The following is a 57671-nucleotide window of genomic DNA, read 5'->3' as shown; positions in this document are numbered from 1 at the left end:
ATACTCTGGAAGAGCACGCCCGGGCACTGAATCTGAAATACCATGACCGGATGGAACTGCTGAAAAACAGCCAGATTGTGGCGCTGTTTGAAAGCCGTCTGAAAGAGTTGCAGAAAAATATCGCAGCCTTTCATCAGGTTAAGCGTTTTACACTGCTGCCGCAGAATTTCTCCATGGAGCTCGGCGAACTGACACCGACCCTGAAACTGCGCCGTAAAGTGATAGCCCAGCGCTATCAACGCGAAATTGAGTCCATGTACACGGACTGATTGCTGTCCCTGACGGCACTGCCTGTTTCCTGTGCAGTGCCGTTTTTATATCCCGCCGGTTTTTCCCCCGCTCTCAGTGAACTCTGCTTTGTGATTTGCCGCCGCAGGTATGATCGTCTGCGGATCCTGTCATTTCCTTTATTCCTGTGGTTTCCGCTTTTTGCGTCCCGAAAAACGCATTTGCCAGCACTGTCATTTTATCGTTATGTTAATCCTCAGATAACTAAAAACAGACAAACACATCACTTGCAGTTACAACCCGCAATCACGGGCAGGAGAGCATTTATGGAGAGGTTGACAGGGGCAGAAATGATCGTGCGCTCCTTAATTGATGAGGGCGTGTCACACGTATTCGGCTATCCGGGCGGTGCTGTTCTGGATATTTATGATGCACTGCATACGGTGGGCGGTGTCGGGCACATTCTGGTGCGCCACGAGCAGGCCGCCGTGCATATGGCGGACGGCTATGCCCGCGCGACCGGTAAAACCGGCGTGGTGCTGGTCACTTCCGGACCGGGGGCGACTAACGCCATTACCGGTATCGCCACCGCGTATATGGATTCGGTGCCGCTGGTGGTGCTGTCCGGCCAGGTGGCGAGCGCGCTGATCGGCAACGATGCCTTCCAGGAAGTGGATATGGTGGGCATTTCCCGCCCGGTCGTGAAACACAGTTACCTGGTGCATGATGTCGCGGATATTCCGGCCACCATCAAAAAAGCATTCTATCTGGCACAGAGCGGCCGTCCGGGACCTGTGGTCATCGATTTTCCGAAAGATATTGTCCAGCAGCAGCATGAGTACAGCTACCCGTCACGGGTCAGCCTGCGCTCCTATAACCCGACCGGAGCCGGTCATAAAGGGCAGATCAAACGCGCGCTTATCACACTGATGCAGGCGAAACGCCCGGTAATGTATATCGGCGGCGGTGCTGTCAGTGCCGGATGCAGTCCGGAGATTTTCACCCTTGCGGATAAACTGCGTCTGCCGGTGGCGCTCTCCCTGATGGGGCTGGGCGCGTTTCCGGGCACTCATCCGCAGTGTGTCGGCATGCTGGGTATGCACGGGACATATGAAGCAAACAATACCATGCATCACAGTGATGTGATTTTTGCCGTCGGTGTCCGTTTCGATGACCGGACCACCAATAACCTGGCGAAATACTGCCCGCAGGCAACTGTCATTCATATCGATGTCGATCCGGCGTCTATCTCCAAAACCGTGGCAGCGGATATTCCGATCGTCGGTGATGCGAAACTGTGTCTCGCGCAGATGCTGTTACAGCTTGAATCTCTGACCGATGAACAGGATCCGGATGCACTGTGCGACTGGTGGCGGCGCATTGATCAGTGGAAAGCGAAACAGTGTCTGGCCATTGATGAGAGCGGTGAGAAAATCAAGCCGCAGACTGTGATCCGCACCCTGTGGGAACTGACGGAAGGGAAGGCGTATGTTACCTCCGATGTCGGTCAGCATCAGATGTTTGCCGCACTCTATTATCCGTTTGATGAACTGCGCCGCTGGATCAATTCCGGCGGGCTGGGCACGATGGGCTTCGGGTTACCGGCGGCACTGGGTGTCCGGCTGGCGAAACCGGATGATATGGTGGTGTGTGTCACCGGGGACGGTAGTATCCAGATGAATATTCAGGAACTTTCCACGGCATTACAGTTCGGGCTGCCGGTACTGGTGCTTAATCTTAACAACCGCTTTCTCGGTATGGTGAAGCAGTGGCAGGATATGGTTTATCACGGCCGTCACTCACACTCCTATATGGAATCGCTGCCTGATTTTGTCCGCCTGGCAGAGGCTTACGGGCATGTCGGCATCAGTATCAGTGATAAAGCCACGCTGCGTGAACAGCTCGCGGAGGCACTGCGCATTGTCCGCGAAGAGAAACGACTGGTATTCGCCGATGTAATGGTGGATGAGAAAGAGCATGTTTATCCGATGCAGATCCGCAACGGCGGAATGGATGAAATGTGGCTGAGCAAAACGGAGAGGACCTGATCATGCGCCGGATTCTGTCAATTTTATTAGAAAACGAAACAGGGGCGCTGTCCCGTGTGGCAGGGCTTTTTTCCCAGCGCGGGTATAATATCGAAAGTATCACCGCCGCCCCGACTGATGACCCGTCACTGTTCCGCCTGACCATCCAGACCAAAGGCGATGCGCGGGTGCTGGAGCAGATTGAGAAGCAGCTCAATAAGCTGGTGGATGTGTTCCGTGTCACAGAACTGACCTCTGCCACTCATATTGAGCGCGAGGTGATGCTGGTGAAATTACAGGCCAGCGGCTACGGGCGGGATGAGGTCAAACGCAGTACGGATATCTTCCGCGGACAGATTGTCGATGTGACCGCGACGCTTTATACCGTGCAACTGACCGGCACCAGTGAAAAGCTGGATGCCTTCCTGGATGCGGTGCGCGGCTTCGCGGAAATTGTGGAAATTGCCCGCTCCGGCATCGTCGGGATGTCGCGCGGCGATAAAATAATGCGGTGAAATATTCGCGGTGAAAGGGTAAACTGATCACTCTTCTTATTTGGCCCGTTGTTCGGGCCGTTTCCTGATTTGTAAGGGGTTAACGTGAAACTGGATGAAATCGCCCGCCTTGCCGGTGTGTCGCGCACGACGGCCAGTTATGTCATCAACGGAAAAGCAAAACAATATCGTGTGAGTGACAAAACTGTCGAAAAAGTGATGGCGGTGGTTCGTGAACATAATTACCATCCGAATGCGGTGGCTGCCGGTCTGCGTGCAGGCCGTACCCGCTCTATCGGACTGGTGATCCCGGATTTGGAGAACACCAGCTACACCCGTATCGCAAATTATCTGGAGCGCCAGGCGCGCAGCCGTGGTTATCAGTTGCTGATTGCCTGCTCCGAAGACCAGCCTGACAACGAAATCCGTTGTGTGGAACACCTGTTACAGCGTCAGGTGGATGCGATTATCGTTTCCACCGCACTGCCGCCGGAGCATCCGTTCTATCAGCGCTGGGCAAACCGCTCCCTGCCGATTGTCGCGCTCGACCGCGCACTGGAAAATGAGCACTTTATCAGTGTGGTCGGGGATGACTTTGAGGACGCCAAAATGCTGGCATCCGAATTGCGTCAGTTCCCGGCAGAATCGGTGGTATATCTCGGCGCGTTGCCGGAACTTTCCGTCAGTTTCCTGCGTGAACAGGGATTCCGCGAAGCCTGGGAAGGGGATGCACGTAACGTGAATTTCCTCTATGCCGACAGCTATGAGCGTGATGCCGCCGCCAAAGCGTTTGATACCTGGCTGGAAAGCAATCCGATGCCGGATGCGCTGTTTACCACCTCATTTGCCCTGTTACAGGGGGTGATGGATGCCACGCTGGCCCGCAGCGGCCGTCTGCCGGGGCAACTGGTGATCGCGACCTTCGGTGATCATGAACTGCTTGATTTCCTTGAGTGTCCGGTACTGTCCGTGGCGCAGCGTCACCGCGATATTGCGGAGCGTGTGCTGGAGCTGGTACTGGCAAGTCTGGATGAAAAACAGAAACCGGCTGCGGGTATCACCCGGATCCGTCGTGATCTGTGCCGTCGCGGAAGTCTGAGCCGCCGGTAATATTCAGGCAGTAAAATCATTATTTTTACCGATACCTGTACGGAAACGTATAGGTATTTTTGTTTAGTTTGTCCGGAAACAGATGAAAAACCCTTTTTGAGAGGAATCCTAAGAATTTTTTTCAATTCTGCTGATTGACAGAAATTGACAATTTTCACACCACACCTTTCATTCCCCGGAAATTCACTTACTCCAATTAAGGGTATATGCTGCAGAATATCATTAGCCCGGTTTTGTGACAGTTATGCTATTGATAAACTGAATATTAAATTTCCAAATATCAAATAATCACGCAGTGTAACAGAAAGTAACAGCACAGATGACCGGAACAAAAATCCCGGGGTCTTTGCGGTGATGGTGAATTTTTATCCTGAAAGTGAGGGACACCTCGCAAAAATGCATCTTTCTTTCGCCAGATTCGGTATAATTTGCCCCGGTTAGCCGAGTGCGTATTATGTGAATTTTTTTCTGATTTGAATCAGTGTGTTACCTCACTTCTGTTCCCTGAAGCAAAAAATCCCATATTTTCTCACCCCTTTATTCCCCGACAGCGGAAACGAAACCTTGTCAGCTCTGGCTTGACAAGCTTTTCCTACCATTCGTAAACTCTGTTGGTGGGGAATTGTGGGTGAAAGTGGTAATTCAGGGCAAAACTGAGCGGAGAAACGAATGTTTCGCGGGGCAACACTGGTTAATCTTGACAGCAAAGGGCGCATAACCGTACCGGCACGGTACCGGTCGCTGCTTGCTGAAAAGTCGGAAGGTCAGATGGTCTGCACTATCGATCTCCACCAGCCGTGCCTGCTGCTTTACACCTTACCGGAGTGGGAACTGATCGAACTGAAACTGGCACAATTGTCCACCATGGATCCCACGGAGCGCCGTGTTCAGCGCCTGTTGCTGGGCCATGCCACGGAATGTCAGATGGACAGTGCGGGACGTCTTTTGTTAGCCGGTACACTGCGCACACATGCGCGGTTAACCAAAGAAGTCATGCTGGTCGGGCAGTTCAACAAGTTTGAGCTGTGGGATGAGCAGACGTGGTATCAGCAGGTACAGGATGATATTGCTGCCGGGCAGACGGCATCCGGACCTTTATCCGCCCGGTTACAGGATTTATCACTTTAAATGGCAGAGAGTCAGTTTCAGCATACCAGTGTTTTACTGGATGAAGCCGTTAACGGATTACAGATCCGCGAAGACGGTATTTATATCGACGGCACATTCGGCCGCGGCGGGCACTCCCGCCTGATTTTATCAAAACTCGGTCCGCAGGGGCGTCTGATCGCCATTGACCGGGATCCGCAGGCGATTGCCGCTGCGGCACAGATTGACGACCCGCGTTTTTCCATTATTCACGGCCCGTTTTCCGGTATCGCCGGTTATGTGAATGATCTGGAACTGGGCGGACAGATTAATGGCGTTCTGCTGGATCTGGGTGTGTCCTCCCCGCAGCTGGACGACGCGGAACGCGGATTCTCCTTTATGCGTGACGGGCCGCTGGATATGCGGATGGATCCGACCCGCGGGATCTCCGCTGCACAGTGGCTGACTGAAGCCAAAGAAGAAGATATTGCGTGGGTGCTGAAAAATTTCGGCGAAGAGCGTTTTTCGAAACGGATTGCCCGCGCGATTGTTGAACGCAATAAAACCGAAGAGCCGCTGGCGCGGACAAAACAGCTGGCGGATTTAATTGCCGCTGTGTCTCCGGTGAAAGAAAAACACAAGCATCCGGCGACCCGCAGCTTCCAGGCTATCCGCATTTATGTCAACAGCGAGCTGGATGAGATCCGCCAGGCGCTGACCGGCGCACTGGGCATTCTGGCTCAGGGCGGCCGTTTATCGGTTATCAGCTTCCACTCGCTGGAAGACCGGATTGTGAAGCAGTTTATGCGTGACGAAAGCCGCGGACCACAGGTACCGCACGGATTACCGCTGACGGAAGAACAACTGAAAGCGCACGGCACACCGGCACTGAAACTGGCCGGAAAAATGAAACCGTCAGAGCAGGAAATCAGTGTTAACCCGCGTGCCCGCAGTTCGGTACTGCGCTTTGCGGAGAAAGCATGACCACAGAACGGCACAATTTAGCCCGCGTTATTTGTCGTGACCTGCTGCGCCACGGATTTATCCCTGCGATTTTATTTATCGCAGTGATCGTCAGCGCGATTTTTGTAGTCATCACGGCACATAAAACACGTCTGCTGACCGCAGAGCGGGAACATCTTGTGCTGGAGCGTAACTCGCTGGATATCGAATGGCGTAACCTGATTCTGGAAGAGAACGCCCTGGGGGATCACAGCCGTGTTGAGCGCCTGTCCGTTGAGCGTCTCAGTATGCAGCATGTGGATCCGGCAAACGAAAAAATTGTCGTAACAAAATGACGAAGGCATGAAAAGCAGAAAATCAGCAGGCAAAACGCAGGGCGGAGCCCGTATCAAACGTCCGGAAGAAAAAGCCAGTTTTATCAGCTGGCGTTTTGCGTTGTTATGCGGCGGTATCGGGCTTGCCCTGGCCGCCCTGCTGATCCGGGTCGCGTATTTACAGATTATCAACCCGGACATGCTGGTCAAAGAGGGCGATATGCGCTCGCTGCGCGTCCAGGAGATCCCGACCGCGCGCGGTATGATCAGCGACCGTATGGGGCGTCCGCTGGCGGTCAGTGTGCCGGTAAACGCCGTCTGGGCTGATCCGAAAGAGTTAGCCGACAAAGGCGGGGTAGGGGATGACACCCGCTGGCGTGCACTGTCCGAAGCGCTGAATATTCCGCTCGAACAGGTGAAAAGCAAAGTCACGGCGAACCCGAAAGGCCGCTTTGTCTATCTGGCGCGTCAGGTGAACCCGACTATCGGCGATTATGTGAAAAAACTGAATCTGCCGGGGATTTATTTACAGGCGGAATCAAAACGGTATTACCCGTCCGGCTCTGTGACTGCTCACATTATTGGTGTCACCAATATTGATGATGAAGGGATTGAAGGGGTTGAGAAAAGCTTTGACCGCTGGCTGACCGGGGTTCCGGGGCAGCGGACAGTCCGTAAAGATCGCGGCGGCCGTGTTATTGAAGATACTATCGCCCGCGAAAGTCAGGCCGGGCACAACCTGACACTCAGTATTGATGAGCGTTTACAGGCGCTGGTATACCGCGAAATCAGCAGTGCGGTGGCACTGAACAAAGCGGAATCCGGCACGGCGATTCTGGTGGATGTGAACACCGGGGAAATTCTGGCGATGGCGAACAGCCCGTCCTATAACCCGAACAACCTCCAGGGCACGCCGAAAGATGCTATGCGTAACCGCGCTATCACCGATATTTTTGAACCGGGCTCGACGGTAAAACCGTTGGTGGTGATGACAGCACTGCACAACAACATCATCAAACCGAACAGCGTGGTGAATACTTATCCGTACCGGATCAGTGGTCATGAAATCAAAGACGTGGCGCGTTATGCCGAACTGACCATCACCGGTATTTTACAGAAGTCGAGTAACGTAGGTGTCTCAAGACTTGCGTTAGCGATGCCCGCTCAGGAACTCGTGGACGTCTATTCGCGTTTCGGGCTGGGAAAACCGACCAATCTGGGGCTGGTCGGAGAAAGCAGTGGCATATACCCAAGTAAAAAAACACGGTGGTCTGAGCTTGAAAGGGCCACCTTTTCTTTCGGTTACGGGCTGATGGTAACACCGTTACAGTTAGCACGGGCCTATGCAACAATCGGCAGTTTCGGGATTTACCGCCCGCTGTCCATCACAAAAGTGGATCCGCCGGTGCCGGGCACCCGCGTCTTCCCTGAGCCGGTGATGAAAACCGTGGTTCAGATGATGGAAAGCGTTGCGTTACCGGGCGGCGGCGGAACGCGCGCTGCGATTAAAGGGTACCGCGTGGCCATTAAAACCGGGACCGCGAAAAAAGTGGGCGATGACGGCAAATACGTGAACCGTTATATCGCTTACACCGCCGGGGTTGCACCGGCAAGCCGTCCGCGTTTTGCACTGGTTGTGATTATCAACGACCCGCAGGGCGGCAAGTATTACGGGGGTGCGATCTCTGCACCGGTATTCGGTGCCATCATGGGCGGTGTTCTGCGGACAATGAACGTGGAACCCGATGCGCTGACACCGGAAGAACAAACTAATGAAGTGGTTATTAATAAACCAAAAGAGGGTACAAGTGGCAGATCGTAATTTGCGCGATTTACTCGCGCCGCTCGGTGTTGATGCACCGGCTAAGGCGTTACGTGATATGACCCTGGACAGCCGCAAAGCGGCTGCCGGTGATCTGTTCCTGGCGGTTAAAGGCCACCAGTCCGACGGACGTCACTACATTCCTCAGGCCATTGCCCAGGGTGTGGCTGCCGTGGTCGCGGAAGCGGATGGTGCGGCGGAAGACGGCAGTGTGCAGGTTCTGCATGGTGTACCGGTGGTGTATCTCAGCCACCTGAATGAAAAATTATCCCGCCTGGCCGGTGAGTTTTATCACCACCCGGCGGAACGCCTGAAACTGATCGGCGTGACCGGCACTAACGGTAAAACCACCACCACCCAGCTGCTGGCGCAGTGGACTCAGGCGATGGGCGAAACCAGTGCCGTGATGGGAACGGTTGGTAACGGGCTGCTCGGGCATGTGATCCCGACTGAAAACACCACCGGTTCAGCTGTTGATATCCAGCTCGAGCTGGACAAACTGGCGAAGAAAGGTGCCACAGTGGCGGCGATGGAAGTCTCCTCTCACGGACTGGTACAAAGCCGTGTGGCGGCACTGCCGTTCCGGGCTGCGGTCTTTACTAACTTAAGCCGTGATCACCTCGATTACCACGGTGATATGGCCAACTACGAAGCCGCCAAATGGCTGCTGTTCTCAACCCATCACAGCGAACAAAAAATTATTAATGCGGATGATGAGACAGGGCTGAAATGGCTGGCAAAACTACCGGAAGCGGTCGCGGTCACGATGGATGATAATCTGCCGGCCGGCTGGCAGGGGCGTTTCCTGAAAGCCGTTTCTGTGGATTACCACGACAGCGGTGCGCACATCACCTTTACCTCAAGCTGGGGTGGCGGTGAACTGGACAGCCCGCTGATGGGCGCCTTTAATGTCAGTAACCTGCTGGTGGCTGCGGCAACCCTGCTGGCACTGGATTATGACCTGAATACACTGCTGCGCGCTGCAACCGCGTTAACCCCGGTCTGCGGCCGGATGGAAGTCTTCACCGCGGATAACCGCCCGACAGTTGTTGTCGATTATGCTCACACCCCGGATGCGCTGGAAAAAGCACTGAGTGCGGCGCGTCTGCATACCAAAGGCAAACTGTGGTGTGTCTTCGGCTGCGGCGGTGATCGCGACAAAGGTAAACGTCCGCTGATGGGCGCAATTGCCGAGCAGGAATCCGATGTGGTGGTGATCACCGACGATAACCCGCGCAGCGAAGAGCCGCAGGCGATTATCAATGACATTATGGCCGGGCTGGTTGATACCTCCCGTGCACTGCCGATCCCGGGCCGTGCGGAAGCCGTCACCTTTGCGGTGATGCAGGCAAAACCGGATGACGTGGTGCTGGTGGCCGGAAAAGGGCATGAGGATTATCAGCTGGTCGGCAACCGCCGTCTGGACTATTCCGACCGCCTGACCGTCGCCCGCCTGCTGGGAGTAATGGCATGATCCCGTTCTCCCTCGCTGATATCGCACAACTGACCGCCGGGGAGCTTATCCTCAGCGGTCACGCGGCATCAGAACGGATTGAGAGTGTCACCACGGACAGCCGCACTATCGGTGAACGTGCGCTGTTTATCGCCCTGGCCGGTGAACGTTTTGATGCTCATGATTTTATTGCGGATGTGGCAGCGAAAGGTGTTGCCGCCGTCCTGGTGAACCGCCGGATGGACGTGAACTGTCCGCAGATTATTGTTAAAGATACCCGCCTTGCGCTGGGGGCGGTGGCGAAAGGCAACCGTGACCGCAGTCAGGCGAAAGTGGTGGCGCTGACCGGTTCGTCCGGCAAAACGTCTGTCAAAGAGATGACGGCGGCGATTTTACAGCAGGCTGGCGAAACCCTGTTTACCGCCGGGAACTTTAATAATGATATCGGCGTACCGCTGACATTGCTGCGCCTGACAGAAAAACATCAGTTTGCGGTGATTGAGCTGGGTGCCAACCACACCGGCGAAATCGCCTATACCGCTGCCATGACACACCCGCAGACCGCACTGGTGAATAACCTGTTTGCCGCCCATATCGGCGAGTTCGGTTCCGCAGAAGCCATCGCGCAGGCAAAAGGGGAAATTTTCACCGGACTGACTGACGAAGGCACCGCTGTCATCAATCTGGAAAGCAATGATGTCACTCACTGGCAGGCACATCTGACCCCGCGTCAGACCCGCTGGAGTTTCTCCGTTGATCCGCACCCGCAGGCCGATTTTTACGCGGCAGATGTGGTGATGAACCCGCTGACCACTGACTTTACCCTGCACACACCGGCAGGCAGCACCGCTGTCACCCTGCCGCTGCCGGGCCGTCACAATATTGCCAATGCTCTCGCGGCGGCGGCACTGGCACTGTCTGCCGGGGCGACACTGGTGGATATCTGCAGTGGTCTGGCACAAACCAGCGCCGTACCGGGACGGTTATACCCGGTTGAACTGGCACCGGGCAAGCTGATGATTGACGACACTTACAATGCTAATGACGGCTCAATGATTGCGGCAATCCGTGTGCTGGCACAATTACCGGGTTACCGCGTGCTGGTTGCCGGGGATATCGGCGAGCAGGGCGGTTACGCCGAAGAGAGTCACCGCAGAGTCGGGCAGGCTGCCCGTGATGCCGGGCTGGATGCGGTGTTCACCGCAGGTCAGTTCAGTCATTTTATCAGTGATGAGTGTCAGGGACACCATTTCGCTGACAAAACAACCCTCATTGCTGCGCTGGCACCTCTGGTGGCACAGCATTCATCAATTTCAATTTTAGTTAAAGGTTCACGCAGCTCCGCAATGGAAGAAGTTGTGCACGCCTTGCAGGAGAATGTCCCATGCTGATTTGGCTGGCTGAGTATCTGGTGCAGTTTCATACCGCGTTTAACGTCTTCTCTTACCTGACGTTCCGCGCCATCGTCGGCCTGCTGACCTCGCTGATTATCGCATTATGGATGGGGCCGCATGTGATTGCGTATCTCCAGAGAATGCAGATTGGCCAGGTTGTCCGCAGCGAAGGGCCGGAATCGCACTTCAGCAAGCGCGGTACCCCGACCATGGGCGGCATGATGATCCTGTTCTCCATCGCCATTTCTGTTCTGCTGTGGGCGCGTCTGGACAACCCGTATGTCTGGTGTGTGCTGCTGGTGCTGATCGGCTACGGTATTGTCGGCTTTATCGATGACTACCGCAAAGTGGTGCGCAAAGACACCAAAGGGCTGATTGCCCGCTGGAAATATTTCTGGCAGTCCGTGCTGGCGCTGACTGTGGCGTTCAGTATGTATGCCATCGGTAAAGATACCCCGGCAACCCAGCTGGTGGTGCCGTTCTTTAAAGATGTGATGCCGCAGCTGGGTGTGCTGTATATCCTGCTGGCGTATTTCGTGATTGTCGGCACCAGTAACGCGGTGAACCTGACTGACGGCCTCGATGGTCTCGCGATTATGCCGACCGTCTTTGTGGCTGCCGGGTTTGCGCTGGTGGCGTGGGCGACCGGTAACGTGAATTTCGCGCATTATCTGCATATCCCGTATCTGCCGCATGCCGGGGAACTGGTGATTGTCTGCACCGCGATTGTCGGGGCAGGGCTGGGCTTCCTGTGGTTTAACACCTATCCGGCACAGGTCTTTATGGGTGATGTCGGTTCATTGGCACTCGGCGGCGCGCTGGGTACCATTGCTGTTCTGCTGCGTCAGGAATTCCTGCTGCTGATTATGGGCGGTGTATTCGTGGTGGAAACTCTGTCGGTGATTTTACAGGTCGGATCCTTCAAATTACGCGGTCAGCGTATTTTCCGGATGGCACCTATTCATCACCATTATGAATTAAAAGGCTGGCCTGAGCCGCGGGTGATTGTCCGCTTCTGGATTATCTCCCTGATGTTAGTGCTGATCGGTCTGGCGACACTCAAGGTACGTTAATCATGACGAATTATCAGGGGAAAGACATTGTGATTGTCGGGCTCGGTTTAACCGGGCTTTCCTGTGTGGACTTTTTTCTGTCACGCGGCGTTACGCCGAAGGTGATGGATACCCGCATCTCCCCGCCCGGCATCGATAAGCTGCCGGACAGCGTTCAGTGTCACTGCGGTGGTTTTGAAGCGCAGTGGCTGCTGGATGCAGACCTGATTATCGCAAGCCCGGGAGTGGCGGTCAGTACCCCGCAACTGCAGGCAGCGGCGCAGGCCGGTGCGGAAATTATCGGCGATATTGAATTATTTGCCCGCGAAGTGACTGTCCCGGTTGTGGCGATCACCGGCTCAAACGGCAAAAGCACCGTGACCTCCCTGGTGGGGGAAATGGGGCGCTGTGCCGGTCTGCGTACCGGTGTCGGCGGTAATATCGGCCTGCCGGCACTGGAACTGCTGAAAGACGATTACGAGCTCTGTGTGCTTGAGTTATCCAGTTTTCAGCTGGAAACCACATTCAGCCTGAAACCGGCGGCGGCCACTGTTCTGAATGTCACGGAAGATCATATGGATCGCTACCCGCAGGGACTGGAGCAGTACCGTGCGGCAAAACTACGTGTCTATCACGACGCTGCCGTCTGCGTGTATAACGCGGAAGATGCACTGACACAGCCCGGCTGTGATTGTGACCGCGCAGAATATGTCAGCTTCGGTGTTGAAACCGGGGATTACTGGCTGGATACCGATGAGCAGGCACTCTGCTTCTGCGGTGAAAAAATTATTAACTGCAGTGAGATGATCCTGCACGGCCAGCACAACTACTGTAATGCCCTGGCAGCTCTGGCACTGGCAGATGCGGTCAATATCCCGCGTGAAGGCGCACTGGAAGCACTGCGCACTTACAGCGGCCTGCCGCACCGTTTTCAGCTGGTGCATGAATCTGCCGGGATCCGCTGGATTGATGATTCCAAAGCCACCAACGTCGGCAGTACCGAAGCGGCACTGAACGGTTTACAGGTGGACGGTTGTCTTCATCTGCTGCTCGGCGGTGACGGTAAATCAGCGGATTTCTCTCCGCTGCTGCCGTACCTGAGCGGCGAAAAAATCCGTCTTTACTGCTTCGGGCGTGACGGCGAACAACTGGCACAGCTGCGTCCGGATGTCTCTCTGCTGACAGATACCATGGAGCAGGCAATGCGGGCACTGGCGCCGTCACTGGCCGCCGGGGATATGGTGCTGTTATCACCGGCCTGTGCGAGCCTGGATCAGTTCCGTAATTTTGAAGAGCGCGGGCGTGAGTTTGCCCGTCTGGCACGGGAGTTAGCGGCATGAGATTCCCCGGATCACAGCGTTTTAAAAACTGGATGATCGGCGAGCGTAACGGCGAGTTCAGTACGGTCGTGATGTATGACCGGACACTGCTGTGGTTTGCACTGGGACTGGCCGCGATTGGTTTTGTGATGGTGACTTCCGCCTCAATGCCTGTCGGGCAGCGTCTGGCGGATGATCCTTTCTATTTTGCCAAGCGTGACGGCGGCTTCTTAATTTTTGCTTTTATTATCGCTGCGGTAATTATGCGTTTCCCGCTGGAAATGTGGCAGCGCTACAGCACATTACTGCTGATTGGTACGATCGGCGGGCTGATTGTGGTACTCGGTGTGGGCAGCTCGGTTAACGGGGCATCGCGCTGGATAGCTATCGGGCCGATGCGTATTCAGCCTGCGGAAGTGTCGAAACTGGCACTGTTTGTTTATCTCGCGAGCTATCTGGTGCGTAAGGTGGATGAAGTCAGAAATAACTTCTGGGGATTCTGCAAGCCGATGGGCGTGATGTTTGTGCTGGCGGTGTTACTGCTGTTACAGCCGGACCTCGGTACCGTGGTGGTGCTGTTTGTCACCACACTGGCGCTGCTTTTTCTCGCCGGTGCCAAAATGTGGCAGTTTATCGCGATTATCGGCGGCGGTGTCGCGGCAGTGGTGCTGCTGATTATCGCCGAGCCTTACCGTATGCGGCGTGTAACCTCCTTCCTTGACCCGTGGGAAGATCCGTTCGGCAGCGGTTACCAGTTAACACAGTCACTGATGGCTTTCGGGCGCGGTGATTATCTCGGTCAGGGGCTGGGCAACTCCATTCAGAAAATGGAATACCTGCCGGAAGCGCATACCGACTTTATTTTTGCCATCCTCGGTGAGGAACTGGGGTATTTCGGTGTGATCCTGGTGCTGCTGATGGTCTTTTTTGTCGCATTCCGCGCCATGGTTATCGGCCGCCGCGCACTGATGATCGACCAGCGTTTTGCCGGTTTTCTGGCCTGTGCCATCGGCATCTGGTTCAGCTTCCAGGCCCTGGTTAACGTCGGTGCAGCCTCCGGTATGCTGCCGACCAAAGGGCTGACACTGCCGCTGATCAGTTACGGCGGTTCGAGTTTAGTGATTATGACCACAGCCATTGCCTTGCTGCTGCGGATTGATTTTGAAACACGCCTGGCAAAAGCCCAGGCATTCTCAAGGAGAGCGCGATGAGTAATAAAGCCCCCCGTCTGATGGTGATGGCCGGTGGTAGTGGCGGACATGTCTTTCCGGGGCTTGCGGTTGCGCACTATTTACAGAGTCAGGGCTGGGAAATCCGCTGGCTGGGTACCCGTGATCGGATGGAAGCTCAGCTCGTGCCGAAACACGGCATTGATATCGATTTTATTGAGATTACCGGTCTGCGCGGCAAAGGCGTGAAAGCGCTGCTCACCGCGCCGTTCCGTATCGCGAAAGCGGTAAAACAGGCGAAAAAAATTATGCGTGACTACCAGCCTGATGCCGTGCTCGGCATGGGCGGGTTTGTTTCCGGTCCCGGTGGTGTGGCCGCCTGGCGCTGTGGTATTCCGGTGATCCTGCATGAGCAGAACGGTGTGGCCGGGCTGACCAACGGCTGGCTGTCGAAAATCGCCACCACAGTATTACAGGGATTTCCGGGCGCGTTTCCGCAGGCTCCGGTGGTCGGTAACCCGGTGCGGGAGGATATCCTCAGTCTGCCGTCCCCGGCAGAACGCTTTGCCGGACGTGAAGGTCCGGTCCGCATTCTGGTGATCGGCGGCAGTCAGGGCGCGCGTATCCTGAACCAGACCCTGCCGGAAGTGGCCGGGATTATGGGGGATGCAGTCTGTATCCGCCACCAGGCCGGCAAAGGCAGTGCGGAAAGCACACAAGCGCTGTATAACGCGCAGAATGCGTCAGACAGTGTGACAGTCACAGAATTTATTGATGACATGGTTGAAGCTTATACCTGGGCGGATGTGGTTATCTGCCGCTCCGGGGCGCTGACCGTCAGTGAGATCGCGGTGGTCGGGCTGGGTGCGATTTTTGTGCCGTTCCTGCATAAAGACCGCCAGCAATACTGGAATGCGCTGCCGCTGGAACAGGCGGGTGCTGCGGTTATCATGGAACAGCCGTCCTTTAATGCACAGGCGGTGGCAGAGCAGTTACGCGAGTGGGACAGACCACGCCTGCTGACCATGGCGGAAAAAGCACGGAGTGTCGCAATTACCGATGCCACCAAACGGGTGGCGGATGCAATTATCGCGGCAGCGAAAAAACACTAACGAATTGATATAGCGAAGAAATAACGTGAATACACAGCAATTGGCGAAATTACGATCCTTCATTCCGGAAATGAAACGTGTCCGGCACATTCACTTTGTCGGTATCGGCGGTGCCGGTATGGGCGGGATAGCGGAAGTGCTGGCGAACGAAGGTTATGAGATCAGCGGGTCTGATCTGGCGCCGAATGCGGTAACAAAACAGCTGACTAACCTGGGCGCGACGATTTATTTCAATCACCGTCCGGAAAACGTGGCAGACGCCAGTGTGGTGGTGGTATCCACCGCCATTTCAGCGGATAACCCGGAAATTGTTGCGGCGCGTGAAGCCCGTATTCCGGTGATCCGCCGCGCGGAAATGCTCGCGGAACTGATGCGCTTCCGCCACGGTGTGGCGATTGCCGGTACTCACGGCAAAACCACCACCACGGCGATGATTTCCGGTATTTACGGCCGCGGCGGCCTGGATCCGACCTTCGTCAACGGCGGGCTGGTTAAAGCTGCCGGTGTGCATGCGCGTCTCGGCTCAAGCCGTTACCTGATTGCGGAAGCGGATGAAAGCGATGCTTCTTTCCTGCATTTACAGCCGATGGTGGCCGTGGTCACCAATATCGAGCCGGATCACATGGATACTTATCACGGTGATTTTGAAACCCTGAAAGACACCTTTGTGAATTTCCTGCACAACCTGCCGTTCTACGGCCTGGCTGTGGTGTGTATGGATGATGCGGTTATCCGCGAAATCGTACCGCGTATCGGCCGTTATGTGATTACCTACGGTTTTCATGAGGATGCGGATGTCCGTATCACAGATTTTGAACAGCGCGGCTCACAGTGCTTCTTCACCGTTCACCGGGAGAATCTGCCGGATCTGACTGTGGAACTGAATGCACCGGGCCGTCACAACGTCCTGAATGCCACCGCGGCGATTGCGGTCGCGACAGAAGAAGGCATTCCGGATGAAGATATCCTGGCCTCTCTGCGTGAATTCCAGGGTACCGGGCGCCGTTTTGATTTCCTCGGCAACTTCCCGCTGGAGCACGTCAACCAGAAAGAGGGTAGTGTGATGCTGGTGGACGATTACGGCCATCACCCGACCGAAGTGGATGCGACTATCAAAGCGGCAAGAGCAGGCTGGCCGGATAAGCGGATTGTGATGGTGTTTCAGCCGCACCGCTACACCCGTACCCGTGACCTGTATGATGATTTTGCCAACACGCTGGATCAGGTCGATATCCTGCTGATGCTGGATGTGTATGCCGCCGGTGAGCCGGTCATTCCGGGGGCGGACAGCCGCTCGCTGTGCCGCACAATCCGCCAGCGCGGTAAGCTGGATCCGATTCTGGTCACCGAACCGGGCAAAATTGCAGCGGTTCTGGCACAGGTTCTTGAAGATAATGATTTAATACTGGTTCAAGGCGCCGGAAATATCGGTAAAATAGCGCGTACATTGGCTGACACAAAATTACGGCCGGTTTTGAGTGAGGATAATTAAGAATGACTGAAAAAGTCGCGGTACTGATGGGCGGTACATCCGCAGAACGTGAAGTCTCCCTGGCTTCAGGTGCGGCGGTGCTCGCCGGTTTAAAAGAAGCCGGTATTAATGCATTCGGTGTGGATACCAAAGAGTATCCGGTTACCCGTCTGAAGGAAGACGGTTTTACCAAAGTCTTTATCGCGCTGCACGGCCGCGGCGGGGAAGACGGCACACTGCAGGGTTGCCTGGAGCAGATGGGACTGCCGTACACCGGAAGTGGTGTCATGGCCTCCGCACTCTCTATGGACAAGCTGCGCACCAAACAGCTGTGGGCGGGCGCAGGTCTGCCGATTGCACCGTATTTCGCCATCAGTGCAGCCCGTTTCGCGCAGATCAGCGATGAAGAATTACAGCAGGGTGTGGCACCGCTGGGTTATCCGGTGATTGTCAAACCAAGCCTGGAAGGTTCAAGTGTCGGTATGTCCAAAGTGGATAACGCACAGGCACTGCGTCCGGCACTGGAAGAAGCGTTTAAACACGACAAAGACGTGCTGGTGGAAAAATGGCTGAGCGGCCCGGAATTCACCGTGGGCTTCCTCGGTGAGCAGATGCTGCCGTCTATCCGTATTCAGCCGGCGGCGGTGTTCTACGACTACGAAGCCAAATATATTTCTGACGACACACAATATTTCTGCCCGGGCCTCGAAGGGGCACGTGAGACAGAAATCCGTGAGCTGGCAAAAGCCGCTTACAAAGCCGTGGGCTGTGAAGGCTGGGGCCGTGTGGATGTGATGCTCGACAGTGACGGGCAGTTCTACCTGCTGGAAGTGAACACCTCCCCGGGTATGACCAACCACAGTCTGGTGCCGCAGGCGGCGCGTCAGGCAGGCATGAGCTTCTCCGCTTTTGTGGCGGACGTTCTGGCACTGGCGGACTGATATGTCACAGGCTGCACTGAATATGCGCGGACCGGATCCGGATACGGATTATGAAGGTTCACGTCCCAGTAACGGCACATACCTTGCCGGACTGCTGTTTTTCCTGATGGTGCTGGGAACGCTGGTCTGGGGGGGGCTGATGGTGCTGAACTGGATGAAAGATGCAGACCGCCTGCCGATGTCAAAACTGGTATTAACCGGTGAGCGTCATTACACGACAAACGATAATGTACGCAAAGCGGTGTTATCCCTCGGGACACCCGGTACGTTTATGACACTGGATGTCAATGAAGTGCAGCAGCAGCTGGAACGGATCCCGTGGTTACGTCAGGTCACTGTGCGCAAGCAGTGGCCGGACGAATTAAAAATTCATCTGGTCGAGTATGTGCCGTATGCACGCTGGAATGACTCACAGATGGTTGATGACGCCGGGCGGGTTTTCAGTCTGCCGGCGGAACTGACAGAAAAAGATTCTTTCCCGATGCTCTACGGGGCGCAGGGCAGTGAACAGGATGTACTGAGCGGGTATCGTGAAATGGCGCAGCAGCTCAGCGGGGCGGGACTGAAAATCAAATCAGCCTCAATGTCACCGCGTCATGCCTGGCAACTGGTGCTGGATAATGATGTCCGGGTTGAACTCGGACGGCTGGATACCAAAGGCCGGTTACAGCGTTTTATCGAACTGTATCCGACCCTGACGCAGGAACAGGACAAACGGGTTGATTATGTCGATCTCCGCTATGACAGCGGTGCTGCGGTCGGCTGGGCGCCATTGCAGATCGATCCTTTCGCAAACGGACATTAAGACATAACAGGTAAAGAAGGCGGGCAGAATAACAATGATCAAAGCAACGGATAGAAAATTAGTCGTCGGCCTCGAAATAGGCACCGCCAAAGTATCTGCGCTTGTTGGTGAAATTCTGCCGGACGGTGTGGTGAACATTATCGGTGCGGGTAACTGCCCGTCACGCGGAATGGACAAAGGCGGCGTCAATGATCTGGAGTCGGTGGTAAAATGCGTTCAGCGTGCCATCGACCAGGCGGAACTGATGGCGGACTGCCAGATATCATCAGTCTATCTGGCGTTATCCGGCAAACACATCAGCTGCCAGAATGAAATCGGTATGGTGCCGATTTCAGAAGAAGAAGTGACCCAGGAAGATGTGGAAAATGTGGTGCATACGGCGAAATCTGTCCGTGTCCGCGACGAGCACCGCGTTCTGCATGTGATCCCGCAGGAATATGCCATCGATTACCAGGAAGGCATTAAAAATCCGGTGGGATTATCCGGTGTGCGGATGCAGGCGAAAGTGCATCTGATCACCTGTCATAACGACATGGCAAAGAATATTGTCAAAGCCGTTGAGCGCTGCGGACTGAAAGTGGACCAGCTGATTTTTGCCGGTCTGGCATCAAGCTTCGCGGTACTGACGGAAGATGAGCGTGAGCTGGGTGTCTGTGTCGTGGATATCGGCGGCGGCACCATGGATATGGCGATTTATACCGGCGGCGCACTGCGTCACACCCGTGTTATCCCGTATGCAGGGAATGTGGTGACCGGTGATATCGCGTACGCCTTCGGCACTCCGCCGAATGATGCGGAAGCGATTAAAGTCCGTCACGGCTGCGCGCTGGGGTCTCTGGTCAGCAAAGACGAAACCCTGGAAGTGCCGAGTGTCGGCGGGCGTCCGCCGCGCAGTTTACAGCGCCAGACATTAGCCGAAGTGATTGAGCCGCGTTACACCGAATTACTCAATCTGGTTAATGACGAAATTTTGAAAGTGCAGGAACAATTACGTCAGCAGGGTGTCAAACACCATTTGGCCGCTGGTATCGTGCTGACAGGTGGTGCGGCTCAGATTAACGGACTGGTTGAGTGCGCCCAGCGTGTTTTCCATACACAGGTTCGTATCGGACAACCGCTTAATATAACCGGCTTAACGGATTATGCGCAGGAACCGTATTACTCTACAGCGGTAGGGTTGCTGCATTACGGAAAAGAATCTCACCTGGTCGGCGATACCGAGACAGAAAAACGTGCCTCGGTGGGCAGTTGGTTTAAAAAATTAACTGGCTGGCTCAGAAAAGAATTTTAATTTGTATTAAGGCTGGCGATAATAGCCGCCATATAAGAAAGGCACAAAACGGAGAGAGATTATGTTTGAACCGATGGAATTGACCAACGACGCGGTGATTAAAGTCATCGGCGTCGGCGGGGGCGGCGGTAACGCTGTTGAGCATATGGTCCGTGAACGCATCGAAGGCGTTGAGTTCTTCGCTGTGAATACGGACGCTCAGGCGCTTCGTAAAACCGCCGTCGGCCAGACTATCCAGATTGGTAACGGAATCACCAAAGGCCTGGGTGCGGGTGCAAACCCGGAAGTGGGCCGTAACGCGGCGGAAGAAGATCGCGAAGCGCTGCGCAATGCACTCGACGGTGCGGACATGGTCTTTATCGCAGCCGGTATGGGCGGCGGTACAGGAACCGGTGCGGCACCTGTTGTTGCTGAAGTTGCCAAAGAGCTGGGCATCCTGACTGTTGCTGTGGTGACCAAGCCGTTCAACTTTGAAGGCAAAAAGCGCATGGCATTCGCCGAGCAGGGGATTACTGAGTTATCCAAGCATGTTGACTCACTGATCACCATCCCGAATGACAAACTGCTGAAAGTATTAGGCCGCGGGATCTCACTGCTGGATGCCTTCGGTGCCGCCAACGACGTGTTACGCGGCGCGGTCCAGGGTATCGCAGAACTGATCACCCGTCCGGGCCTGATGAACGTTGACTTCGCGGACGTCCGTACCGTGATGTCAGAAATGGGTTACGCGATGATGGGCTCCGGCGTGGCGCGCGGTGAAGACCGTGCGGAAGAAGCTGCCGAAATGGCGATTTCCAGCCCGCTGCTGGAAGATATCGACCTGTCAGGTGCGCGTGGTGTGCTGGTTAACATCACCGCGGGCTTTGACCTGCGTCTGGATGAGTTCGAAACTGTGGGTAACACTATCCGTGCATTTGCATCGGATAACGCGACTGTGGTTATCGGTACTTCCTTAGACCCTGAAATGAACGATGAACTGCGTGTGACTGTGGTCGCGACCGGTATCGGCATGGACAAACGTCCTGAAATCACGCTGGTAACCAATAAAGCGGTGCAGACCAACAACATGGAACATCGTTATGCACAAATGCAAAACAGCATGACCAGCATGGATGAGAGCAAATCAGTGGCACAGGTTGTCAACGATTCTTCAGCCCAGAGCAATAAAGAACCGGATTATTTAGATATCCCGGCTTTCTTACGCAAACAGGCTGATTAAACCGAAAAGATTTGCATCTCCGCTTTTTGTGCTAAACTATCTCCCTTGTCATTAGTTTATAATGACAGGGAGACAGTTAATCAAACGAGACAGAAACGATGATCAAACAAAGAACATTAAAGCGTATTGTTCAGGCTACGGGTGTAGGTTTACACACCGGCAAAAAAGTTACGCTGACAATGCGTCCGGCACCGGCCAATACCGGGATCATCTATCGCCGTACTGATCTTAATCCGCCTGTCGATTTTCCGGCAGATGCGAAATCCGTGCGTGATACGATGTTATGTACTTGTCTGGTAAATGAAGACAACGTACGTATTTCCACGGTTGAGCATTTGAACGCAGCACTGGCCGGACTCGGCATTGATAACCTGGTTATCGAAGTCGATGCCGCTGAAATCCCGATTATGGATGGCAGCGCAAGCCCGTTCGTATTCCTGTTACTGGATGCCGGTATTGAAGAACTGAGCAGTGCGAAGAAATTCCTGCGTCTGAAAGAGACCGTCCGTGTTGAAGATGGTGATAAGTGGGCTGAACTCTCTCCGTTTAACGGTTTCAGCTTAGATTTCACTATCGATTTCAACCATCCGGCGATCGATTCCAGCACTCAGCGCTACGCGATGAACTTCTCTGCGGAAAACTTTGTCCGGGATATCAGCCGTGCACGTACCTTCGGGTTCATGCGGGATATTGAATATCTCCAGTCCAAAGGCTTATGTTTAGGCGGAAGTTTTGACTGTGCCATCGTGGTGGATGATTACCGCGTACTGAATGAAGATGGCCTGCGTTTTGAAGACGAATTTGTCCGTCACAAAATGCTGGATGCTATCGGTGACCTGTTTATGTGCGGCCACAATATCATTGGTGCCTTTACCGCATTCAAATCCGGTCACGCACTGAATAACAAGTTACTTCAGGCTGTTCTGGCTAAAGAGAGCGCCTGGGAACTCGTGACATTCGAGAACGAAGCACAGATGCCGGTTGCATTCCGTGCACCGTCAACCGTACTGGCGTAATCAGGTCATGGCGCCACAGCTCGTTGCTCTGACCCTGACACTCCTGTCACTGACGTTATTTACCAAATAACCGTCTGCTTAATCTGCTGCACTGGTACTCTCTCCGGCCAGTGCAGCCAATTTCTCCAGCTTCTTCCTCAGTTTTTCCGGACTTCTCTGCGCCAGCGCTTTCAGTGAATTGGCACTCTCCGCACTTAATCTCCGTCCCGGCTCCGCTGTTTTTTGCCCTCTGCTATCTGAATTGCTGCTTTTATCACCACCCGGTAACCCTGTTGCTGATGATTTCATCAATGACGGATTGATTTTGATGTCGATGGCCGATAATGATGGTAAAATCTCCCGGCGCAGTGCAGAACGCAGTGCGGGAAGTTCGTAACGCAGCCGGGTCATCTGTGCCGCATTAGAGACTTCCAGAATTAACAGTTGTTTGCGATAATTAGCCACGCGGCAGTGTGGTTTAAGCATCGCAGGCAGCAGCGCCAGAACGGCGCGGTTGAGTTTAAGTAACACGACAGCACGCTGCTGAATACTTTTAAGGGTATTATTATCCTTAGTCCCGCTTTCCAGCAGGCTTTCAAGGGAAACTGGCTGACTGTCGCGCATCACATATACTCCGGATCTCGTGAGGGAAACACTATTTTAAATCTTTGGCGGCAATTTGGCAGGCGTTATTTCTGGTGCCATCTCTTTATCGGGATTGTGGCGACCGGTTTTGGCCTGCCTGCGGTACTGAACAGTGGTGATGTTACCACAGCCGGTGCCGGGACAACACAAAACCGCCAGAGTCAGGCATTATCCGCCTTTGACAGCCTGTTCCTGCAAAGCAGCCAGCCGGCGAGAACCTCACAGAACGTTAATTACTGGCAGCAGCATGCTGTCCGTAATGTTATCCGCCAGATTTCCTTTGCATTTTCCTGTCCGGAAGATGCCTCAAAAGATAATACCCCGGCAGAAGACCGGCATGATGCCTCCGCACAAAATATGCTGGCGGCACTGTATGCCATTCTGACCGACTCCCCGGCTCTGCCTGTTTATCATCCGGCAGTTCTGCCGCAGCGTATTGCTGTAGTTAACCCGTCTCCGTCTTTTTCGGTTCAGTGGATTGCCCGCACCGGCGGCATCCGTGCCGGTCCCGTACAATCAGCGTAGTTCCTCAAAAAAATTATTAACACATTGATTATTAACAAGGCCTGATTGTGCCTGAACAGAGACGTTTATTATGCTGGTAAAATTACTGACCAAAATCTTCGGCAGCCGGAATGACCGTACTTTACGCCGCCTGCGCAAATCCGTGGAAGCTATCAACCGGATGGAACCTGAGTTCGAAAAACTCAGTGATGATGAATTAAAAGCCAAAACACAGGAATTCCGTGATCGCCTGGCCAAAGGTGAATCCGAGCAGGATATCTTACCGGAAGCGTTCGCCACGGTACGTGAAGCCAGTAAACGTGTATTTGGTATGCGTCACTTTGATGTCCAGCTGATCGGCGGCATGGTGCTGAACGAACGCTGCATCGCTGAGATGCGTACAGGTGAAGGTAAAACGCTGACCGCAACACTGCCTGCTTACCTCAACGCCCTGTCCGGCAAAGGGGTTCACGTGGTGACAGTGAACGACTACCTCGCCCAGCGTGACGCCGAAAACAACCGTCCGCTGTTTGAATTCCTCGGTATGACCGTCGGTATCAACCTGCCGGGCATGCCTGCACCGGCCAAACGCGAAGCGTACGCTGCGGATATCACTTACGGTACCAACAACGAATACGGTTTTGACTATCTGCGTGACAACATGGCGTTCAGCCCGGAAGAGCGTGTACAGCGCAAACTGCACTACGCGCTGGTGGATGAGGTTGACTCCATCTTAATCGATGAAGCCCGTACCCCGCTGATTATCTCCGGTCCGGCAGAAGACAGCTCTGAGCTGTACATGAAAGTGGATAAACTGATCCCGCGTCTGGTCCGCCAGGAAAAAGAAGATTCCGACACTTTCAAAGGTGAAGGTCACTTCTCTGTGGACGAGAAAACCCGCCAGGTCACACTGACCGAGCGTGGTCTGGTGCTGGTGGAAGAGCTGCTGTCTGAAGCGGGTCTGATGAATGAAGGTGAATCACTGTACTCACCATCCAATATCATGCTGATGCACCACGTTATGGCGGGTCTGCGTGCGCACTCCCTGTTTGTCCGTGATGTCGACTATATCGTCAGCGAAGGTGAGGTTATCATCGTCGATGAGCACACCGGCCGTACCATGCAGGGCCGCCGCTGGTCTGATGGTCTGCATCAGGCAGTGGAAGCCAAAGAAGGTGTGGAAATCCAGAATGAAAACCAGACACTGGCTTCCATCACATTCCAGAACTACTTCCGTTTATACACCAAACTGGCCGGGATGACCGGTACAGCGGACACGGAAGCGTTTGAATTCAGTTCAATTTATAAACTCGATACCATTGTTATCCCGACTAACCGTCCGATGATCCGTAAAGATTTACCGGATCTGGTTTATATGACAGAAGCTGATAAATTCAATGCCATCATTGAAGATATCCGCGAGCGTACCGCAGCCGGACAACCGGTCCTGGTGGGTACTATCTCTATCGAGAAATCAGAGCTTATCTCCAACGCACTGAAAAAAGCCAAAATTGAACACAGCGTACTGAACGCCAAATTCCACGCCATGGAAGCGGATATCGTTGAACAGGCGGGTCGTTCCGGTCACGTGACTATCGCCACCAACATGGCGGGTCGTGGTACGGATATCGTGCTGGGCGGCAGTTTACAGGCGGATCTGGCGGCGCTGGACGAGCCGACAGAAGAGAATATCGCTGCGGCAAAAGCTGCATGGCAGGAGCGTCACGATGCCGTTCTGGCGGCAGGCGGCCTGCATATCATCGGTACTGAGCGTCATGAATCCCGCCGTATCGATAACCAGTTACGCGGTCGTTCAGGCCGTCAGGGTGATGCCGGTTCTTCCCGCTTCTACCTGTCTAAGGAAGATGCGCTGATGCGTATTTTCGCCTCTGACCGTGTTACCGGCATGATGCGCAAACTGGGTATGAAAGAAGGTGAGGCGATTGAGCATCCGTGGGTAACCAAAGCGATTGCCAACGCACAGCGTAAAGTGGAAAGCCGCAACTTTGATATCCGTAAACAGCTGCTGGAATACGATGATGTGGCTAACGACCAGCGCCGCGCTATCTATACCCAGCGTAATGACCTGCTGGATAACGGGGATATCAGCGAAACTATCGACAGCATCCGTGGTGATGTATTCACAACAGTTATCGATGCACATATTCCGCCGCAGTCTCTGGAAGAAATGTGGGATATCCCGGGGCTGGAAAAACGTCTGGAACAGGATTTCGACTTACATCTGCCAATCAAAGAGTGGCTGGATAAAGAGCCTGAACTGCACGAAGAAACCCTGCGTGAGCGCATTCTTGACAAAGCGGTAGAAGTTTACAAAGCCAAAGAAGAGATTGTCGGCGCTGAAATGATGCGTCACTTCGAGAAAGGCGTGATGCTGCAAACCCTGGATACCCTGTGGAAAGAGCACCTGGCGGCAATGGATTATCTGCGTCAGGGGATCCATCTGCGCGGTTATGCACAGAAAGATCCGAAGCAGGAATACAAGCGTGAATCTTTCTCCATGTTTGCTAACATGCTGGAAGGCCTGAAATATGAAGTGGTCAGCACCATTTCCAAAGTTCAGGTCCGCATGCCGGAAGAAGTGGAAGCACTGGAGCAGCGTCGTCGTGAGGAAGCTGAACGTCTGGCACAGCGCCAGCAGCTCAGCCATGAAAATGACAATGCCGCGCTGATGACTAAAACTGAAGCGGAAATGGCGTCCGGTGTCCGCAAAGTCGGCCGTAACGATCCGTGTCCTTGCGGTTCCGGTAAGAAATACAAGCAGTGCCACGGTGCACTGAAATAATCAGTCCTGACAGACGATTAGCATAATAAAGTAAAAAGGCGGGGGAACCCGCCTTTCTTCTGTAAATAAGACGGACAGAACATGATGGAAAAAAAACACTTACGTATTGCCGCCGGCGTTATCCGTAATGCAGAAGGTGAGATATTTATTGCTCAGCGTCCGCTGAAATCTCATATGGGCGGTTACTGGGAGTTTCCCGGCGGTAAGCTGGAATCCGGAGAGTCACCGGAGCAGGCGCTGGTGCGGGAGCTGGAAGAAGAGCTGGGTATTGTTGCGGTTCCCGGTAAACTATTGCAGACGGCAGAACATGAATTTCCGGATCGCCTGATCACCATTTATTTCTTCCTGGTGGAAGAGTGGCAGAATGCGCCATATGGTCGCGAAGGTCAGCCATCCCGCTGGGTAAAACAAACAGCACTGATTGCTGAGGAGTTCCCGCCGGTTAACCGGGGAATTGTGGCATTGCTGACAGAATAAGATTCAGAGGTACGGCGGCGGCTGTTTTAATTCAGCCGCTGCCGGATTAATCAGTACGGTGAACTGTCTTCCGGTTCACTCCAGGCTTCACTGTCAGAAAGGTCACTCTGACTGGCAATCCGTTTTTCTTCCGCAGCCCACTCCCCGAGATCAATCAACTGACAACGTTTACTGCAAAACGGGCGGTACGGACTTTCCGGTCCCCAGACAACTTCTTTTTTGCAATTCGGGCAGTTAACGATAATAGCTTCTGACATAACATCCTCCCTGTCAGCAACAGGCAATTTCAAACGGTAAAGTAGCCGGTATTATACCGTGTTCGCTGTCAGTATGCAGGAAGCGTATGGCAAAACGTGTTTTATGGCCGGAGACCTGCGGGTAAATCTGGAAATCAACCGGCAGACGCAGGCGCAGTAAATCCGCCCCTTCCGCGTTATCCTGATAAAAACCGTTGTGGCTTTCAGCCGCAACAAATGGTGCGGACTGACGCAGCAGGGTCAGCAGGCTGCCGAGTGCATTTTGCAGCGGCTGCAAACCTTCAATCCAGGCGGCCTGTGTGGTATCACGGACACTCTGCGGCAGATTCAGCCACAGATGAAGGTAGGGCAGGTCAAACCCACAGCATCCGCCCGGAATACTCAGCCGCTGACGGACAATACCGATTATTTTATCTTCTTTCAGGTGCTGGGCGATGCGGGGCGCTTTGCTCAGTTCAGCGGCTTTTTGTTTCAGTTCGTCAGAAAACCCCCGGATCAGTGCCTGGTCAGCATTGGGGGCTTCTGCCCACATGGCCAGTTTTTTTTGCTGCTTTTCCAGCTCTTTTAAAATTTCCGAACGGACTTCACCGCGATCAATCACTTCAATAAATTCCGCGACGGCCCGGAAGAATGCCAGGCTGGACGGCAGAGAGTCCAGCGGGGAGAGCGTACTCATTTGCTGAAGTGATGTTTCAATGCGCAGCCATGAACGGGTTCGTTCGTTTAAAGGGTGTTCAAAAATAACAGACTGACGGATTTCGCTCATGGGTGTTCCTGTTTTGGCTGACGGGCCAATGCTGTATAAAGTTCGTGCAGTGCAAGGACGCGGGGCATCAGCGGCTCATCGTTATCATGATTTGTCAGGATATCATCGGCAACGGCCAGACGTTGTTCACGGGATGCCTGCGCCCGCAGAATATTTTCGGCATGCTCAGCGGAAACGCCGTCACGGCGCATTGTCCGGGCGACTTGTTCGTGCGGATGAACATCCACAACCAGCACGCGATCCGCAAGGGAAGCAAGGTTATTTTCAACCAGAAGAGGAACCACCCAAAGGGCATAAGGGGCAGTGATATTGTTCAGCTGGCGCCGGGTTTCCTGATGGATAAGCGGATGCAGTAACTGATTGAGCCAGGTTTTTTCCGCGGGGTCTGCAAAGATCTCCCGGCGCAGTGCTGCTCTGTCCAGTGTGCCGTCTGCAGCCAGAATCCGGGTACCGAAGTGATCGGCAATAGTCTGTAATGCGGGCGTTCCCGGTTCAACCACCTGACGGGCAATAATATCCGCATCTGTCACAGGGACCCCGAGACGGGCAAACATATCCGCAACGGTACTTTTTCCGCTGCCGATACCTCCGGTTAACGCAACAATATAAGCCATTGTATTTCTGTCCTGATTGAAACAACGGGTAAATTGTACCTGATGAAATTAATTTCGCCTATGGCAAATAAGCGATGAATACAGAGATATTTCACAGGTTTGAATTTTTTTAATCTGTTTCTTTAAATTATGAATAGTTTTATCAGACTAAAACTTCACCGAGCCGGAATAAAGGTAAATACATTGCAATTAATAAAACAGCAACAAGAATTGCCAGCAGGATAAACAGTACCGGCTGGAGTATTTTAAAAAATGTCTGAATTTGGTTTAAGGCGAGAGATTTAAACCAGTCTGCGGTATAGAGAAAAAAGTGTCCGAATTGCCCGGTGGCTTCACCGGTGGCAATCAGCTCATGGCACAGAGATGGGAATAACCCGGATTGTTTAATTGATTCACTGAATGTTTTCCCGTGAAGCAAGTCCTCCCGTATCACAGTTAATGCCTCTTTATATAACGGATGTGTTGTTGTCATAATAAGTGTATTAATACCCGAAATAAGTGTAATGCCTGATTGTTGTGTTATTGCCAGTATCCGGAAAATATGAGAGACACAGCTGAAGATAATAATGTTTCTGATAAACGGAATACGCAGAATACAGGTTGATTCTGTTTTTTTAATATCCGGATGTCTTCGCCGAAATACATGATAAATAAATATAATTGTAGTCATTATACCCATTGCCGGGGTTGTGTAACCGGTAATAACACCGGAAACCCGGATCAGCCATTGTGTCAGAGCCGGAAGTTCCGCACCGAATGAGGTATATATTTTTGCAAATTCAGGAATAACAAACAGAAACATTAATGTGATCATCAAAAAGCAGACAACTAACAATGCAACGGGATAGCGGATTGATTTAATTAATGCAGCCCGGTGATCCCGGTTACTCTGAATATGCTGTGCAATCGTGTGAAGGCACTCCGGCAATTTTCCTGTCTCCTCCCCGACAGTGGCCATCTGACAATAAAAGGAATCAAATAAACCGGGGTACTGCATTATTCCCTGAGTAAATGTTTTTCCCTGCTGAAGTTGTCTGATAAGAGCACGGACTACTTCTTTCCAGAGCGGGTGACTGCATTCACCTGCCAGTAGTGTGAGCGCTTTCAGTAACGGTAATCCCGACGTCAGTAATGTTGCCAGCTGCCGGGTAAAGTGCAGCAGATACTGTTTTTCTTTTTGTGAGCAGACCAGCCGTTTGCGGCAAAACAGTGATACAGGTGTGATGCTCTGCGAAATCAGCTGACTGACAGCATTATTCTCTGAAGGTGAGATAAGCGTTCCGGTCACCACCTTGTCAGCGGGTGTCAGACCGGACCAGTCATACAGCCGGTAAATTTGCATGGCATCACTCCTGTTGGTCAGCGGATGTTAAATATCCTGCATATGGTAAATCTCATTGAGTGTGGTTACCCCTGATTCCGCCAGCGCGATACCGGCATCAAACAGTGAACCGGGTAATTCACCGGCAGAAGAAGACATTGTGTGTTGCGGAGTGAGAAATGCAAAGCAGGCGGTACGCCCGTAATAGCCTGAAAAGCAGTGATCACAACCGTTTGCCTGCCACGGGGTGAGTTGATGTGTTTTTCCGCTGCTCAGTATCACGGTTTCTGTTTTCTGTTTCTGCGTTTTACAGCGCGGACACAACAGGCGGACCAGACGCTGTGCAATGATCAGTTTGATGCAGGTTTTCATGAAATATTCATCAATACCCAGTTGCCTCAGTCGTGAATATGTATCCTCCGCAGAGTTTGTATGCAGAGTGGACAGCACCAGGTGACCGGTATGAGCTGCTTTGATTGCCATCTCGGCGGTGGGTTTATCCCGGATTTCCCCCACCATAATGACATCCGGATCCTGACGCAGCAGGGCCCGCAGGATGGCGGCGAAGCCCAGCTCAATTTTGGGGTTTATCTGCGTCTGGGTGATCCCCCGCAGCGGGATTTCCACCGGATCCTCAACACTGCAGATATTCCGGTTATTCTGATTCAGGTACTGCAGGCAGCCGTAGAGTGTGGCGGTTTTTCCGCTGCCGGTGGGACCGGTGAGCAAAATAATACCGGTGGCACTGCCCAGACCTGTATGCAGCGTTTCCAGTTGCCGGGCCGTCAGCCCGGATTTTTCCAGCGCCAGATTCTGCGTGGTGCTCAGCAGGCGCAGTACGACTTTTTCACCATAAATTGTCGGCAGTGTGGCAACACGGACAGCATAGCGGGTGTTATTTTCCAGCCACTCAAACTGCCCGTCCTGGGGTAACCGTTTTTCGGCAATATCGAGGCCGGAAATGATTTTGATGCGGATAATTATCTCACTACTGATTTCCGGTGGCGGTGAATTCAGCGTATGCAGTTGCCCGTCGATTCTGGCACGGATCCGGTAACCCTGTTGTGCCGGTTCAATGTGAATATCGGAGGCCCGTTTGGCAATGGCTCCGGCAATCAGCTGGTTAACAAACCGGACAGCGGCGGATTGCTGTTCTGCCGGCCAGGTATCTGTCTCCGGCGCCCGGCGGGGATCCTGCGCCGGAGGCGGGGCAGGCGGCGGCAGTGGTGAACCGGTACCTGTACAGTTATTGCCGGTATCCGCAGAGACCGGCGTGTTTGTCTCCGGTGTTACACCGGGGAAAAGGACCGGCTCCGGCAGCGGGGTATTGCGGCGGCAGTAGGCCAGTTTTTCACTGTGCCACAATTCAATGTCCACCCGCTTACCGGCCAGAAACCGGATAGCAGACACAATATCTCTGCGCGGCTGCTGTGCGGCAGCAACTCTGACGGCATCGGGGTTATAGTCAATCAGCATCAGTTCATTGCGTTCACAAAGTGCATGAACTTCAGCCAGTAAGAGTTGTTCTTCCCCGCCGGTACGGGTGACAGGGGCGGGTGCAGCTGTTTGCATAATGAATTCCTTTTCATGTCAGTAGTTACTTGATGACGTCAAGACAGATTTTTTTCAGTGCGTCTTCTTCGCTGTTACAGTCGGTTGTCCAGACCGTGATACCGTTAAGCGGATTTCTTACCGGGGTAGTGCTGACCGTCAGCGGAGCCAGTGAACTGTTTCCCTGTACCGTCACAACACCGTTTTCCGCTTTGACGGATTTGATGTAGCGCCCCGGAGTATCAGCCGGAATGGTGCCCGACCCGCTGTTGCATCCTGCAAAAGAGGGATTATCAAAACTGCACAGTTCCACGCTGGTTTTAAACGCGGTAACCGTGCGCAGCACGTCAATCAGTGCTGCCTTCCGGATATAGTTCTGATAGCCGGGAACCGCGATGGCACTGAGAACGGCCACAATGGCAACCACCACCATCACCTCGATTAATGTGAATCCGCGCTGGTTCATACAGATGCTCCTTTTTGTGTCTGTGAAAGAGGTACTTATTTAGCGTGATGCACTTTATTCAATGACGGATCGGCAAAAAAGAGAGGTCTCCGGATTTCTCGGTACAGATGGAAAACTGCGGTGTAACATTTGAGAAATGCAGATTTTTTTTCGGTCTGACACGCAAAAATCTGTCGTGAAAAATCAGTACTCCCCGGAAAGGGGGGAAGACACGTATACTGTGCGGCACAAAATGATATTTATTATGTGATTGAATAACGGTTTTTTGCTCAGGAGAACGAATGGATATTCAGGATGGCTGGCTGACCACAGCGCGCCGGGTGATTTCACCGCATCACGATACCCGGCCGGAACAGGTGACTCCCCGTTTACTGGTGATCCACAATATCAGTCTGCCGCCGGGACAGTTCGGTGGCCCGTATATTGACCAGCTTTTTCAGGGCACGCTGGACCCGGATGCGCATCCGTTTTTTGCTGAAATACAGGCGCTGCGGGTTTCCGCACATTGCCTGATCCGCCGGACCGGGGAAATTGTGCAGTATGTTCCTTTTGATGCACGGGCCTGGCATGCGGGGATTTCCTGTTATCAGGGCACAGAAAAGTGTAATGATTTTTCCGTCGGTATTGAGCTGGAAGGCACGGATACCCGACCTTTTACGGATGAACAGTACCGCGCACTGACTGCGGTGACACAGGTGCTTCTGGCACACTATCCGCAAATAAAAGGGCATATCACCGGACACAGTGATATTGCACCGGGGCGCAAAACGGATCCCGGTCCCTGTTTCGACTGGAACCGATACAGGAATTCACTGAATCCGGCAGACGTTCCGGCTGAATAATCAGTAAAATTTCGCAGATATGACTGACGTGAAATTTTCCTGTTTACCGGTTCCCTGCTAGAATTAGCATTCCGGTAACCTGTTACTGATTAAATGCGTCTGGTGAGTATCGTTACAGCGGAAACAATCTGGCCGGGCTCTGTGAAGCGGAAAATCATCAATAAGATGCGGTGAAAATGCACAAAAAATGATTATTTATCCGTCGATCTGGTCACTGTAACGGTTCAGTTTGCGTATTTATCTGAATTTTAAACGTTAAATTCTGTAACATTCACGATGCAGCATTTAAACGTATCAGTTATCAATTTATGCTAAAATTTAAAAAAAATTGTTAAAACTTGCTGGTTTTTATGATTTAGCTCAAGGTCTTTATAGACAGTTGGTGAATACTTTGTTACTTTAAGACCCTGTAAAAGAAATTGGTATTACCAATTGACTACAAAACCCATGAAGCAATATTTATCCATGTTGATGGTTCTGATGCAAATATGGCTTACAGCAAAATCCGCCAACCAAAATTAGCCGACGTGATCGAGCAGCGGCTGGAACACTTAATCCTCGACGGCACTCTGAGCCCGGGGGAGAAGCTGCCGCCTGAACGCGAGCTGGCCAAACAGTTCGACGTCTCACGTCCCTCACTGCGCGAAGCAATTCAAAAACTTGAAGCGAAAGGCTTTCTGCTGCGCAGACAAGGTGGCGGCACATTTGTACAGAGCAATCTCTGGCAAAGCTTCAGTGACCCGCTGGCCCAGCTGCTGGAAGGGCATCCCGAATCTCAGTTTGATCTGCTGGAAACCCGTCATGCCCTCGAGGGTATTGCTGCCTATTATGCCGCACTGCGGGGAACCGAAGCGGATTTTGTCCGTATCACCAACAGCCATCAGGCGATTGCCGATGCCCGCGACGCCGGGGATGTGGAAGCCGAATCTCAGGCTGTCCTGCAATATCAGCTGATTGTCACAGAAGCCGCACATAATGTGGTGCTGTTACATCTGCTGCGCTGTATGGTGCCGATGCTGGAAAAAAATATCCGGCAGAACTTTGAATTCTTATATACCCGGAAAGAGATGCTGGCGATGGTCAGCGAGCACCGGGAACAGGTATTCCGGGCCATTATGAGCCGGTCGCCGGAGGTTGCGCGGGAAGCATCCCACCGCCATCTGGCATTCCTGGAAGACGTATTGCTGGATATGAGCCGTGAACACACCCGCCGGGAACGTTCACTGCGCCGTCTCCAGCAGTATACAGAATAAATCAGTAATGGTTTTGGGGCTTACAGATCCCTGAATGCTGCGTCTGTAAGCTGACCTATGCATCAGCGGCAAAATATAGCCGGGCCTATCTTCACGTCGCCCGTCACCGTTAAAGCGGGATACGTGAAGATAGGCTCCGAATATCATTAGAAACAGATAAACTATAAGGAATACACCATGTCAGACATTTTGAACAATGACGTGGATCCGATCGAAACCCGCGACTGGCTACAGGCGATCGAATCGGTCATCCGTGAAGAAGGTGTTGAGCGTGCACAGTTCCTGATTGATCAGGTTCTGAATACTGCCCGTCAGGGTGGTGTGAGTGTTGCAGCAGGTGCTGCGGCCCGTAACTACATCAACACCATTCCTGTTGAGGATGAACCTGCCTACCCGGGCAACCTGGAGCTGGAACGTCGTATCCGTTCTGCTATCCGCTGGAACGCTGTCATGATGGTCCTGCGCGCATCCAAGAAAGATCTGGATCTGGGCGGTCACATGGCATCTTACCAGTCTGCGGCTACCATGTATGAAGTGTGCTTCAACCACTTCTTCCGTGCGCAGAACGAAAAAGACGGCGGTGATGTTATTTATTTCCAGGGCCACTTAAGCCCGGGCTACTACGCACGCGCATTCATGGAAGGTCGTCTGACCGAAGAGCAGCTGAACAATTTCCGTCAGGAAATCGGCGGCAAAGGTCTGCCTTCTTATCCGCACCCTAAACTGATGCCTAACTTCTGGCAGTTCCCGACCGTTTCTATGGGTCTGGGGCCGCTGGCGGCTATCTATCAGGCTAAGTTCCTGAAATATCTGGAACACCGTGGTCTGAAAGACACTTCCGAGCAAACCGTTTATGCCTTCCTGGGTGATGGTGAGATGGATGAGCCGGAATCTAAAGGTGCAATCAATATCGCTGTCCGCGAAAGCCTGGACAACCTGATCTTCGTTATCAACTGTAACCTGCAGCGTCTTGACGGCCCTGTAAACGGTAACGGTAAAATCGTTAACGAAATGGAAGGTATGTTCGCAGGTGCCGGCTGGCAGGTAATCAAAGTCATGTGGGGCGGCCGCTGGGATGAACTGCTGAAGAAAGATACCAGCGGTAAACTGATCCAGCTGATGAACGAAACCGTTGACGGCGACTATCAGACATTCAAATCCAAAGACGGTGCTTACGTCCGTGAACACTTCTTCAACCGCTATCCGGAAAATGCTGCATTAGTCAAAGACTGGACTGATGAGCAGATCTTCGCACTGAACCGCGGTGGTCACGATCCGAAGAAAATGTTCGCTGCACTGAAAAAAGCGCATGACACCAAAGGTAAACCAACTCTGATCCTGGCCCAGACCGTTAAAGGTTATGGTATGGGTGATACCGCTGAAGGTAAAAACATCGCTCACCAGGTTAAGAAAATGAACATGGAAGGCGTGCGCCATCTCCGTGATCGTTTCAATATCGATGTGGCTGATGATCAGCTGGAAAAACTGCCGTTCATCAAGTTTGACGAAAACTCTGAAGAGCAGAAATACATGATGGAACGCCGTGCGGCACTGCATGGTCCGGTTCCTTCACGCCGTTCTCATTTCGATGAGAAACTGGATATTCCTGCACTGAGCGATTTCAGCCAGTTACTGGAAGAGCAGAGCAAAGAAATCTCCACCACTATCGCGTTTGTGCGTGCACTGAACGTGATGCTGAAAAACAAATCCATCAAAGAACGCATCGTGCCAATCATTGCTGACGAAGCACGTACATTCGGTATGGAAGGTCTGTTCCGTCAGATCGGTATCTACAACTCCAAAGGTCAGCTGTATACCCCGCAGGACCGTGAGCAGGTTGCTTACTACCGTGAAGATGTGAAAGGTCAGATCCTGCAGGAAGGTATCAACGAACTGGGTGCAGGCGCATCCTGGCTGGCAGCTGCGACTTCTTACAGCACCAACAACCTGCCGATGATTCCGTTCTACATCTACTACTCAATGTTCGGTTTCCAGCGTATCGGTGACCTGATGTGGATGGCAGGCGATCAGCAGGCACGCGGCTTCCTGATCGGCGGTACTTCAGGCCGTACCACCCTGAACGGTGAAGGTCTGCAGCACGAAGACGGCCACAGCCACATTCAGTCTCTGACTATCCCTAACTGCCTGTCTTATGACCCGTCATTCGCGTACGAAGTTGCGGTCATCATGCAGGATGGTCTGGAGCGTATGTATGGTGAAGCGCAGGAAAACATTTACTACTACATCACCACGCTGAACGAAAACTACCACATGCCTGCAATGCCGGAAGGTGTTGAGGAAGGTATCCGTAAAGGTATCTACAAGCTCGAAACCCTGACCGGTGATAAAGGCAAGGTACAGTTACTGGGTTCAGGTGCGATTCTGCGTCACGTGCGTGAAGCAGGTCAGATTCTGTCTTCTGAGTACGGTATCAGCTCTGATATCTACAGCGTAACCTCGTTCACCGAACTGGCCCGTGAAGGTCAGGATTGTGACCGCTGGAACATGCTGCATCCGTCAGAAACCCCGCGCGTGCCTTACATCACTCAGGTGATGAACGATGCACCTGCTGTGGCGTCCACTGACTGGATGAAACTGTTCGCAGAACAGGTTCGCGGTTATGTTCCTGCTGACCAGTACCGTGTACTGGGTACTGACGGTTACGGCCGTTCAGACAGCCGTGATAACCTGCGTCATCATTTCGAAATCGATGCCGGTTACGTTGTTGTTGCTGCTCTGGGTGAGCTGGCTAAACGTGGTGAAGTTGACGTGAAAGTGGTTGAAGAAGCCATTAAGAAATTCAGCATCAACCCTGAAAAAGTTAACCCGCGTGTGGCATAAGAGGTAAAAATTAATGTCTATTGAAATCCATGTGCCCGATATCGGTTCAGATGAAGTTGATGTAACAGAAATTCTGGTCAGTGTCGGCGATAAAGTAGAAGCAGAACAATCACTCATCACCGTTGAAGGTGACAAGGCGTCGATGGAAGTTCCGTCTCCGCAGGCAGGGGTTGTTAAAGAAATTAAAGTGGCTGTGGGCGACAAAGTCAGCACCGGCTCTTTCATCATGGTATTTGAAGCAGAGGCCGCAGCAGCGGCTCCTGCTCCGGCAGCTCAGGCTGCCGCACCGGCTGCTCCGGCGGCTGCTGCCGCATCCGCACTGAAAGAAGTTCATGTGCCGGATATCGGCGGTGATGAAGTTGACGTGACTGAAATCATGGTCAGCGTCGGCGATACCGTGACTGAAGAACAGTCTCTGATCACCGTTGAAGGCGACAAAGCGTCAATGGAAGTTCCGTCTCCGATGGCGGGCGTGGTTAAAGAGATCAAAGTTGCTGTCGGCGATAAAGTCAGCACCGGTTCCCTGATCATGGTCTTTGAAGTTGCGGGCGCAGCACCGGCGGCACAGCCTGCCGCAGCCGCTCCGGCTCCTGCAGCAGCGGCACCTGCCGTGGCAGCAGACAAAGAAATCCATGTACCGGATATCGGCGGTGATGAAGTTGACGTGACTGAAATCATGGTCAGCGTCGGCGATACCGTGACTGAAGAACAGTCTCTGATCACTGTTGAAGGCGACAAAGCCTCAATGGAAGTCCCGTCTCCGATGGCCGGTAAAGTTAAAGAAATCAAAGTAGCTGTCGGCGATAAAGTCAAAACCGGCTCTCTGATCATGGTATTCGAAGTAGCGGGTGCAGCACCTGCTCCGGCAGCACAGCCAGCCGCCGCCGCACCTGCGGCCGCAGCACCGGCGTCTGCACCGGCAGCGAAAGCCGCTCCGGCAGCAGCTCCGGCTGCGGGTAATGACTTCGTTGAGAACGATGCTTACGTTCACGCAAGTCCGGTTATCCGCCGTCTGGCCCGTGAATTCGGTGTGAACCTGGCGAAAGTCAAAGGGACAGGCCGTAAAGGCCGTATCCTGCGCGAAGACGTTCAGGCTTATGTGAAAGATGCGGTGAAACGCGCTGAAGCAGCTCCGGCTGCAGCAGGCGGCGGTTTACCTGGCATGCTGCCATGGCCGAAAGTGGACTTCAGCAAGTTCGGTGAAGTGGAAGAAGTTGAACTGAGCCGTATTCAGAAACTGTCCGGCGCTAACCTGAGCCGTAACTGGGTGATGATCCCGCACGTTACGCTGATGGACGAAGCGGATATCACTGATGTTGAAGAATTCCGCAAACAGCAGAACAAAGAAGCTGAGAAGAAACAGCTGGGCGTGAAAATCACTCCGCTGGTCTTCGTGATGAAAGCTGCTGCCAAAGCGCTGGTCGAAATGCCGCGTTTCAACAGCTCTATCACCGAAGATGCACAGCGTCTGATTCTGAAAAAATATGTCAATATCGGTATCGCGGTAGACACCCCGAACGGCCTGGTTGTTCCTGTCATTAAAGACGTGAACAAAAAAGGTATTCTGGAACTGTCTTACGAACTGGCTGAAATCTCCAAAAAAGCCCGTAACGGTAAGCTGACTTCTTCTGATATGCAGGGCGGATGTTTCACCATCTCCAGCCTGGGCGGTATCGGGACAACCGGTTTCGCACCGATTGTTAACGCACCGGAAGTGGCTATCATGGGTCTGTCACGTTCATCCATGAAACCGGTATGGGACGGCAAACAGTTTGTTCCGCGTCTCATTCTGCCAATGTCACTCTCCTTCGACCACCGTGTGATCGATGGTGCTGACGGCGCCCGCTTCATCACGCTGATTAATCAGTACATGAGCGATTTACGCCGCCTGGCGATGTAAGCAATTACACTGAGACCGGTGCAGAGCCGGTCTCAGTGGCGCAGGCTGAAACGTGCTCATCCCGGATAACGGGAGTCAGGTCACAGAACTGCGCCTTTCCAGGTTGTTAACAATTTTGTAAACTGCTCTCAGTGTGTACGTCCCGGTGGAATATATGTCGTCTGACCCGCCGGACAAACAATTAAGAGGTCACGATGAGTACTGAAATTAAAGCCCAGGTCGTTGTACTTGGTGCGGGCCCTGCAGGGTATTCAGCGGCTTTCCGCTGTGCTGACTTAGGTCTGGAAACTGTCCTGATTGAACGCTATTCAACCTTAGGTGGTGTCTGCCTGAACGTAGGTTGTATCCCGTCTAAAGCATTACTGCATGTTGCTAAAGTGATCGAAGAAGCGAAAGCGCTGGCTTCTCACGGCATCGTGTTCGGCGAACCGCAGACCGATATCGATAAAGTCCGTCTGTGGAAAGAGAAAGTTATTTCTCAGTTAACCGGCGGTCTGGCCGGTATGGCGAAAGGCCGTAAAGTGACTGTTGTGAATGGTCTCGGCCAGTTCACCGGCGCAAATACTATCGAAGTCAACGGTGAGAAGGGTAAAACCACTATCACGTTTGACAACGCGATTATTGCTGCGGGTTCACGCCCGATCCAGCTGCCGTTTATCCCGCACGAAGATCCGCGTGTCTGGGATTCAACTGATGCACTGCAGCTGAAAACCGTCCCGGGCCGTCTGCTGGTCATGGGTGGTGGTATCATCGGTCTGGAAATGGGTACCGTATACCACGCGCTGGGTTCACAGATTGATGTTGTTGAAATGTTTGACCAGGTCATTCCTGCGGCAGACAAAGATATCGTTAAACTGTTCACCAAACGTATCAGCTCCAAGTTTAACCTGATGCTGGAAACCAAAGTGACTGCCGTTGAAGCCAAAGAAGATGGTATCTATGTCACAATGGAAGGCAAGAAAGGCCCTGCAGAACCACAGCGTTACGACGCGGTTCTGGTGGCTATCGGCCGTACCCCTAACGGTAAACTGCTGGCGGCTGATAAAGCCGGTGTTGAAGTTGACGATCGCGGTTTCATTCACGTTGACAAACAAATGCGCACCAACGTGCCGCACATCTTTGCTATCGGCGATATCGTCGGTCAGCCGATGCTGGCGCACAAAGGTGTTCACGAAGGTCACGTGGCAGCCGAAGTTATCTCCGGTCTGAAACACTACTTCGATCCGAAAGTGATCCCATCTATTGCCTACACCGAACCGGAAGTGGCATGGGTTGGTCTGACCGAGAAAGAAGCGAAAGAGAAGGGCATCAGCTACGAAACAGCAACCTTCCCGTGGGCAGCTTCCGGCCGTGCAATCGCGTCTGACTGCGCTGAAGGTATGACCAAACTGATTTTCGACAAAGAATCTCACCGTGTTATCGGTGGTGCGATTGTCGGTACTAACGGCGGCGAGCTGTTAGGTGAAATCGGCCTGGCTATCGAAATGGGTTGTGATGCGGAAGATCTGGCACTGACCATCCACGCTCACCCGACGCTGTACGAATCAATCGGTATGGCGGCTGAGATTTACGAAGGCAGCATCACTGACCTTCCGAATCCGAAAGCGAAAAAGAAAAAGTAATCAGCTGACCCGGTAACCACGTTGTTACCCGGCTGAAGATAAAAATCCGGTTGCCTCTGGCGCCGGATTTTTTTTATTCCCTGCTGTCAGCACCCGCCTGTGTATTCATAGACAAACCGGTATTATTCAGATATTAATAATTTTAGCGTGCTGACCGCCGTTCCCGGTGCAGCAGAACTACGCAAACGACCGTTTTTTGCATTTCCGGCGTAATCAATAATCGTGCAGATTCCTGTTTAAAACGGCATAACACTGGTGAAACGGGTAAGCAGCAAGTTTAATTCACTAATGTTATTCAGCTCACAAATTGTTTATGTTGCTTTAATGTGAATGAATTAACAATGTGTTTAAATTTTGATATGCTGAAACCCCGTTGCCGGGCACTCATAAAAAACACAAAGCAAGGAGTACGTCGTGCTGGAAAATTACCGCAAGCACGTTGCCGAACGTGCAGCACAAGGGATCGCCCCTAAGCCATTGGAAGCCGCTCAGGTTGCTGAGTTAGTCGAATTACTGAAATCTCCGCCGGCAGGCGAAGAAGCGTTTCTTGTTGATCTGATTACCAACCGTGTACCGCCGGGTGTTGATGAAGCCGCGTATGTGAAAGCCGGTTTTCTGGCCGCTCTGGCAAAAGGTGAAGCACATTCACCGCTGATCTCCGCTGAAAAAGCCGTTGAATTACTCGGAACCATGCAGGGTGGTTATAATATTCACGCCCTGATTGAATCCCTCGATAATGAAAAACTGGCCCCTGTGGCCGCCAAAGCGCTCTCTCATACTTTACTGATGTTTGATAATTTCTATGATGTGGAAGAAAAGGCGAAAGCCGGTAATCCGTATGCACAGAAAATTATTCAGTCTTGGGCTGATGCAGACTGGTTCCTGGAGCGTCCGCAGCTGGCGGAAAAACTGACCGTCACCGTCTTTAAAGTCTCCGGTGAAACCAATACCGATGATCTTTCACCGGCACCGGATGCCTGGTCGCGTCCTGATATCCCGCTGCATGCACTCGCGATGCTGAAAAACCCGCGTGACGGTATTGATCCGGATGAACCGGGCAATATCGGTCCGGTTAATCAGATTGATCTGCTCAGCAAAAAAGGGTTCCCGCTGGCCTATGTCGGTGATGTGGTCGGTACCGGTTCTTCCCGTAAATCCGCGACTAACTCTGTGCTGTGGTTTATGGGGGATGATATCCCGTATGTGCCGAACAAGCGCGGCGGCGGTATTGTGCTGGGCGGCAAAATTGCCCCGATTTTCTTCAACACGATGGAAGATGCGGGCGCGCTGCCGGTGGAAGTGGATGTCAGCAACCTGAATATGGGGGATGTGATCGACGTTTACCCGTATAAAGGTGAGATCCGCAATCATGACACCAATGAACTGCTGGCGACATTTGAACTGAAAACCGATGTGCTGCTGGATGAAGTCCGCGCCGGTGGCCGTATCCCGCTGATTATCGGCCGTGGTCTGACCGCAAAAGCACGCGAGTCTCTCGGTCTGCCGCATACGGATATTTTCCGTCAGGCGAAACCGGTTGAGAAAAGCAGCCGTGGTTTCTCGCTGGCTCAGAAGATGGTCGGCCGTGCCTGCGGCGTGGCAGGTATCCGTCCGGGCGAATACTGCGAACCTAAGATGACCTCTGTCGGCTCTCAGGACACCACCGGGCCGATGACCCGTGATGAACTGAAAGATCTTGCCTGTCTCGGTTTCTCTGCGGATCTGGTGATGCAGTCTTTCTGCCACACAGCCGCGTATCCGAAGCCGGTGGATGTAAACACTCACCACACCCTGCCTGATTTTATTATGAACCGTGGCGGTGTGTCGCTGCGTCCGGGGGACGGTATTATCCACTCCTGGCTGAACCGTATGCTGCTGCCGGATACCGTGGGTACCGGTGGTGACTCTCACACCCGTTTCCCTATCGGGATTTCCTTCCCGGCCGGTTCCGGTCTGGTTGCCTTCGCAGCGGCGACCGGTGTGATGCCGCTGGATATGCCGGAATCTGTACTGGTGCGTTTTAAAGGGAAAATGCAGCCGGGGATCACACTGCGTGACCTGGTGCATGCTATTCCGTATTACGCTATTCAGCAGGGCCTGCTGACGGTGGAGAAAAAAGGGAAGAAAAATATTTTCTCCGGCCGTATCCTGGAAATTGAAGGTCTGCCGACACTGAAAGTGGAACAGGCGTTTGAGCTGGCCGATGCCTCTGCCGAGCGTTCTGCGGCGGGTTGTACCATCAAACTGGATAAAGCGCCGATCACCGAATACCTCAATTCCAACATCGTCCTGCTGAAGTGGATGATTGCGGAAGGTTACGGCGACCGCCGTACCATTGAGCGCCGTATTCAGAGCATGGAAAAATGGCTGGCGGATCCGCAGTTGCTGGAAGGTGATGCGGATGCGGATTACGCAGCGGTGATCGAAATCGACCTCAATGACATCAAAGAGCCGATTCTCTGCGCGCCGAATGATCCGGATGATGCTCGTCTGCTGTCTGACGTGGCAGGCAGTAAAATTGATGAGGTCTTTATCGGCTCCTGCATGACCAACATCGGACACTTCCGCGCGGCGGGTAAACTGCTCGACAGTCATAAAGGCCAGCTGCCGACCCGCCTGTGGGTGGCACCGCCGACCAAGATGGATGCCGCTCAGCTGACAGAAGAGGGCTATTACAGCATCTTCGGTAAGAGCGGTGCCCGTGTTGAGATCCCGGGCTGTTCACTGTGCATGGGGAACCAGGCGCGTGTGGCGGATAACTCAACGGTCGTTTCCACCTCCACCCGTAACTTCCCGAACCGTCTGGGTACCGGTGCCGATGTGTACCTGGCCTCTGCGGAACTGGCGGCGGTGGCTTCCCTGCTGGGGCGTTTACCGACACCGGCGGAGTATCAGACCTTTATGGATAAAGTGGATGAGACGGCGGAAGATACCTACCGTTACCTCAACTTTGACCAGCTGAATGAGTATACCAAAGTCGCGGATGGCGTGATTTTCCAGACTCAGGTGTGATAGTCAGCATCTGAATCAGTCCGCAGTTTTATTACCGGCGGGAGACAGCAACCACTGTCTCCCGTTTTTTATACCTGTTATCCGGTTAATTACGGTATCAATGTACCTGGAAACGGGATAACCCGCTAAAATAAGAGCAGGTGTTGCATACGTGACAGCGGTAAAGCATTAACAAGAGGTATACAGCGATGGATTATGAATTTTCCCTCGGGATCGACGGGAACGTGATAGTTAAGCTGTCAATGGATCACGAAGCGATCGGTCACTGGCTGAATGAAGAAGTGAAAGGGGATCTCTCGGTGATTGATGAGATAACCGTGGTATTTGACAGTATTAAAGGGCGGGAACAGCAGTGGCAGCGTGTGGGGCATGAATACACTTTGCTGATGGATGATGAGGAAATCATGATTAACGCGAATCAGATTACCTTTGAAACAGATGAGCCGGACGAAGGCATGAGTTATTACGATAATGAAAGTATTGCATTCTGCGGCACAGCTGACTTTATGATTTTACTGGAAAACTATCGTAAATTTATTGTGACCGGCGGGCAGGGCTGAGAATTTTTATTCTGAAATTTTCATTTGTTACGGTAATATAAACCAGAGGTTCTTTACCCGGGGCGATAATCGGTCGGTTATTGCAACAATGTTGTTTTTCTTTATTTCCGGTAACTTATGAGGTGGATGAATGAATGAACAAATCCTGACGGACGGTCTGAATCAGGCAACCGGATGGCTGGCAAATAATCAGGCATTGCTGCTGGATTATGCAGTGAATATTGTGGCTGCCGTACTGACCCTGATTATTGGTCTGTTTGTGGCAAAAATGGCTGCTAAAGCGGTTTCCCGCCTGCTGGCAATGCGCGGCGTGGATGTCACTGTCTCTGATTTTCTGTCCGCGATGGTTCGCTATGCGGTTATTGCCTTCACACTGATTGCGGTGCTGGGACGTCTCGGCGTACAAACCGCATCTGTGATCGCGGTGCTCGGTGCGGCAGGTCTGGCCGTTGGTCTGGCATTGCAGGGGTCACTCTCTAACCTCGCGGCTGGCGTGTTGCTGGTGGTTTTCCGTCCTATCCGTGCCGGAGAATATGTGGTTATCGGTGCGTCAGAAGGGACGGTTCAGAATGTGCAGATTTTTTCCACCACACTGCGCAGCGCGGATGACAAAATCATTGTGATCCCGAACGGTAAAGTGATTGCGGGTGATATTATTAACGTGACCCGTGAACCGGATCGCCGCCGTGACATTATTGTCGGTGTGGCCTACAACGCGGATATTGATCAGGTCAAAGAGATTCTGACAGAGATCGTCGCGGCTGACCCGCGTGTCCAGAAAGAGAAGGGCATCGTGGTGCGTCTCAATGAAATGGCGCCGTCTTCTCTGAATTTCGTTGTCCGCTACTGGACAAAAAACGGCGATTTCATGGATGTATACTGGGATCTGCTGGAAAACTTCAAGCGCGCACTCGATAAGCATAATATCGGCATTCCGTTCCCGCAGCTTGATGTGCATATGCATCAGAATAGTCAGCAAACACAGGCATAACAGGTGTATATTATCAGCGGTGCCCCTTTCGGGTGCCGCTTTTTTTTGCCGTACTGTGAGAGATTATGATGAGCGAGCATTTACTTCATTTTATTCCTGAGACACTGAGTTATATCCCGGATGCTGAGCAACAACAGGCTGCGGAGCAGTATCTGAGTGAGTGGATGGCGGCTGACGATATTATGCATCAGGCGGATCCGGACGTTATGTTCTGGTCCGGCAGTGAAAATTTCCGTTATCCGCTTTGCCCTGTCTGCCGTAAGCCGGTTTCCGGTGTCTGGTGGGGCGCACAGATGAATGCGATTTTTGCGGTCACCGGACAGGCGCGAATTTCTGCGGCGCTGACACCACGCAATACCCCCTGCTGCGGGGCGCCGGTCGTTATTCCGGAGATGGATTACGATGAAACCGGTGGTTTCGCGTGTTACGGGCTGACAGTCCGTTATAACAACAGTTTTATTGTCTGCATGGATAACGGGCGTGACGAAATTATCCATCGTGTGAGTGAATGTCTCGGTACACCGGTGCGTCTGGTCTGGGAGTGGATCTGACAGCATTTTTCCGTGTGTTATTAGCCGCAGTAATGGTCCATTAATGGTATTAATTTCACTAATACTGAAATCCCGGTAATATTCATTCCATCCGGCGTGGATTGAATAATTATCGGGATTTTTTGCATGTTATCGACTTATTTTCAGGGGTTATTACTTGGCGCAGCAATGATACTGCCGCTCGGGCCGCAAAACGTATTTGTATTACAGCAGGGGAGCCGTAAACAGTACCATCTGATGAGTGCATTTTTATGCACGCTGAGTGATGTTTTACTGATCACGGCCGGGGTCTTCGGCGGCAGTGCGCTGCTGAGCCAGTCAGTGTGGCTGATGGCATTGGTTACCTGGGGCGGCGTGGCGTTTTTGCTGTGGTACGGCTGGGGGGCACTGCGGGCAGTTTTTACCGCTGATACCGCGCTGACCATGCAGGAACAGGTGGTCCGCAGTCGCTGGCGGGTGATTATGACGCTGGTGGCTGTTACCTGGCTGAATCCGCATGTTTATCTGGACACCTTTGTGGTGCTGGGCAGCATCGGCGGGCAACTCGGTTCTGATATGCGGATCTGGTTCACCGCCGGGGCAGTCTGTGCATCAATATTGTGGTTCTTCGGCCTGGCGCTGCTGGCGGCATGGTTCTCTCCGGTGCTGCAAAAACCGGTTTCACAGCGGATTATCAATCTGTTTGTCGGTTCGGTGATGTGGTATATCGCGATACAATTAGCTTTAAAAGGATTGAATATTTCTTATTAATCCGAAATATTGTTTCGTCAGAGTGTGGTAGTGTTACTAATTCCGGCATAACATTCTGTTATGTGACCGGTTTAAAACAGAAGGAGGATATGTGAAACTGAAATCTCTTGCTCTTGCCGCTATGGTTGCCCTGGGTGGTTACGCGGCAGCTGCTCAGGCAGCGGAAACACCGGCAGGCCCGCATATTTCAACCTCCGGCAGCGCCGTGATCCAGGCTGAGCCTGATATGGCGACACTGTCCATCAATGTGACAGTAAAGGAAAAAGATGCGTCAGCCGCCAAAGCACAGGCAGATAAACGTGTGGCGCAATATTTTGATTTCCTGAAAGCACAGGGAATTGAAAAGAAAGACATTAATGCGGCCAATATCAGTACCAGTCCGGATTATGTCTATGACAAAGAGAAAGAAGAGTCCGTTATCCGTGGTTATAACGCCTCACGCTCTGTGACAGTGAAAGTGCATGACCTGAACAAACTGAACACACTGCTCGACGGTGCGCTGAAAAGCGGGCTGAATGATATCAGTGCCGTTGAGTTCGGGGTGAATAATCCGGAGAAATACCGTGAAGAAGTACGCCAGAAAGCGATTTCTGATGCGATTTCACAAGCCAAATCGGTCGCAAAAGGCTTTGGTACTGAGCTGGGTGCGGTTTACAGCATCGGTTACAACGCACCACAGCCGGTTCCGGTAATGGCGCGTAATAAAATGATGCTGGCCGCCGGCGCACCGGCAGCAGTCTCTGCGGATGAAACCTATGAACAGCAGACTATCGATTTCCGCGACCAGGTGGATGTCGTGTTTGAACTGAAACGTTAAGCCGTTTCAGGCTGCTCCTGCCGTAAGGTCTGACGCCCGTGTTTCAGCAGGGCGTCAGTCACCCGGCGCATGGTGGCACTTTCCGGTGCAAACCGGTGCCAGTACAGCATCCGGCGCTGAAACAGCCCCGGTGTCAGATCCAGTAACTCTCCCCGCTCCAGTTCATCCGCAATCTGCAAATGCGGGATCATACAACAGGCTGAGCTCTGTTTTGCCAGCTGCACAAACGCTTCTGAGGAATTGAGTACGTGGCTCGGCACACTGCCGGGGGCGAGGTCAAAATTAGTCTGTAAAAAGGCCATGTGCATGTCATCGAGATAATCAAACGCCACAGCCGGAGCTTTCAGCAGGGCACTGCGGCTGACACCGTCAGGAAAATAACGGGCGGCAAATTCCGGTGAGGCGACAAAGAGGTAATCCAGCGCGCCAAGTTGATCCGCCAGACATCCGGGCAGCGGACGCGGCTGAATACTGACCGCACCGACCACTTCCCCGCGCCGCAGGCGTTCATGAGTCCGCGATTCATCTTCCACCTGAATATTCAGACGGATAGACAGGTCAGCCAGAACATGACGCAGTGCCGGGAGCAGCCAGGTCGCGAGGCTGTCGGCGTTGACCGCCAGAGAGATCAGCGGCGGCTCAATATTCCCGGCATCATCCCCCAGCCATTCCGCTTCGAGTAATTCCACCTGATGCAGCAGGCCGAGCAGCTTCTGGCCTTCTTCAGTCGGACGCGGCGGCACGGTACGCACCAGCAGCGGCTGCCCGAACAGATTTTCCAGCTGTTTGATGCGCTGCGAAACGGCAGACTGGGTAATACAGAGTTTCTGTGCAGCCCGCTCAAAACCACGTTCACGGATAACAGCGTCCAGCGCCTGCAGGGCACGATAATCCGGTCGTCTCATGGCGGTTTTCTCCTCTTTTTTATAAGTCATTCACAATATGCCACAATTCGCATTCCGGGGGAGAAATAATTGCTATAATTATTGCGGGCTATGCCGGTGGCATAGGATGACGACGAAAAGGCAATAACATGACTCAGGATGAATTAAAAAAAGCGGTTGGCTGGGCAGCATTAGAATTCGTGAAGCCGGGCACCATTGTCGGTGTGGGCACCGGGTCCACCGCATCTCACTTTATTGATGCACTGGCAACCATGAAAGGCCAGATTGACGGCGCGGTATCCAGCTCTGTGGTCTCAACCGAAAAACTGAAAAGCTACGGCATTCCTGTGCTGGACTGCAATGATGTGGACAGCCTGGACGTGTATGTCGACGGCGCGGATGAAATTGACCACCATATGAATATGATCAAAGGCGGTGGCGCAGCACTGACCCGCGAGAAAATCGTGGCAGCTATCGCGAAGAAATTCATTTGTATCGTGGATGAAAGCAAGCGTGTTGATATTCTCGGTAAATTCCCGCTGCCGGTGGAAGTGATCCCGATGGCGCGTTCTTATGTGGCGCGCGAGCTGGTCAAACTCGGTGGTCAGCCGGAATACCGTCAGAATGTGGTAACAGATAACGGTAACGTAATTCTGGATGTCTACAACCTGGAAATCCTGAATCCGGTTGAGCTGGAAAATAAAATCAACGGTATCGCCGGTGTGGTGACCGTTGGTTTATTTGCTAACCGTGGTGCCGACGTGGTGCTGATGGGTACTCAGGATGGCGTAAAAACCATTAAATAAATCAGTACTATATCTGTCATATTCAGATGCTGAATAAGGAACCGGAAACGGTTCCTTTTTTTATTTTTTTAAAATCATAAATTTCGGTGATATATATCACAATTTTGTCTTTGATATGGCCAAAATATCAGCTCTCAGCGGCATTTTTTCATTTTCTCCTGTAAACCTGCCTTTTCCCTGTGACTTGTTCTGTGACTTGTACAGGAGCGTGTATTGCGGAGACGTTATTTTTTGTTATTTTGATGTGAGGACAGGACATTTCGGGAACTTAACAAAAGGCAGGGTCATGGTAAAAGTATCACTGGAAAAAGATAAAATTAAATTTCTGCTATTGGAAGGCGTACACCAGAGTGCGGTAGACAGTCTGAAAGCAGCGGGTTATTCAAATATTGAATATCATAAAGGCGCATTATCCACGGAAGAATTAAAAGAAGCGATCCGTGATGCACGCTTTATCGGTATCCGATCCCGTACCCAACTGACGGAAGAGATTTTTGCCTGTGCGGAAAAACTGGTCGCCGTCGGTTGTTTCTGTATCGGGACTAACCAGGTTGATCTCGATGCAGCGGCAAAACGCGGTATTCCGGTCTTTAACGCGCCATTCTCAAACACCCGTTCCGTGGCTGAGATGGTGCTGGGCCAGTTATTACTGCTGCTGCGCCGTATTCCGGAGGCGAATGCCAAAGCGCATCGCGGTATCTGGGATAAACAGGCGAAAGGCTGCTACGAGGCGCGCGGTAAAAAGCTGGGGATTATCGGTTACGGCCATATCGGGACACAGCTGGGTATCCTGGCGGAATCCATCGGTATGGATGTCTATTTTTACGATATCGAAAACAAACTGCCGCTCGGTAATGCCACTCAGGTGCGCCATCTGTCTGAGCTGCTGAATATGAGTGATGTGGTCAGCCTGCATGTGCCGGAAACGGAATCCACCAAAAATATGATTGGTAAACATGAGTTTGAGCTGATGAAACCTGGGGCAATTTTTATTAACGCCTCACGCGGCACAGTAGTGGATATCCCGGCTCTGAGTCAGGCACTGGCATCAAAACACCTGTCCGGCGCGGCAGTGGATGTGTTCCCGTCTGAACCGGCGGCCAACAATGACCCGGCAGATCCGTTTATTTCAGAGCTGATTGGGTTTGATAATGTCATTCTCACCCCGCATATCGGCGGCTCCACTCAGGAAGCACAGGAAAATATCGGGTTTGAGGTCGGCGGTAAGCTGGCGAAATATTCCGATAACGGCTCGACGCTCTCTGCGGTCAACTTCCCGGAAGTGTCACTGCCGGTGCATGGCCAGAATGCCAACCGTCTGCTGCATATCCACGAAAACCGCCCGGGACTGCTGACCAGCATCAACCAGGTCTTTACTGATCGCGGTATTAATATCGCGGCGCAGTATCTGCGGACGGCGGGTGATCTGGGTTATGTGGTTATCGACATTGTGGCGAATAACAAAGATGAAGCTGACGACGTTCTGCTGCAGTTGAAAGCGCTGCCGGGAACTGTCAGAGCACGTCTGTTGTTCTGAGAGCGGTGATTGCTCTGCGGATAACGGGCAAAAACGAAAAGTCGCGGTAAACACATCCCTGTGCGCTCAGGCGCGTCATCCATGACGCGCATGCTTTTCGTTTCATTTGCCCGTTAACCGCTGTCGCTGTCAGCAGCAGATGGATTATTTATCTAATTGTTTATACTGATTTATTTATGTTCCGGCCACAGCCAGCGACGTGATGGCGTGATCACTTCCGGCAGCGGGACATCCCACTGTGCGGCAGGAAGTTCATCAACCTGCTGACAATCATGTGCCAGCCCCACCGGGTAAAACCCTTTCTTCTGCCAGCCTGTCAGTGTGCGGTCATAAAAACCGCCGCCCATCCCGAGACGCTCTCCTTTTTCATCAAACGCGACCAGCGGAATAAACATAATATCCAGTTCCTGCGGCGGTAATACCTGTGTGACATCCAATGCCGGTTCTGAAATTGAAAATTTGTTTTTAATCAGCGGGGTATCAGGGCGATAAGCAAGGAATAACAGATGATGGCGGCTGAACGGGTGAAGAACAGGTAAAAATACCTGTTTTCCCTGTGACCACAGCCACTCTGTCAGCGGACGGGTATCAATCTCACTATCAAAAGAGAGAAACAGGGCAATATTATTGGCGCGGTGTATATCAGGGTGATGAATGATTTGCTGAACAAGGTCTTGTGCGGCAGTGTTTTGCTGCTGAGGTGTCAGCGCACGGCGCTTATTGCGGATTAACTGACGCAGATGATGCCGCGCTTGTAACAACGGGTCATGAGTCATAGTGAAATCAGCGAAATATCAGGAGATAAAGAAGAGAGAGGTCTCCAAGATGCCGTCGCAGGCTGTAACCCTTGAACCCTTGGTTCAAGGTGAACGCGGTGTTGCTTCCATTAGGCTGCCTGAACGAATCAGGTATGCTCACCGGTGACAAATCACCACATTCTGTCTGTATCAATATCGGCTCAGGGGACTGACCCGCAGACAAACATCTCAGAGAATTTTGTGAACTTCGTGTAACGTTGTTCTTAAACTCATTGTATGAAATCGGGCAGATATTGCAACCTAATTTCGAAATTTTTTTTGTCTAGTGACTGATTTCTAAACAATTTTATTCAATAGGTGTTACCTGGCGCTCAGTGATTCGGGTTTGGTCATGCAGCGCCTGCTCGATAGTCTGCTGTAACAGTTTTATCTTTTGTTCCATGTTATAGGCATAATCGCGCGTTTTCAATTTTTCTTGTGCCAGTTCGTGACAGATGTTTAACGCGACGATAAAAACGAGCTGTTCTGTGTTGGACACCCGGCTGCGTTCTTTCAGGTCCTGTAACCGTTGTTCAAGCTCCGCAGCAGAAGCGAGCAGAGCTTCTCTTTGTTCCGGTGGACAATTAACGCGCATGGAACGCCCGAATATCTGGATATCAACGGGTTGTGCAGACATGAAATCTTCCTTTGGTTCTGCAACAGGATATTATCCTGTGTGACGTGAATTGTGTACGTTATAGCAGCAGGCCGCAGCCCTTATCTGGTACAGCGGCGCCTCTTGATGGTAGCATATCATGAACTGAAACCCGACTGGTGAGCAAAATAATGACCCCGGATAAAACACTGCCCGATTTTAAAACACTTGATGAACTTTTGCGTCAGCAGGCCGTCGCCATGACCGCGTCAGAGATGCACGGCCTGATCACGGGTCTGCTCTGCGGCGGTAACACAGATGACAGCTGGCTGGCACTGATCCACGACCTGACCAACGAAGGCATGGCGTTTTCACAGGTTCTGGCACAGCCGCTGCGTGCTCTCTTTAATACCACATTTGAACTGCTTGATGATACCGAATGTCAGTTTAATTTACTGCTGCCGGATGATGAAGCGGGTGTGTTTGCCCGGGCTGATGAGCTGGCCGGCTGGGTCAATCACTTCTTATTAGGTCTGGGTGTGGCGGATCCGAAATTCAGTGATCGCAAGGAAGTAAAAGAAATTGTGACTGATCTGCGGGAAATCGGCATGCTGGGCTATGATGAGGCAGAAGATGCCGAAGAGCTGGATGACGCGCTGGAAGAAGTGATCGAGTATGTCCGCGTTGCGGTACAGCTGTGCTATATCTCGCTGGCGAAGCCGCGCAGCGCACAAAAGGCTGATGCGCCGGAACAGAAACCGACATTACACTGATATATCTGAATCTGTCCGCAGCAGATAATCTGCGGCACACTGAACCATCAGATTCCTGAATCATCACACAGTACAAGGAAAGAGGGTATGAATAAACAAGAATTTATCTCACGCCGTCAGGCATTGCTGGAAAAAATGGCACCGGCCAGCGCGGCGGTTTTCTTTGCGGCACCTCCGGCACAGCGCAATGCGGACAGTGAGTATCCCTACCGCCAGCACAGTGATTTTCTCTACCTGACCGGCTTCAGTGAGCCGGAAGCCGTACTGGTACTGATTAAAAGTGATGAAACCCATAACCACAGTGTTTTGTTTAACCGGGTTCGTGATCTGACGGCGGAAATCTGGTTCGGCCGCCGTCTCGGCCAGGATGCTGCGCCCGAAAAACTGGGTGTTGACCGCGCACTGCCGTTTGATGAAATCAACGAACAGCTCTGCCAGCTGCTTAACGGCCTCGACACTCTCTATTTCGCTCAGGGCGAAATGGCGTATGCAGATACTATCGTCTTTAATGCCCTCGATACACTGCGCCGCGGCAGCCGCCGTAACCTTTCCGCGCCGGGCACGATTATTGACTGGCGGCCGATTGTCCACGAAATGCGTCTGTTTAAATCCCCGGCGGAGCTGGACATCATGCGCCGTGCCGGGAAGGTCAGCGCACTGGCACACACCCGCGCGATGGAAAAATGCCGTCCGGGCATGTACGAATACCAGTTACAGGGCGAAATCGAACACGAGTTTATCAGTAACGGCGCGCGTTTCCCGTCCTATAACACCATTGTCGGCAGCGGTGAGAACGGCTGCATTCTGCACTACACCGAAAACGAATGCCGGATGAAAGACGGCGATTTGGTGCTGATCGACGCCGGATGTGAAATTGAGGGTTATGCCGGGGATATTACCCGTACCTTCCCGGTGAACGGCAAATTCAGCAAAGAGCAGCGTGAAATCTATGACCTGGTGCTGGAAACCCTGGATGTCTCCCTTGAACTCTACCGCCCGGGGACTTCTATTGCAGAAGTGACAGATCGCGTGGTGGAAATCATGACGGAAGGGCTGGTAAAACTCGGCTTACTGACCGGGGATGTTCCGCATTTGATCGAGACCAAAGCATACCGCGCATTTTTCATGCATAGTCTCAGCCACTGGTTAGGACTGGATGTACATGATGTCGGCCATTACGGCACAGAACGTGACCGCATCCTGGAGCCGGGCATGGTACTGACTATCGAACCGGGGCTGTATATTGCGCCGGATGCGGATGTGCCGGAGGCATATCGCGGCATTGGTGTCCGTATTGAGGATGATATTGTCATCACGGCGGACGGCAACGAAAACCTGACCGCGTCAGTGGTCAAAACCGCAGATGAAATTGAAGCGCTGATGGCGCAGGCAAAACAGGCTGAATAATTAATGAGTGTGATAATCACCGGGGGCGGAATGACCGGCGCAACACTGGCGCTGGCACTTTCCCGCCTCAGTCACGGCAGGCTTCCCGTTGCACTGGCGGAAGCCAGATTACCGGATGACCATCATCCGGGGTTTGATGCGCGGGCGATTGCCCTGGCGTACGGTACCTGTCAGCGGCTGGAGAAAATCGGGCTGTGGTCCGCCCTGAAAGCGCATGCGGCGCCGATTACCCGGGTGCATGTGTCTGATCAGGGGCATACCGGCTGTGTGAATATTACCGCCGGTGATTATGATATTGATGCGCTCGGACAGGTGATTGAGCTGTATGATGCCGGGCAAACCCTGTTTGCCGAACTGGCAAAAGCCGAAAATGTTACTCTGTATTGTCCGGACAGTGTAAAAAGCATTACCCGCACGATGGATTCAGTCAGTGTTCAGCTGGAGAGCGGCAAAACACTGAACGGCCAGGCTCTGATTGCGGCGGACGGCAGTCACTCTGCGGTCGCGCAACAATGCGGTATGCAGTGGAGTGACACCCCGTATGAGCAGGTGGCGGTGATCGCCAATGTGATGACAGAACTGGATCCGCAGGGGCGGGCGTTTGAGCGTTTCACCCCGCAGGGGCCGCTGGCCATGCTGCCGATGACAGAAGGGCGCAGTTCGCTGGTCTGGTGTCACCGTGCAGAGCATGCGGAAGCCGTGCGTGAATGGGATGATGAGACTTTCTGCCGCGAATTGCAGAAAGCCTTCGGCTGGCAACTGGGCAAAATTGTCACTGCCGGTGCCCGTCACTGTTATCCGCTGACTCTGAGTGCCGCGCACTCTCAGATTTCCCACCGCCTGGCGCTGGTGGGTAACGCCTCGCAGACACTCCATCCGATCGCCGGCCAGGGTTTTAACCTGGGAATACGTGACGTGATGGCACTGGCGGAGGTTATCAGTCAGGCGTTTTTATCACAGGAAGATATTGGTCAGTACCGTGTGCTGATGCAATATCATGCCGCCCGTGAGGCTGACCGGCAGGCGACAATGACCCTGACCGACAGCCTGGTGCGCCTTTTCTCCAACAGTTGCTTCCCGCTGGCCGCCGGACGGAATGCCGGTCTGATGGCAATGGAAATGCTGCCGTTTCTGCGCAACCGGCTGGCAAAACAGACTCTCGGCTGGGTCGCGCAGCCGCTTAACACCGCCACGGAAAGAGGATAAACAATGCAGTCATATGATGTGGTAATTGCCGGTGGCGGCATGGTCGGGCTGGCACTGGCCTGTGGTCTGCACGGCTGCGGGCTGCGTATCGCCGTGATTGAAAAGCAGGCGCCGGATACCCGTTTTGATCCGCAGGCGCCGTTTGCTGTCCGGGTCTCCGCCATCAACAGTGCCAGTGAGCGCTTACTGGGGCGACTGGGTGTCTGGCAGGATATTCTGGCAAAACGCGCGGCACCGTATCAGGGCATGGAAGTGTGGGATAACGACAGCTTTGGCCGTATTGCGTTCAGTGCGGCGGAAGCCCATTGTGAACACCTTGGTCATATCATTGAGAACGATGTGATCCGCAACGCGCTCTGGGAGCGGGTGCAAAAGCTGTCTGATGTAACACTGCTCACCGGTACGCAAATCCGTCAGGTGGTGTGGGGCGAAAACGATGCCTTTATCACCCTGGAAAATGACGATATGCTCACGACCCGCTTAGTGGCCGGGGCAGACGGTGCAAATTCCTGGCTGCGTCAGCATGCGGATATCCCGGTTTCGTTTTGGGATTATGAGCATCACGCGCTGGTCGCCACCATCCGCACAGAACTGCCGCATGAGAATGTGGCGCGTCAGGTTTTCCACGGCGACGGCATTCTGGCATTTCTGCCGCTGCCGGATGCACATCACTGCTCAATTGTCTGGTCTCTGCCCGGACTGACAGCACAGCACTGTCTGGATCTGGATGATGCTGCGTTTAACCATAAACTGGCAGCGGCGTTTGATCTGCGCCTCGGGCTGTGTGAAGTGGTCAGTGAGCGGCGGGCAATCCCGCTGACCGGACGTTATGCCCGTCAGTTCGCCGCGCCGCGTCTGGCGCTGCTGGGCGATGCGGCTCACACCATTCATCCGCTGGCCGGACAGGGTGTTAACCTCGGTTTTATGGATGTGGCAGAGCTGATTGGCGAAATCCGCCGTCTGACGGCTGAAGGCAAAGATATCGGTAACTATTTCTGGCTGCGCCGTTTTGAGCGCCGCCGCAAGCAGAGTGCCGCAATGATGCTGGCCGGGATGCAGGGTTTCCGTGACCTGTTCGACGGCAGCAATCCGGTGAAAAAACTGGTCCGTGATGTCGGTCTGGTGCTGGCAGACACACTGCCGGGCGTCAAACCGGTGCTGCTGCGCCATGCCCGCGGACTGAGTGATATGCCGGACTGGCTGCGTGAACCGAAGCCGGCATCAGCTGAAAAAATCTAATTTAAGGGCTTTTTTCACATTAGTTTTATTCATAATGCACTAAAAATTAACCGGTCGATCCGGCCGGTGTTTTAGTGCATTCCCGCCGCTTAATTCAAAACTATCACCTGTTAATGCTTTTTTGCGCCTCAGGGCTCAGAATGGCAGATGAAAAATCTGCATACTGACGGCTCGTATTTTTCCGTCCGCGTACACGGTCACAATTTTTTCTTATGGTTACGTTTGTGATTCGGTGATAACGTCAGGAAAAGGGTATCGTTTGCGCGGTACACGCTGCGCACTATGTCTGACTGAAAGGGGATAGAATGGCACAACACACACCACTGTCCGGTGAGCACGTTGCCTGCGGGGCAAAAATGGTGGATTTCCACGGCTGGATGATGCCGCTGCACTACGGCTCCCAGATCGAAGAGCACCACAATGTCCGCAATGACGCCGGTATGTTCGATGTTTCCCATATGACAATCGTGGACTTTCATGGTCCGCAATGTCAGCAGTTCCTCCGTTATCTTCTCGCCAACGATGTGGCAAAACTCACCGAAAAAGGCAAAGCACTGTATACCGGGATGCTCAATGCGTCCGGCGGTGTGATCGACGATCTTATCGTCTATTACTTTGCGGATGATTTTTACCGGCTGGTGGTGAACTCCGCCACCCGTGAAAAAGATCTGGCGTGGATTGACGAACATCGCAAAAACTTTGCGGCTGAGATGACAGTCCGTGATGATTTGGCGATGATTGCTGTTCAGGGGCCGCATGCCAAAGAAAAAGTTGCGACACTGCTGAGTGCGGAACAAAAAGCCGCCGTCGCCGGGATGAAACCGTTTTACGGCGTGCAGAGCGGCGATTATTTCATTGCCACTACCGGGTACACCGGCGAGGAAGGTTATGAAATCGCGCTGCCCGCAGAGCAGGCTGCTGACCTGTGGAAAAAACTGCTGGCCGCTGGGGTGAAACCTGCCGGGTTAGGGGCACGGGATACTTTACGCCTCGAAGCAGGCATGAATCTTTACAGCCAGGAGATGGACGAAACCATCAATCCGCTGGCCGCAAATATGGGCTGGACCATTGCCTGGCAGCCGGAAGACCGGAAATTTATCGGCCGTGAGGCACTGGAAAAATTCCGCCGCGACGGCACTGAAAAACAGGTCGGTCTGGTGATGCGCGAAAAAGGCGTACTGCGGGCCGGAATGGAAGTCCGCTTTACTGATGAGCTCGGCAAATTACAGACCGGCGTTATCACCAGCGGAACCTTCTCCCCGTCACTGGGATTCAGTATCGCGCTGGCCCGCGTCCCGCAGGGGATCGGCAATACCGCTATTGTACAGGTGCGCAACCGTGAAGTGCCTGTTGAGGTCGTGAAACCGGGATTTGTCCGTAACGGCAAAGCACTGGTCTGAACATCCGTATTTTATTGTTAAATTTTGAGAAACCCGATAACAGGAGCCGTTGGCGATGAGTAATATACCTGAGAATCTGAAATATACAGAAGATCACGAGTGGGTTCGCCATGAGAGTGGTGATGAGTATGTGGCAGGGATCACTGACTACGCGCAGGAACTGCTGGGCGATGTGGTTTTTGTTGAATTACCGGAAGTGGGTGATGAAATCACGTTTGG

General features: G+C 52.9%; 52 protein-coding genes and 1 other RNA gene (2 of these 53 running past the window's edge). 42 read left to right on the top strand and 11 right to left on the bottom strand.

Annotation, left to right across the window (positions count from 1 at the left end):
• The 20 genes from HMPREF3119_RS08445 to lpxC all read left to right on the top strand — a co-directional run.
• Positions 1–269, top strand: partial view of an AMP-dependent synthetase/ligase gene (locus HMPREF3119_RS08445; protein ID WP_004242048.1) — the end only. The gene continues 1540 nt to the left of window position 1, outside the view; the window shows 269 of its 1809 coding nt (coding positions 1541–1809); its start codon lies off the left edge, out of view; it ends in the stop codon at positions 267–269.
• Positions 270–554: 285 nt separating this feature from the next.
• On the top strand, positions 555–2276 hold the full coding sequence (ilvI, locus tag HMPREF3119_RS08440; protein ID WP_070579330.1) for an acetolactate synthase 3 large subunit: 1722 nt from the start codon (positions 555–557) through the stop codon (positions 2274–2276).
• Positions 2277–2278: 2 nt separating this feature from the next.
• On the top strand, positions 2279–2770 hold the full coding sequence (ilvN, locus tag HMPREF3119_RS08435; protein WP_004238450.1) for an acetolactate synthase small subunit: 492 nt from the start codon (positions 2279–2281) through the stop codon (positions 2768–2770).
• A gap of 84 nt (positions 2771–2854) precedes the next feature.
• Positions 2855–3859: a catabolite repressor/activator gene (gene cra, locus HMPREF3119_RS08430; protein WP_004242044.1), complete on the top strand. Its 1005-nt coding sequence runs from the start codon at positions 2855–2857 to the stop codon at positions 3857–3859.
• 669 nt (positions 3860–4528) lie between these two features.
• Positions 4529–4987 (top strand): division/cell wall cluster transcriptional repressor MraZ, encoded by a 459-nt coding sequence (mraZ, locus tag HMPREF3119_RS08425; protein WP_004238452.1) that lies wholly within the window; start codon positions 4529–4531, stop codon positions 4985–4987.
• Positions 4988–5929: a 16S rRNA (cytosine(1402)-N(4))-methyltransferase RsmH gene (gene rsmH / locus HMPREF3119_RS08420; RefSeq protein ID WP_070579328.1), complete on the top strand. Its 942-nt coding sequence runs from the start codon at positions 4988–4990 to the stop codon at positions 5927–5929. It begins immediately after the preceding gene.
• Positions 5926–6243: a cell division protein FtsL gene (gene ftsL / locus HMPREF3119_RS08415; RefSeq protein WP_004238454.1), complete on the top strand. Its 318-nt coding sequence runs from the start codon at positions 5926–5928 to the stop codon at positions 6241–6243. The genes rsmH and ftsL overlap by 4 nt, the downstream gene beginning before the upstream one ends.
• A 7-nt stretch (positions 6244–6250) precedes the next feature.
• Positions 6251–8044 (top strand): peptidoglycan glycosyltransferase FtsI, encoded by a 1794-nt coding sequence (gene ftsI / locus HMPREF3119_RS08410; RefSeq protein WP_046024167.1) that lies wholly within the window; start codon positions 6251–6253, stop codon positions 8042–8044.
• The gene (gene murE / locus HMPREF3119_RS08405; RefSeq protein ID WP_070579325.1) at positions 8031–9518 is read left to right on the top strand and encodes a UDP-N-acetylmuramoyl-L-alanyl-D-glutamate--2,6-diaminopimelate ligase; all 1488 of its coding nucleotides are present in this window, start codon (positions 8031–8033) and stop codon (positions 9516–9518) included. Before ftsI ends, murE begins: the two co-directional genes overlap by 14 nt.
• Positions 9515–10888, top strand: coding sequence for a UDP-N-acetylmuramoyl-tripeptide--D-alanyl-D-alanine ligase (murF, locus tag HMPREF3119_RS08400; protein WP_004238457.1), 1374 nt, complete (start codon positions 9515–9517; stop codon positions 10886–10888). The genes murE and murF overlap by 4 nt, the downstream gene beginning before the upstream one ends.
• Entirely contained in the window at positions 10882–11964 is a 1083-nt protein-coding gene (mraY, locus tag HMPREF3119_RS08395) for a phospho-N-acetylmuramoyl-pentapeptide-transferase (RefSeq protein ID WP_004238458.1), read from the top strand. Before murF ends, mraY begins: the two co-directional genes overlap by 7 nt.
• Positions 11965–11966: 2 nt before the next feature.
• Complete coding sequence (gene murD / locus HMPREF3119_RS08390) at positions 11967–13283, top strand: UDP-N-acetylmuramoyl-L-alanine--D-glutamate ligase (protein ID WP_070579322.1); 1317 nt, start codon at positions 11967–11969, stop codon at positions 13281–13283.
• Positions 13280–14473, top strand: a complete 1194-nt coding sequence (gene ftsW, locus HMPREF3119_RS08385) for a cell division protein FtsW (RefSeq protein ID WP_004238460.1) — start codon at positions 13280–13282, stop codon at positions 14471–14473. Before murD ends, ftsW begins: the two co-directional genes overlap by 4 nt.
• Entirely contained in the window at positions 14470–15543 is a 1074-nt protein-coding gene (gene murG, locus HMPREF3119_RS08380) for an undecaprenyldiphospho-muramoylpentapeptide beta-N-acetylglucosaminyltransferase (protein WP_032098311.1), read from the top strand. The genes ftsW and murG overlap by 4 nt, the downstream gene beginning before the upstream one ends.
• A 25-nt stretch (positions 15544–15568) precedes the next feature.
• A complete protein-coding gene (murC, locus tag HMPREF3119_RS08375; protein ID WP_024474849.1) occupies positions 15569–17035 on the top strand; it encodes a UDP-N-acetylmuramate--L-alanine ligase in 1467 nt (488 codons plus the stop codon).
• Positions 17036–17037: 2 nt separating this feature from the next.
• Positions 17038–17955, top strand: a complete 918-nt coding sequence (locus tag HMPREF3119_RS08370) for a D-alanine--D-alanine ligase (protein WP_004238463.1) — start codon at positions 17038–17040, stop codon at positions 17953–17955.
• A 1-nt stretch (position 17956) separates the two neighbouring features.
• Entirely contained in the window at positions 17957–18760 is an 804-nt protein-coding gene (gene ftsQ / locus HMPREF3119_RS08365; protein WP_024474851.1) for a cell division protein FtsQ, read from the top strand.
• Between the two features lie 34 nt (positions 18761–18794).
• The gene (gene ftsA / locus HMPREF3119_RS08360; protein WP_004238465.1) at positions 18795–20051 is read left to right on the top strand and encodes a cell division protein FtsA; all 1257 of its coding nucleotides are present in this window, start codon (positions 18795–18797) and stop codon (positions 20049–20051) included.
• A gap of 61 nt (positions 20052–20112) precedes the next feature.
• On the top strand, positions 20113–21270 hold the full coding sequence (gene ftsZ, locus HMPREF3119_RS08355; RefSeq protein WP_004238466.1) for a cell division protein FtsZ: 1158 nt from the start codon (positions 20113–20115) through the stop codon (positions 21268–21270).
• 98 nt (positions 21271–21368) lie between these two features.
• On the top strand, positions 21369–22286 hold the full coding sequence (lpxC, locus tag HMPREF3119_RS08350) for a UDP-3-O-acyl-N-acetylglucosamine deacetylase (RefSeq protein ID WP_004238467.1): 918 nt from the start codon (positions 21369–21371) through the stop codon (positions 22284–22286).
• Positions 22287–22364: 78 nt separating this feature from the next.
• On the opposite strand, the gene HMPREF3119_RS08345 is transcribed toward lpxC, so the two are convergent.
• Complete coding sequence (locus HMPREF3119_RS08345; protein WP_004238468.1) at positions 22365–22889, bottom strand: DUF721 domain-containing protein; 525 nt, start codon at positions 22887–22889, stop codon at positions 22365–22367.
• Here HMPREF3119_RS08345 and secM point away from each other — a divergent pair.
• The 3 genes from secM (at position 22875) to mutT (ending at position 26694) form a co-directional block, all read left to right on the top strand.
• The gene (secM, locus tag HMPREF3119_RS08340; RefSeq protein ID WP_153642851.1) at positions 22875–23435 is read left to right on the top strand and encodes a secA translation cis-regulator SecM; all 561 of its coding nucleotides are present in this window, start codon (positions 22875–22877) and stop codon (positions 23433–23435) included. The genes HMPREF3119_RS08345 and secM overlap by 15 nt on opposite strands.
• A gap of 70 nt (positions 23436–23505) precedes the next feature.
• Positions 23506–26217 carry a preprotein translocase subunit SecA gene (gene secA, locus HMPREF3119_RS08335; RefSeq protein ID WP_070579319.1) on the top strand — a complete coding sequence of 904 codons (2712 nt, stop codon included), beginning with the start codon at positions 23506–23508 and terminating at the stop codon, positions 26215–26217.
• Between the two features lie 84 nt (positions 26218–26301).
• Positions 26302–26694: an 8-oxo-dGTP diphosphatase MutT gene (gene mutT / locus HMPREF3119_RS08330; protein WP_036416873.1), complete on the top strand. Its 393-nt coding sequence runs from the start codon at positions 26302–26304 to the stop codon at positions 26692–26694.
• 50 nt (positions 26695–26744) lie between these two features.
• On the opposite strand, the gene yacG is transcribed toward mutT, so the two are convergent.
• The 6 genes from yacG to ppdD all read right to left on the bottom strand — a co-directional run bounded on the left by yacG (position 26745) and on the right by ppdD (position 31669).
• Positions 26745–26951 carry a DNA gyrase inhibitor YacG gene (gene yacG, locus HMPREF3119_RS08325; protein WP_004238472.1) on the bottom strand — a complete coding sequence of 69 codons (207 nt, stop codon included), beginning with the start codon at positions 26949–26951 and terminating at the stop codon, positions 26745–26747.
• A 13-nt stretch (positions 26952–26964) separates the two neighbouring features.
• Entirely contained in the window at positions 26965–27717 is a 753-nt protein-coding gene (gene zapD, locus HMPREF3119_RS08320; protein WP_004238473.1) for a cell division protein ZapD, read from the bottom strand.
• Entirely contained in the window at positions 27714–28331 is a 618-nt protein-coding gene (gene coaE, locus HMPREF3119_RS08315; RefSeq protein WP_070579316.1) for a dephospho-CoA kinase, read from the bottom strand. Before coaE ends, zapD begins: the two co-directional genes overlap by 4 nt.
• A 142-nt stretch (positions 28332–28473) precedes the next feature.
• Positions 28474–29673 (bottom strand): type II secretion system F family protein, encoded by a 1200-nt coding sequence (locus tag HMPREF3119_RS08310; protein ID WP_070579313.1) that lies wholly within the window; start codon positions 29671–29673, stop codon positions 28474–28476.
• A gap of 27 nt (positions 29674–29700) precedes the next feature.
• Complete coding sequence (locus HMPREF3119_RS08305; protein ID WP_032098306.1) at positions 29701–31224, bottom strand: ATPase, T2SS/T4P/T4SS family; 1524 nt, start codon at positions 31222–31224, stop codon at positions 29701–29703.
• 25 nt (positions 31225–31249) lie between these two features.
• Positions 31250–31669: a prepilin peptidase-dependent pilin gene (gene ppdD, locus HMPREF3119_RS08300; protein ID WP_070579311.1), complete on the bottom strand. Its 420-nt coding sequence runs from the start codon at positions 31667–31669 to the stop codon at positions 31250–31252.
• A gap of 281 nt (positions 31670–31950) precedes the next feature.
• Here ppdD and ampD point away from each other — a divergent pair, with 281 nt between their 5' ends.
• The 11 genes from ampD (at position 31951) to HMPREF3119_RS08245 (ending at position 46808) form a co-directional block, all read left to right on the top strand.
• Positions 31951–32511, top strand: coding sequence for a 1,6-anhydro-N-acetylmuramyl-L-alanine amidase AmpD (gene ampD / locus HMPREF3119_RS08295; RefSeq protein ID WP_036423605.1), 561 nt, complete (start codon positions 31951–31953; stop codon positions 32509–32511).
• A gap of 488 nt (positions 32512–32999) precedes the next feature.
• The gene (pdhR, locus tag HMPREF3119_RS08290) at positions 33000–33764 is read left to right on the top strand and encodes a pyruvate dehydrogenase complex transcriptional repressor PdhR (protein WP_015422916.1); all 765 of its coding nucleotides are present in this window, start codon (positions 33000–33002) and stop codon (positions 33762–33764) included.
• A gap of 177 nt (positions 33765–33941) precedes the next feature.
• Positions 33942–36605, top strand: coding sequence for a pyruvate dehydrogenase (acetyl-transferring), homodimeric type (gene aceE, locus HMPREF3119_RS08285; protein WP_070579308.1), 2664 nt, complete (start codon positions 33942–33944; stop codon positions 36603–36605).
• Between the two features lie 13 nt (positions 36606–36618).
• Positions 36619–38505, top strand: a complete 1887-nt coding sequence (gene aceF, locus HMPREF3119_RS08280) for a pyruvate dehydrogenase complex dihydrolipoyllysine-residue acetyltransferase (RefSeq protein ID WP_004238361.1) — start codon at positions 36619–36621, stop codon at positions 38503–38505.
• A 194-nt stretch (positions 38506–38699) separates the two neighbouring features.
• Positions 38700–40127, top strand: a complete 1428-nt coding sequence (gene lpdA / locus HMPREF3119_RS08275; protein WP_004238360.1) for a dihydrolipoyl dehydrogenase — start codon at positions 38700–38702, stop codon at positions 40125–40127.
• A 414-nt stretch (positions 40128–40541) separates the two neighbouring features.
• Positions 40542–43139: a bifunctional aconitate hydratase 2/2-methylisocitrate dehydratase gene (gene acnB / locus HMPREF3119_RS08270; RefSeq protein ID WP_070579304.1), complete on the top strand. Its 2598-nt coding sequence runs from the start codon at positions 40542–40544 to the stop codon at positions 43137–43139.
• Between the two features lie 188 nt (positions 43140–43327).
• Entirely contained in the window at positions 43328–43699 is a 372-nt protein-coding gene (locus HMPREF3119_RS08265; protein WP_070579301.1) for a YacL family protein, read from the top strand.
• 130 nt (positions 43700–43829) lie between these two features.
• A complete protein-coding gene (gene mscS, locus HMPREF3119_RS08260; protein WP_004238357.1) occupies positions 43830–44690 on the top strand; it encodes a small-conductance mechanosensitive channel MscS in 861 nt (286 codons plus the stop codon).
• 65 nt (positions 44691–44755) lie between these two features.
• The gene (locus tag HMPREF3119_RS08255; RefSeq protein WP_004238356.1) at positions 44756–45241 is read left to right on the top strand and encodes a hypothetical protein; all 486 of its coding nucleotides are present in this window, start codon (positions 44756–44758) and stop codon (positions 45239–45241) included.
• A 126-nt stretch (positions 45242–45367) separates the two neighbouring features.
• Positions 45368–45991, top strand: a complete 624-nt coding sequence (gene argO, locus HMPREF3119_RS08250) for an arginine exporter ArgO (protein ID WP_004238353.1) — start codon at positions 45368–45370, stop codon at positions 45989–45991.
• A gap of 91 nt (positions 45992–46082) precedes the next feature.
• Positions 46083–46808, top strand: a complete 726-nt coding sequence (locus tag HMPREF3119_RS08245; protein WP_015422914.1) for an oxidative stress defense protein — start codon at positions 46083–46085, stop codon at positions 46806–46808.
• Here the strand turns inward: HMPREF3119_RS08245 and HMPREF3119_RS08240 are convergent.
• Positions 46805–47713, bottom strand: a complete 909-nt coding sequence (locus HMPREF3119_RS08240) for a LysR family transcriptional regulator ArgP (RefSeq protein WP_015422913.1) — start codon at positions 47711–47713, stop codon at positions 46805–46807. The genes HMPREF3119_RS08245 and HMPREF3119_RS08240 overlap by 4 nt on opposite strands.
• A gap of 128 nt (positions 47714–47841) precedes the next feature.
• On the opposite strand from HMPREF3119_RS08240, the gene rpiA reads away from it, so the two are divergent.
• Together rpiA and serA are read left to right on the top strand one after the other, a co-directional pair.
• Positions 47842–48498 carry a ribose-5-phosphate isomerase RpiA gene (gene rpiA, locus HMPREF3119_RS08235; protein WP_004238350.1) on the top strand — a complete coding sequence of 219 codons (657 nt, stop codon included), beginning with the start codon at positions 47842–47844 and terminating at the stop codon, positions 48496–48498.
• A 286-nt stretch (positions 48499–48784) separates the two neighbouring features.
• Entirely contained in the window at positions 48785–50035 is a 1251-nt protein-coding gene (gene serA, locus HMPREF3119_RS08230; RefSeq protein WP_004238348.1) for a phosphoglycerate dehydrogenase, read from the top strand.
• A 170-nt stretch (positions 50036–50205) separates the two neighbouring features.
• Here serA and HMPREF3119_RS08225 read toward each other — a convergent pair whose 3' ends face one another.
• The 3 genes from HMPREF3119_RS08225 to zapA form a co-directional block, all read right to left on the bottom strand.
• The gene (locus tag HMPREF3119_RS08225; protein WP_070579297.1) at positions 50206–50811 is read right to left on the bottom strand and encodes a 5-formyltetrahydrofolate cyclo-ligase; all 606 of its coding nucleotides are present in this window, start codon (positions 50809–50811) and stop codon (positions 50206–50208) included.
• A gap of 37 nt (positions 50812–50848) precedes the next feature.
• A non-coding RNA gene (gene ssrS / locus HMPREF3119_RS08220) (6S RNA) lies at positions 50849–51031 on the bottom strand.
• Positions 51032–51139: 108 nt separating this feature from the next.
• Positions 51140–51469: a cell division protein ZapA gene (gene zapA / locus HMPREF3119_RS08215; RefSeq protein WP_004238346.1), complete on the bottom strand. Its 330-nt coding sequence runs from the start codon at positions 51467–51469 to the stop codon at positions 51140–51142.
• A gap of 149 nt (positions 51470–51618) precedes the next feature.
• On the opposite strand from zapA, the gene HMPREF3119_RS08210 reads away from it, so the two are divergent.
• From HMPREF3119_RS08210 to gcvH, 6 genes are all read left to right on the top strand, one after another.
• Entirely contained in the window at positions 51619–52200 is a 582-nt protein-coding gene (locus HMPREF3119_RS08210; protein ID WP_004238345.1) for a YecA/YgfB family protein, read from the top strand.
• An 87-nt stretch (positions 52201–52287) separates the two neighbouring features.
• Positions 52288–53607, top strand: coding sequence for a Xaa-Pro aminopeptidase (gene pepP / locus HMPREF3119_RS08205; RefSeq protein WP_070579295.1), 1320 nt, complete (start codon positions 52288–52290; stop codon positions 53605–53607).
• A gap of 3 nt (positions 53608–53610) precedes the next feature.
• Positions 53611–54813, top strand: a complete 1203-nt coding sequence (ubiH, locus tag HMPREF3119_RS08200) for a 2-octaprenyl-6-methoxyphenyl hydroxylase (RefSeq protein ID WP_070579292.1) — start codon at positions 53611–53613, stop codon at positions 54811–54813.
• Positions 54814–54816: 3 nt separating this feature from the next.
• A complete protein-coding gene (ubiI, locus tag HMPREF3119_RS08195) occupies positions 54817–56052 on the top strand; it encodes an FAD-dependent 2-octaprenylphenol hydroxylase (RefSeq protein WP_070579289.1) in 1236 nt (411 codons plus the stop codon).
• A 305-nt stretch (positions 56053–56357) separates the two neighbouring features.
• Positions 56358–57452, top strand: coding sequence for a glycine cleavage system aminomethyltransferase GcvT (gene gcvT, locus HMPREF3119_RS08190; RefSeq protein WP_036423590.1), 1095 nt, complete (start codon positions 56358–56360; stop codon positions 57450–57452).
• Between the two features lie 55 nt (positions 57453–57507).
• Positions 57508–57671: the 5' end (the start) of a glycine cleavage system protein GcvH gene (gcvH, locus tag HMPREF3119_RS08185; RefSeq protein WP_004238339.1), read on the top strand. Its footprint extends 232 nt past the window's final position; only the first 164 of its 396 coding nucleotides appear in the window; it begins with the start codon at positions 57508–57510; its stop codon lies beyond the right edge, outside the window.

This window comes from Morganella sp. HMSC11D09, from assembly GCF_001807955.1.
Classification (GTDB): domain Bacteria; phylum Pseudomonadota; class Gammaproteobacteria; order Enterobacterales; family Enterobacteriaceae; genus Morganella; species Morganella morganii.
This window is presented reverse-complemented; position numbering and strand designations above follow the sequence as displayed.

Excerpts from the sequence above, each read along its gene's own strand:
- ilvI (WP_070579330.1), top strand. The coding sequence starts at position 555 with ATGGAGAGGTTGACAGGGGCAGAAATGATCGTGCGCTCCTTAATTGAT.
- ilvN (WP_004238450.1), top strand. The coding sequence starts at position 2,279 with ATGCGCCGGATTCTGTCAATTTTATTAGAAAACGAAACAGGGGCGCTG.
- mraZ (WP_004238452.1), top strand. The coding sequence starts at position 4,529 with ATGTTTCGCGGGGCAACACTGGTTAATCTTGACAGCAAAGGGCGCATA.
- rsmH (WP_070579328.1), top strand. The coding sequence starts at position 4,988 with ATGGCAGAGAGTCAGTTTCAGCATACCAGTGTTTTACTGGATGAAGCC.
- ftsL (WP_004238454.1), top strand. The coding sequence starts at position 5,926 with ATGACCACAGAACGGCACAATTTAGCCCGCGTTATTTGTCGTGACCTG.
- ftsI (WP_046024167.1), top strand. The coding sequence starts at position 6,251 with ATGAAAAGCAGAAAATCAGCAGGCAAAACGCAGGGCGGAGCCCGTATC.
- murF (WP_004238457.1), top strand. The coding sequence starts at position 9,515 with ATGATCCCGTTCTCCCTCGCTGATATCGCACAACTGACCGCCGGGGAG.
- mraY (WP_004238458.1), top strand. The coding sequence starts at position 10,882 with ATGCTGATTTGGCTGGCTGAGTATCTGGTGCAGTTTCATACCGCGTTT.
- murD (WP_070579322.1), top strand. The coding sequence starts at position 11,967 with ATGACGAATTATCAGGGGAAAGACATTGTGATTGTCGGGCTCGGTTTA.
- ftsW (WP_004238460.1), top strand. The coding sequence starts at position 13,280 with ATGAGATTCCCCGGATCACAGCGTTTTAAAAACTGGATGATCGGCGAG.
- murG (WP_032098311.1), top strand. The coding sequence starts at position 14,470 with ATGAGTAATAAAGCCCCCCGTCTGATGGTGATGGCCGGTGGTAGTGGC.
- HMPREF3119_RS08370 (WP_004238463.1), top strand. The coding sequence starts at position 17,038 with ATGACTGAAAAAGTCGCGGTACTGATGGGCGGTACATCCGCAGAACGT.
- ftsQ (WP_024474851.1), top strand. The coding sequence starts at position 17,957 with ATGTCACAGGCTGCACTGAATATGCGCGGACCGGATCCGGATACGGAT.
- ftsA (WP_004238465.1), top strand. The coding sequence starts at position 18,795 with ATGATCAAAGCAACGGATAGAAAATTAGTCGTCGGCCTCGAAATAGGC.
- ftsZ (WP_004238466.1), top strand. The coding sequence starts at position 20,113 with ATGTTTGAACCGATGGAATTGACCAACGACGCGGTGATTAAAGTCATC.
- lpxC (WP_004238467.1), top strand. The coding sequence starts at position 21,369 with ATGATCAAACAAAGAACATTAAAGCGTATTGTTCAGGCTACGGGTGTA.
- HMPREF3119_RS08345 (WP_004238468.1), bottom strand. The coding sequence starts at position 22,889 with ATGCGCGACAGTCAGCCAGTTTCCCTTGAAAGCCTGCTGGAAAGCGGG.
- secA (WP_070579319.1), top strand. The coding sequence starts at position 23,506 with ATGCTGGTAAAATTACTGACCAAAATCTTCGGCAGCCGGAATGACCGT.
- mutT (WP_036416873.1), top strand. The coding sequence starts at position 26,302 with ATGGAAAAAAAACACTTACGTATTGCCGCCGGCGTTATCCGTAATGCA.
- yacG (WP_004238472.1), bottom strand. The coding sequence starts at position 26,951 with ATGTCAGAAGCTATTATCGTTAACTGCCCGAATTGCAAAAAAGAAGTT.
- zapD (WP_004238473.1), bottom strand. The coding sequence starts at position 27,717 with ATGAGCGAAATCCGTCAGTCTGTTATTTTTGAACACCCTTTAAACGAA.
- coaE (WP_070579316.1), bottom strand. The coding sequence starts at position 28,331 with ATGGCTTATATTGTTGCGTTAACCGGAGGTATCGGCAGCGGAAAAAGT.
- HMPREF3119_RS08310 (WP_070579313.1), bottom strand. The coding sequence starts at position 29,673 with ATGCAAATTTACCGGCTGTATGACTGGTCCGGTCTGACACCCGCTGAC.
- HMPREF3119_RS08305 (WP_032098306.1), bottom strand. The coding sequence starts at position 31,224 with ATGCAAACAGCTGCACCCGCCCCTGTCACCCGTACCGGCGGGGAAGAA.
- ppdD (WP_070579311.1), bottom strand. The coding sequence starts at position 31,669 with ATGAACCAGCGCGGATTCACATTAATCGAGGTGATGGTGGTGGTTGCC.
- ampD (WP_036423605.1), top strand. The coding sequence starts at position 31,951 with ATGGATATTCAGGATGGCTGGCTGACCACAGCGCGCCGGGTGATTTCA.
- pdhR (WP_015422916.1), top strand. The coding sequence starts at position 33,000 with ATGGCTTACAGCAAAATCCGCCAACCAAAATTAGCCGACGTGATCGAG.
- aceE (WP_070579308.1), top strand. The coding sequence starts at position 33,942 with ATGTCAGACATTTTGAACAATGACGTGGATCCGATCGAAACCCGCGAC.
- aceF (WP_004238361.1), top strand. The coding sequence starts at position 36,619 with ATGTCTATTGAAATCCATGTGCCCGATATCGGTTCAGATGAAGTTGAT.
- lpdA (WP_004238360.1), top strand. The coding sequence starts at position 38,700 with ATGAGTACTGAAATTAAAGCCCAGGTCGTTGTACTTGGTGCGGGCCCT.
- HMPREF3119_RS08265 (WP_070579301.1), top strand. The coding sequence starts at position 43,328 with ATGGATTATGAATTTTCCCTCGGGATCGACGGGAACGTGATAGTTAAG.
- mscS (WP_004238357.1), top strand. The coding sequence starts at position 43,830 with ATGAATGAACAAATCCTGACGGACGGTCTGAATCAGGCAACCGGATGG.
- HMPREF3119_RS08255 (WP_004238356.1), top strand. The coding sequence starts at position 44,756 with ATGATGAGCGAGCATTTACTTCATTTTATTCCTGAGACACTGAGTTAT.
- argO (WP_004238353.1), top strand. The coding sequence starts at position 45,368 with ATGTTATCGACTTATTTTCAGGGGTTATTACTTGGCGCAGCAATGATA.
- HMPREF3119_RS08240 (WP_015422913.1), bottom strand. The coding sequence starts at position 47,713 with ATGAGACGACCGGATTATCGTGCCCTGCAGGCGCTGGACGCTGTTATC.
- rpiA (WP_004238350.1), top strand. The coding sequence starts at position 47,842 with ATGACTCAGGATGAATTAAAAAAAGCGGTTGGCTGGGCAGCATTAGAA.
- serA (WP_004238348.1), top strand. The coding sequence starts at position 48,785 with ATGGTAAAAGTATCACTGGAAAAAGATAAAATTAAATTTCTGCTATTG.
- HMPREF3119_RS08225 (WP_070579297.1), bottom strand. The coding sequence starts at position 50,811 with ATGACTCATGACCCGTTGTTACAAGCGCGGCATCATCTGCGTCAGTTA.
- zapA (WP_004238346.1), bottom strand. The coding sequence starts at position 51,469 with ATGTCTGCACAACCCGTTGATATCCAGATATTCGGGCGTTCCATGCGC.
- HMPREF3119_RS08210 (WP_004238345.1), top strand. The coding sequence starts at position 51,619 with ATGACCCCGGATAAAACACTGCCCGATTTTAAAACACTTGATGAACTT.
- pepP (WP_070579295.1), top strand. The coding sequence starts at position 52,288 with ATGAATAAACAAGAATTTATCTCACGCCGTCAGGCATTGCTGGAAAAA.
- ubiH (WP_070579292.1), top strand. The coding sequence starts at position 53,611 with ATGAGTGTGATAATCACCGGGGGCGGAATGACCGGCGCAACACTGGCG.
- ubiI (WP_070579289.1), top strand. The coding sequence starts at position 54,817 with ATGCAGTCATATGATGTGGTAATTGCCGGTGGCGGCATGGTCGGGCTG.
- gcvT (WP_036423590.1), top strand. The coding sequence starts at position 56,358 with ATGGCACAACACACACCACTGTCCGGTGAGCACGTTGCCTGCGGGGCA.